The sequence below is a fragment of the Vibrio owensii genome (assembly GCF_002021755.1).
GTDB lineage: Bacteria > Pseudomonadota > Gammaproteobacteria > Enterobacterales > Vibrionaceae > Vibrio > Vibrio owensii.
The window spans coordinates 2422205-2479875 of record NZ_CP019959.1 but is presented as its reverse complement, the minus strand read 5'-3'; the positions used below and the strand labels follow the sequence as shown (position 1 = coordinate 2479875).

The following is a 57671-nucleotide window of genomic DNA, read 5'->3' as shown; positions in this document are numbered from 1 at the left end:
TTCAAGCACTTTTACTGCACTCTCATCATCAACCTTAATTTGTACATGCTGAGGGCGAAGCAGCAATGCACACTCACTATCGCGTTGAATTTCCTGCTGAGCATTCGCTTCTACTACACCAAGGTGGGTTTCGTATTCATTGTCGGAAATTCGCTTCGCTGCAAGGTAGCTGCCACCACCTAAGAAGTCAGCAACAAACTTACTCGAAGGTTGGTAGTAAAGCTCCGAGGCTGTGCCGTACTGCTCAATCACACCATGGTTCATCACTGCCATCTTATCGGCAAAAGCAAACGCTTCTTCACGACTGTGGGTTACAAAAATTGCAGTAACGCCCTGCTCTTTGAAAATTTTACGGATCTCTCGGATCAGTTCATGACGCACTTGGGTATCGATATTGGAAAATGGTTCATCCAACAACAGGAGATCTGGTTTGTAAGCCAGTGAACGGGCAATCGCCACGCGCTGCTGCTGACCACCAGAGAGTTGGTGAGGATAACGGTCGCCGTAACCTTTAAGGTGAACCAAGCCGAGCATCTCTTCGACTTTAATCAGCTTTTGCTGCGCCGATTCGTTCTTTAAGCCAAAAGCAATGTTCTCAGCGACTGTTAGGTGTGGGAACAAAGCGTAATCTTGGAAAATCATACCAATATTACGCTGCTCTGGTGGTAGCCAATTTTTACCGTCATCAATAGTCAGGCAGTTCAAGCTCATTTGACCGGAACTCAGGGGAAGCAGCCCAGCAATGGCTTTCAAAAGCGTTGTCTTACCACAGCCACTTGCGCCGAGCAGACAGACAATCTGTCCTTGTTCAACTTCCAGAGAAAGCGACTCCAGAACAGTCTGATCGTCATACTGACAAGTTAGGTTTTTAATCGATAATGCGCAGCTCATCAGTGACTTTGCTCCAGTGAACGGTTAACAACAACAAGCGGGATCAACCCAACGAGAACCAGTAATACTGCCGGAAGTGCGGCAAGCTCTAAATGCTCATCCGAAGCGAAGTTGTAAACATACGTCGCTAAGGTTTCAAAGTTAAATGGTCGCAATAGTAGTGCAGCATTGAGCTCTTTCATCGACTCAATAAATACCAAAAGACCAGCAATCAAACCGCCACGCTTAACTAAAGGAAAATGCACTCGCCAAAGCATGGTATTTGGCGTACACCCCATGGTTCGGGAAGCCATGTCTAACGATGGAGAGATCTTATTTAAGTTACTTTCCACACTGCCAATTGCAACAGCGGAGAAACGCACCACCATCGCGAAAATCAGCGCAAACATAGAGCCAGAGAAAATAAGCCCAGGTCTGCCCCATTCCATCGCTTTAGCAATATCGTTAACCCGGTGATCCATAAACAGCACCGCAACCATCACACCGATAGCCAGTACTGTGCCAGGGACAGCATAGCCCATAGAAGACAGGCGCATAAACGCTAAGCTCGAACGGCCACCGTTTACGCGTTGACTGAAGTTCACTGTCAAAGCAATCGCAACACCGATGATGGCAGCCACGACTGACACTACCAAACTGTTCCATGCGTATTCACGGAACTCAGGTGTCCAACTTTGTGCAAAGTAAGTGATGGCGTAATCAATTAACTGTAGCAATGGGAAGATAAACGCGATTGCCACCAATCCCCAACTCCAAATTAATGCGCCCCACTTTCGCCAGCCTCGTAGCTCATAACGGAAATCTTCATGACTATTAAACTGGCTTTGGAACAGCTTTTGTTTGCGGCGACTGTAGCGCTCTGCACTCAGTAACAAAACCACGATCATCAACATCATGGCTGAGATTTTCGCCGCTGCATTGAGGTTCGAATACCCAAGCCAAGTATCGTAAACCGCAGTCGTAAGGGTGTTCACTGCAAAATAGCTGACGGTTCCGAAATCACCGATGGTTTCCATCGCGACCAGAGACAAACCAACAGCGATAGAGGGTCTTACAAGCGGTAAAGAGATACGCCAAAAGCTTTCCCAAGGAGAACATTTTAGTAAGCGAGCACTCTGCAGTAGAGATACGTTCTGCTCCATAAATGCAGCACGACAAAGCAAGTAAACGTATGGATAAAGAACAAGAGAAAGAACGAAAGTCGCACCACCTAAAGTACGAATATCAGGGAACCAATATTCACCCGGCCCCCATCCCGTTATATCACGCAAGAAGATTTGAATTGGCCCTGCAAAATCAAACCAATCCGTAAAAATGTAACCAATGATATAACCCGGCATCGCAAGTGGTAGAACTAAGGCCCACTGCAACCACTTCTCAGTTGGCAATTTACACATCGCCATAAACCAAGCACTTGGAATACCCAGAATCAAGGAGAGAAGCATCACACCCGCAGTCAATGCAACGGTGTTGTATATGTAGGTAGGCATGACTGTCGACATCAAATGTGTAAACAAGTCATCCGTTTCGCCAATGGCGGTGTAGAAGATCGCTAAGATCGGCAAAACCAGTAACAGGGTGATAGCCCCACTACTGGTTTTCCATAGAGAATGTTTATTCTTCATTGCCTAAATACTGCAAGGCTTTATGAAATACAAATGCGGCTGCAAATACATCTCATATCCTTTAATAAAATGGGGGTACAGTTATACCCCCACATGGAATTAAAGGTCAAATTTCACTTCATCTAGTAGCTTGATTGCTGCTTCATGGTGAGAAGCGATGTCGTCTAGAGAAATCGAATCCGCTTTGAAGTCACCCCAAGATTCCACAAGCTCAGAACGCTTAACACCTTCCTTCACTGGGTACTCGTAGTTTACTTCTGCGTACATTTGCTGCGCTTTGTCACCCGTTAGGAATTCCATAAGCTTCACAGCGTTGTCTTTGTTTGGAGAGAACTTCGCCATCGCCATACCAGAGATGTTCACGTGCGTACCTGTTGTCTCTTGGTTAGGGAAGTTGATGTATACCGCGTCTGCCCAAGCTTTTTGCTCTTTGTCGTTAACCATCTTACCTAGGTAGTAGCTGTTACCTAGAGAAACGTCACATAGACCTTCTTTGATTGCTTTAACTTGAGCGCGGTCGTTACCTTGAGGCTTACGAGCTAGGTTCGCTTTTACGCCTTCTAGCCATTCTTTTGTCTCAGCTTCACCGTGGTGAGCGATCATAGAAGACACTAGAGATACGTTGTAAGGGTGCTTACCGCTACGAGTACAGATTTTGCCTTTGAACTCAGGCTTTGCTAGGTCCGCGTAGTTGAAGTCGTTACCTAGTTTGCCAACACGGTCACGTGAAGAGTAAACGTTACGAGTACGTAGAGTCAGAGCAAACCACTCGTTTTCTTTGTCTTGGTACTGTGCTGGTACGTTTTCTTCGATAATTTTGCTGTCTACCTTTTGAACCAGACCTTTGTTTGTCAGTTCAGCTAGACGGCTGATATCTGTAGTAAGGATTACGTCAGCTGGGCTGTATTCGCCTTCTTGAGCCAACTTCTCTGCTAGACCTTTTTTCGCAAACTTAACGTTTACTTTAATGCCAGTTTCTTTAGTGAACTCGTTGAACATAGGTTCAACTAGGAAAGGTTGACGGTAAGAGTACACGTTCACTTCTTCAGCAGCCATTGCCGTTGGAGCCAGAGTAGCGCAAGTAATCGCTGAAAGAGTTAGCAGTTTTTTCATTGTTTAATCCTTTACCATGCTAATGATAACGTTTATCAGTTGCGTTATTATATGCATGTTCAATAAGAAAACAATTAATCAATAAAAAAACCTGCTCATTGGAGCAGGTTTTTTAATGTTAAGTTTGTAACTATTTATTACATTGTGAGTGTTATTTCACAGTCACGAATTCTGGGTAAGCACCAACACCACAGTCATGCATATCCATACCTTCTAGCTCTTCGTCTTCCGATACGCGGATACCGATTGTCGCTTTCAGGATTGCCCATACCACTAGGCTTGCACCAAATACCCAAGCAAAGATAACTGCCGCACCTAGAAGCTGTGCACCAAACGTTGCATCACCGTTGCTCAGTGGCACAACCATTAGGCCGAAGAAACCACACACACCGTGAACAGAGATAGCACCTACTGGATCATCAATCTTAATCTTATCCAAGCCAATGATGCTGAATACTACTAGTGCGCCTGATACCGCACCAATCGCCACAGCATAAAGCGGTGATGGAGATAGAGGGTCAGCCGTGATAGCAACAAGACCAGCTAACGCACCGTTAAGAATCATAGTCAGGTCTGCTTTACCCCAAGTTGTCTTACATACAAATAGTGCGGCAATTGCACCTGCAGCAGCTGCAGCGTTAGTGTTTAGGAAAATTTGACCAACTGCAGTCGCGTTCTCAAAATCCGAAACCATAAGTTGAGAGCCGCCGTTGAAACCGAACCAACCGAACCAAAGGATGAACGTACCCAATGTTGCGAGAGGCATGTTTGAACCAGGGATTGGGTAGATTTCGCCGTTTTTACCGTATTTACCTTTACGTGCACCCAGTAATAGTACGCCTGCTAATGCTGCTGAAGCACCGGCCATGTGTACGATACCTGAGCCCGCAAAGTCACTAAAACCTGCTTCTGATAGGAAGCCACCACCCCAAGTCCAGTAACCTTCCATTGGGTAGATAAATGCCGTCAGTACCGCTGAGAAGATTAGGAAAGACCAAAGCTTCATACGCTCTGCAACCGCGCCAGAAACCACTGACATTGCTGTTGCTACAAATACTACTTGGAAGAAGAAGTCCGACTCTAGAGAGTGGTCTGCACCTTCACCTTGTGTTCCAATTAGTGCACCAAATGATGGTAACCAACCGCCTTCACCGTTATCGACATACATAATGTTGTAGCCAACCAATAGGAACATGGTACAAGCGATCGCGTAGAGACAGATGTTTTTAGTTAGAATTTCTGTTGTGTTTTTAGAGCGAACTAAGCCCGCTTCTAGCATGGCAAAGCCTGCTGCCATCCACATTACCAACGCACCAGAAATGAGGAAGAAAAAGGTGTCGAGTGCGTAACGTAATTCAGTTACTGTTGTTGTTAATTCCATGATAATTCTCCAATCCCTTGAATTCTTAAAGTGCTTCTGCGTCCATTTCACCAGTACGGATACGCACCGCTTGGTTCAGGTCGTAAACAAAAATTTTGCCGTCACCAATCTTTCCGGTCTGCGCCGCTTTTGTGATGGCTTCTACCACACGTTCCACATTGTCTGCGTGGGTTGCGATTTCTAGTTTTACTTTTGGTAGAAAGTCGACTTGATACTCAGCGCCACGGTATAGCTCCGTGTGGCCTTTCTGACGACCAAAACCCTTAACCTCTGATACTGTCATCCCTTCAATACCAACATCAGCCAATGCTTCGCGAACATCGTCTAACTTAAAAGGTTTTATAATGGCATTAATGATTTTCATTGAATCTTCTCCGCAGCTTTCATCCTGAAACAGTTTTATTAATCCAAGCGGCGTGCCAACTTTTTATCTCATTGATTTATATAGAATTAGTAAAATTAACAAACCTATAAACAAAAAGGGCGCACCATATCGGTGCGCCCTTTTCACAAATATAAGGCAATTCAAGTCTGACTACCCAAAACTGTGCATTAAATGTTCAAAAAGTCTTTCCATTGCTCTATCAAGGCACAAAAGTCTTCTATACCACAGCTGGCTGTACTCTCTGCATCGTAGAAATCAAACTCGCTTTCCATTTCCACTTCATACTCATGACCAAGTGCGTTTTCTTGCACTAACACCTCATCACCGTGGATCATCAAACTGATCTCTGCACCTGTTAACCTATGCTCTTGAGATGGCGAAGAAAATGCCTGATCAATTAAAGCTTCTACCTGAGCGATTTTTGCTGGGTCTTTGCCTATTTCTTCTTGCAACCAACGACCCACAATCTCATGCCCCATGCTGCATTTGACATAGTATTCGCCCATCAATGTGTTGCGGATGAATTCAAATTCCATCGCGATCGCCTTTTCGTATCAATTTGGTGCGGAGTATACAGGGAGATGTTGAATGGGAGAAGTAAGAGACGAGAGCTCTCTCAATGGCTTGTTTAAAAGAGATTCCCGACGGCACTCCTTCGTCGCTTTCGGGAATAACATCGTTTTTACTCTTAGCTATTTAATCGTCATCCTCAAGAGCGAGGCATGAGCGAGTTGGGGATCTCTCAAGACATTGTCTAAAAGAGATTTCTACTCCTTCATCTCCCAGTCTAGGAAATGACGTAGTTCTAATATCTCGCAGCCGCAGCGTTCTGCAAAGAAAAAAGCGCCCACCAAAAGGTGGGCGCTTAACTAAGTATTCGCAGAGCGAGCCAAGATTACGCAGGCTCTTGGAAGATCACATTATCTGCTTTCTTGGTGTACTGTTCCATCTTGTGGAAGTTCAAGTAACGGTAAGTATCCGCAGCTGTCGCATCAATTTGCTCCATGTACGCCAAGTATTCTTCCTTAGTTGGAATCTTACCTAGAATCGCACCCACTGCCGCAAGTTCCGCTGAAGATAGGTACACATTTGCACCTGTACCTAGACGGTTCGGGAAGTTACGCGTTGAAGTCGACATTACTGTTGCTTTATCTGCAACACGTGCTTGGTTACCCATACATAGCGAACAACCTGGAGTTTCAATACGAACGCCAGCGCGGCCGTAAATACCGTAGTAACCTTCTTCTGTAAGTTGGTCACGGTCCATCTTCGTTGGCGGCGCTACCCATAGACGAGTGTCTAATTGACCATTGAACTTCTCAAGTAGCTTACCTGCAGCACGGAAGTGACCAATGTTCGTCATACAAGAACCGATGAACACTTCATCAATCTGTGTTCCTTGAACGTCAGACAGAAGACGAGCGTCATCTGGATCGTTTGGCGCACAAAGAATTGGTTCGTTGATTTCAGCTAGGTCAATCTCAATCACGTGAGCGTATTCCGCATCTGAATCTGCTTCCATAAGCTCAGGATTTGCCAACCACTCTTCCATCGCAGTAATACGACGCTCGATAGTACGACGGTCGCCGTAACCTTCCGAGATCATCCATTTCAGCATAGTGATGTTTGAGTTTAGGTATTCCTCAATAGACTCTTGAGATAGCTTAACGGTACAACCTGCCGCAGAACGTTCTGCAGAAGCATCAGATAGCTCAAATGCTTGCTCTACAGTTAGGTGCTCAACGCCTTCAATTTCAAGTACGCGACCAGAGAATTCGTTGATCTTACCTGCTTTCTCTACTGTTAGAAGGCCTTGCTTGATGCCGTATAAAGGAATGGCATGCACAAGGTCACGTAGCGTGATACCTGGCTGCATTTCGCCTTTAAAGCGCACCAAGATTGACTCTGGCATATCCAGTGGCATAACACCGGTCGCTGCTGCGAACGCAACAAGACCTGAACCTGCTGGGAACGAAATACCGAGAGGGAAACGAGTATGCGAGTCACCACCTGTACCTACCGTATCAGGCAGAAGCATACGGTTTAGCCACGAGTGAATCACACCATCGCCCGGACGAAGTGATACACCGCCACGGTTCATGATGAAGTCAGGTAGCGTGTGGTGTGTGTTTACGTCGACTGGTTTTGGATACGCAGACGTGTGACAGAATGACTGCATCACTAGATCTGCTGAGAAGCCAAGACACGCAAGGTCTTTTAGCTCATCACGCGTCATAGGGCCAGTGGTGTCCTGAGAACCTACAGTTGTCATCTTAGGCTCACAGTACTGACCTGCACGTACGCCTTCAACACCACATGCTTTACCCACCATTTTTTGAGCTAGCGTGTAGCCTTTGTCAGATGCAGAAGGGTCAACTGGCTTAGCAAATAGATCGGTTTCTTCTAAACCAAGAGAAGTACGAGCACGGCTTGTTAAACCACGACCGATAATCAGTGGAATACGGCCACCCGCGCGAACTTCATCAAGTAGTACTTTGCTTAGCGTAAAACTAGAAATGTCTTCGCCGTTTTTACGTACAACGCCTTCGTATGGGAAGATGTCAATTACATCGCCCATGTTCATATTTTGTACGTCTAACTCGATAGGTAGTGCGCCAGAATCTTCCATTGTGTTGTAGAAGATAGGAGCAATCTTACCACCTAGACAGATACCACCAGTGCGCTTGTTTGGTACGAATGGGATGTCTTCCCCCATGAACCAAAGAACAGAGTTCGTTGCAGATTTACGTGAAGAACCCGTACCAACAACATCACCAACATACGCTAGTGGAATACCATCTTTTTGCAGTTCTTCGATTTGATTAATAGGACCAACGCTGCCTGGTTGGTCTGGAACGATGCCATCACGTTCCATCTTCAGCATCGCTTTCGCGTGTACTGGAATATCAGGACGGGACCATGCATCTGGTGCTGGAGATAAGTCATCGGTGTTGGTTTCACCGGTCACTTTGAAGACTTTAACGGTAATCTTTTCCGCTACTTTCTCTTTTGATGTGAACCATTCAGCATCCGCCCAAGATTGTAGAACTTGTTTCGCGAATGCATTGCCTGCTTTGGCTTTCTCTTCTACATCGTAGAAAGCATCGAACATCAATAGAGTGTGAGATAACGCTTTTACAGCAATTGGGGCAAGCGCATCATCATCTAGGAACTCGACTAGAGGCGCGATGTTGTAACCACCTTGCATCGTACCTAGTAGCTCTGCGGCTTTTTCACGGCTTACAAGCGGTGATGCCACTTCACTTTTAGCAACAGCCGTCAAGAAACCTGCTTTTACATAAGCAGCTTCATCTACACCTGGTGGGATACGGTTCTCTAGTAGGTCAAGAATAAAGGCTTCTTCACCTTGCGGGGGATTTTTCAGAAGTTCAACAAGTCCAGCAACTTGTTCAGCGTCTAGCGGTTTAGGAACAACTCCTTCGGCAGCACGCTCTTCGACGTGTTTACGGTAGGCTTCAAGCACGACTTTTTCCTCTCATTGCGGTTCCTCCTTTTTTCTTACTATTTTTCAAAGTAAAGGAGTGAACATCCTTGGAAACTTGGCTCTCCATTGCCCTTGTTTTCATTCAATTCTGATTGAGAAACAGCGCCGTAGAGGCCAAACTGTGGGCGAAAGAATAGCAAATTTAACGTTAAATTAAAATCTCATCATTTTGACCAACATAGCAACTTACGACTAAAGTCCGGTAAATTTTGGCTAAATATGCGGAGATCTTGCTGTCCTATTCCCGGTTATTTAAATGATGTTCCAACGATCAAGTACACGGCATCTAAATCTTGCTCGGTACGACCGTATGCCAACATGATCGGTCCTATTGGAGAATCTACCCCAAAGAAAATCGATGCGGCATTGTACAGCGGCGCTTCATTGAGCTTCAGATCGTTATCTGACCAAACGCCACCGTGTTCAAGGGATGCACCTAAATACACAGGTGCTTCAAACAGCCCGAAGTCGTTATCCATCCATTTATAACGATACACTAGGCTGGTATAGAATAAGTTCTGCCCGATCAGGCTGTTACGTGGAATACCTGAGAGATTCAAGAAACCACCAAGCTCACGCGGGTCTAAAGGCACAGACGAGTTTTTGCTCTCAACAAAGCTGTATTCCGCTTGTCCGACTAAAGTATGACGACTATGAGTCACTGCTCCCTTGAAGCGCGCGGTAATCTCGTAAACGGTATCTTCAATATTGCCGTCTGGGTTTAACTGACGAAAATCCTCTGGAGTCTTATCGTGAGAAACTAGGTAATCCAAATCGATCAACATACCGTGCGTTGGGAAAGCGAAATCGTCCAAGGTATCTAGGCGGTAATTGGCAAATACACCCAAACGTTCATAATCAAGTTCACCGAAAGACTGAAAAGTGGATGCTTCAATCGCCCCTTTGGTATAGCGCCCGCCAACTCGGAACTCTTGCCAAAGCGTAGGTTGCACACCGGCAGCAAGCTCTGTAATAAACTCGGTGTAAGACACTGGCAGGTAATCGTAAACAGACCCAATATCGGGATTTTCAAAGTTATCAGAGAGGTTTCTGTTCTCTGTGTTGTAATTCACTTTACTAGAAACAAACAACTGCTGACTGGAAAGCACCGGAGAGTAAAGCTCCGCCTCAATCAATTTATCCGTGCCCATATCCACATTAAAGGTCAGCTCGGCGCCGTGAGAGTTCAAGTTGGTGAAATTGGCCGACATGCCGATGCCATATTGACTATCGGTATTGAAATCATCTTCTAAGAAGAAGCGGAAGTTTAGGTAGTTTGGACCCCAAGATTTTTCGTTCACTTCAAAGACGAGTAAGTTCACCCCATCGATTTCTTCAAAGTGATAAGTGATCAGCTCAAAACGATCCAGTGCATAGAGATTTTCTACCGCTTTTTCGATCTCAGCCGTTTCTAGAGGGCGTCCTGTGTCTAACTCAAGTCGGTTAGTCAACAGCACATCACTGTAGTGGGTATTGTTCACAAGAACGATTTGGTCGACAACACGCTCATCGCCATACACAAGGTTCTTGCGCATGTCTTGTTTATGCTCGATGTATTTCTGGTACTCCGCATTCGACACACTCAGCCCTTCAAGCTTTGACTTTAGTCCTCGTGTGATCTCATAACCCGCTTTAAAAGCGTCTGGCATTTTTTCGAATTCTACCGTTTCCATTTGCCCAACATCAGGACGAATGTAGACATCATCACCGCTTAGCGTTTCGGCTTGTTCTTGAGTACTGCGGCGAACTAGATAGTTGGAGAGTTGGTCTGCGACGGCAAATAAGCCAGTAAAGTCCTCTTCACTTTTGTAATCAGTACTAATATCAACGGCAATCACCACGTCGGCGCCCATTGCGCGAGCAACATCAACAGGCATGTTATTGACTACGCCGCCATCCACCAGCATATGACCATTCAGTTCGTATGGAGGAAGTGCGCCAGGCACTGACATACTCGCCATCATGGCATCAACTAGATAACCGTTATCTAAGACGACCTCTTCTAGCTCGACGATATCAGTCGCGACTGAACGGTATGGAATGGCAAGATCATCAAAGGAGTTAAATCGGCCAAGATTGCCTGTGGTTTCACGCAGAATGCGCAACATGTTTTGACCTTGCACCACGCCTGTTGGCGAACGCACTTCACCAAACCTCAACCCTAAGTCAGTGGTGATTTGATAACGGTCTTCGTATTCTTTGTCGCGGACGCGACGTTGGCTGCGGTCGACACGGTCTCGATAACCGCTGTTCCAATCGACACTGTAGATAAAGCTTTCGATTTCATCGGCGCTCATCCCCGTGGCATATAGGCCACCGACATAGGCACCCATACTAGTCCCGGTGATGATATCAACGGGAATATTCATCTCTTCCAGAGCCTTCAAAACCCCGATGTGAGCGGCTCCTTTTGCCCCACCACCAGCCAGTACGACGGCGATTTTAGGACGAGATTGATCATCACTGACTTGCTTAGCAAAGGAAGGCGTTGCAATCAAAAAGGAACAGACCCAGAGCGCAACACAACGCTTCCATGGGTTTGAGATCGACTTTTTGAACATTCACTTCTTCCTTTACTGAATATTGAACACCTACTTTTACTAAGATTTGAACAACTTCACAAGTCAGTGATGGCGTTTTTGGTGGTCTTACCAATCAAATAGGTTATTCAACCAATTAGATTTTTTCTCACACTGTTGTTTGATTTGTCCAGACTTGTCCCACACTGGCAGCTTGTATTCACTGCGACAGTTCATTTCCAGCGCACCATTAGCGGCTTTTTGGAAGCCTAATGTGGTCACTTCTTTTGGCCAAGGCAGCTCTAGTCGCTCAGGGATACGTTGTTTAAGGTATTCCGCGTAGACACGCAATGCACCACTTGAACCAGTAAGTTTGGTCGACTTGTTATCATCGCGGCCAAGCCAAACGGTTGTCACTTCACGACCGTCGACACCCACAAACCAGCTATCACGGCTGTCATTACTGGTACCGGTTTTACCTGCCAGAGCAGCCCATGCGAACTGACTTTGTAGGAATCGCCCTGTACCTTGTGCCACCCCCTGCTTCATCGCGTAAGTCGTCAACCAAGCCGCTTGTTGGTCCACTGCTTGAGATGAGCGAGGTAGCGATTGATAAAGCACATTGCCATCCATGTCGATCACAGAGCGTAATGCCGATAACTTGGCGCGCTTACCTGAGTTAGTGACTGTCTGGTACATCTGCGCGACTTCAAATGGCGTCAACGAGAAGGAACCAAGGAACATAGAAGGCACTGGACGAATTTCATTCTTATCCACGCCCAAACGCTCTAGCGTAGCCGATACTTCTGGAATACCCAGCTCCATACCCAAACGCACGGTTGGCACATTGAGTGATTTCGCCAACGCTAAGTACAGCGGCACATCACCACGGAACTTACGGTCAAAATTGCGCGGCGACCAAACGCTGCCTTTACTGCCTTTCAAGCTAAGCGGAGTATCGTGAAGCGTGGTTGCAAGGTTGTACTTCTCTGGCTGCTCTAGCGCGGTCAAATAGATTGCAGGCTTAACCAAAGAACCAATTGGACGACTTGCATTCAAGGCGCGGTTAAAACCTTCATAGCCAACACGTTTACCACCGACCATAGCGCGAATCTCGCCACTATGCCGGTCAACCGCAACCGCTGCAGCTTCCAGCTCTTTACCAGCACGTTTAGCAAGCTCAGGGACTTTTTTCGCGATAGCTTGCTCTAACTTGCTTTGTGATACCGGGTCGAGAGAAGTAAACAAACGTAAGCCGGTTTCAGCTTTGAAGTTGTCGCCTACTTTTTCTTTCAGCTCAATGTTCAGTTGCTGGAAGTACGCTGGCTGACGACTCGCGATACGAGGTCTACTTTGTGTATCTAACGGACGATTTACCGCTTGTTCATATTGCTGCGCGGTTAACATGTCTTGTTGCATCAACAGACGCAATACCAAGTCACGACGCGTTTTAGTGCGCTCAGGATAACGAATTGGGTTGTAGTAAGACGGCCCTTTCACCATACCTACCAACATGGCGAGTTGGTCGATACGAAGCTCTTGAATCGGTTGACCGAAGTAGTAACGTGATGCCAAAGCAAAACCGTGGATTGCATCTCCACCGCTTTGACCTAAGTAAACTTCATTCAGGTAAGCTTCAAGAATACGGTCTTTGCTGTAGCGGTAGTCCAGAATCAGAGCAATGTACGCCTCACGGACTTTTCGCCACAAGGTTTTATCACGTGTCAGGAATAAGTTTTTCGCTAACTGCTGAGTAAGTGTACTACCACCTTGAACAGTACGACCCGCTTTGATGTTAGCAACAAGGGCACGGCCAATCGCCAGCGGCGAAACGCCATCATGCTGATAAAAATCACGGTCTTCAGTTGCTAACAGTGCATCGACAAGCACTTCTGGGAATTGATCTCGACGTAAGAACAGGCGCTGTTCATTCTGATCTTTTTCCAACATCCCTAGCATCTTAGGTTCAATGCGCAGATAACCAAGATCGCCTTTGGATTCCAGAGATTGAATGCGCTGTAAACCACTGCTTGAGAAATGCAGCATGACGTGACGATCAGGCTCAGGACCGTCAGCAAACTCGAACGGACGACGAATAAGCTCAATACGCGTTGAAGAAGAAGAGTATTCACCCGGATAACGAGGCTGACTTACCTTACGGTAGTTCAATACATCAAGCTCATTACGCATCTCTTGGATGGTAATGTTCTCACCCGGACTCAAATTGAGGATACGCGCATAAACGACAGTTGGCAGATCAAACAGCTGGCCGTCAAAGCGATCTTTCACCACACTATCGAGATAGATACCGACAAACAGCAACACCGCCGCAAGCGCTACACCCGCTTTCCAGCTAAATGACCAAATGATTTTAAGCCAAGACCGCTTGCCATTACTTGGCTTTTTCGATGGCGATTTTCTCGGTCGCTTCGCACCGCTTTTCTTAGCTGCAGTCGTTTTACTTGACGTTGTTTTCTTGGCTGGTGCTCTTTTTGCACCGGGCTTTTTAGTATCAGTCATTATTCAATTGTCTTTTTGTTTTTGTTGTCGCTACATGAGTGGCAGGATCGTCAGGCCAAACGTGTTTTGGATATCGGCCTTTCATCTCTTTTTGCACTTCTTTGTAGCTTCCTGCCCAAAAGGCAGCTAAATCCGTTGTCACCTGAAGAGGACGCTGTGCTGGAGAAAGTAACTCTAACACCAATCGCTTGCGACCTTGTGCCACGGTTGGAGAAGTACTCTCTCCAAACACTTCTTGCATACGCACTGACAGTACTGGTTCATGACCAAATTGGTAACGAATGCGCTTTTTCGAACCTGTTGGTAAGCGATAATCTTCTGGTAACCACTCATCAATCTGTTGATTCAACGGCCAACCTAATCGAGCGTTCAACGCTTCCACTAGGTTCACTTTCGCCAAATCTTTCACCGATGATACCGTGCTCATGTAAGGCTCTAGCCACTCTTCTAGGCCATTAAGCAAACTGGTCTCATCAAAACTTGGCCAAGCTTGCTCAGGTAACCATTCCACTGCGCAGCGAATACGTTCTAACAAATTTTCCGCTGCCGACGTCCAGTTTAGACTCTGTAAGCCCTGACGGCGGACATAAGTGAGTAAAGCTTGTGTCATTTTTTCTTTACCCGGACTCGGCAACGCTTCGCGCTTAATCACCAGTTGACCAAGTTTGATTTGGCGTTCGGCAATCAAACGGCCTTTTTTCTCATCCCAATCAACCAGCTCAGCCGTCGTGAAAAGGTGCTCGAACGTTTCTTGTAATGCGTTGATATCTAAGTCACAAGCTAGGTTAATTTGGCTTGAGTTAGAATGCGAGCGCATCAAATCAATCGTAACTAAGTAATCACAACCACCAAGAGTCTCTCCTGGCCGACACTCAGCACCATGCCCGTTCGACAAAGTAAAACGACCATATTGGTTAACACGCTGCTGCGCAATGCGATCTGGGAAAGCTAAGCTCAATACTAGCGCCAGCACTCGCTCATCGACATTAGGTAAGCTGAATACCGTATCCAGTTTGTGCGCCAGCGCTTGAGATCGCTTGTGCAATATCGTTTTCTTTGCATGTGTACCACTTACCCAGCGATGTAGGCTATGCGCGATGTTAGTCACATTGCGCTCAGGCTCTTCAATTAGGGCGACCGCAGCCAAAGCGGTATTTAGCATTTTTTCACTGCGCTGCTGCGTCTGAATCAGCATTGCTGCTGAGCGCGGCTCTACACCAAGAGCATGGGCCGTTTTACCTGCAGAAGTAAGTTGGCCTTGCTCGGTAAGTAACCCTAAAGAAATCAACAGCTGTTTAGCCTGAGCAAGCGATGCTGAAGAAGGGATATTCAACCATTTAAGCTCAGCGATATCCCCTGCTCCCCAAAATGCCAGTTCCATTACTAAGCTTGCTAAATCTGAGTGCAGGATTTCTGGTTGGGGAACTTGCGGTTGCTGCTTGAATTGGCTTTCTGAATACAATCGGACGCAAATCCCCTCTTCAATACGCCCTGCTCGACCAGCACGTTGGATCGCAGAAGACTGCGCTACGCGGACTTGCTCTAAGCGGGTAAGTCCATTCTTCAAATCAAAACGCGCCACACGCTCTAATCCAGAATCGACGACTAATCGAATACCTTCAATGGTCAAAGAAGTTTCAGCAATGTTAGTCGCGAGCACGACTTTGCGTTTACCTCCAGAAGCGGGAGCGATCGCTTTTTGCTGTTCAGCGAAGCTGAGTTGACCATAAAGAGGGCACACTTCGACGTTATCAGGTAGATGGGACAAACGCTCTTTGACTTGTTTGATCGCCGCCACACCGGGAAGAAAAGCAAGCAAAGAGCCAGACTCTTTGCTCATCAAGTGCTCGATCGTTTTTGCCATGGAGGTCGGCAAATGATCATTCGCCCCAAGCGGTAAATAACGCGTTTCTACCTCAAAACTACGACCTTCCGACTCAATGTAAACCGCCTCCGGTAATAAGGATTGCAAGGCATCTTGGTCAAGCGTTGCCGACATCACCACCAGCTTTAAATCGTCTCGCAGTGCTTCTTGAACTTCTAAACTGAACGCTAAGGCGGTATCGGCATGAATGCTACGCTCGTGAAATTCATCAAAAATCAGTAGGTCAATGCCGTCTAACTCAGGGTCACTTTGGATCATGCGCGTCATGATCCCTTCCGTCACAATTTCAAGTTGAGTGTGCTTACTCACTTTTGTCTCGCCGCGCACTCGGTAACCCACACGCTCTCCTACTTGCTCTCCCAACTGCTGCGCCAAATAACGTGCGATATTGCGCGCAGCAAGACGACGAGGCTCTAGCATTACAATCTTGCCCGTCACGGCTTGGCTTTTAAGAAGTTGTAGTGGGAAGTAAGTGGATTTACCGGCACCAGGAGCTGCCTTGAGGATCACTTGGTGTTGATGTTTGACCGCCGTAAGTAATTGTGGCATCACGGCTTCGATCGGCAATTGTGACAAAGGAAATACCCTATGTTGTAATGTTGGGCACATTGTACATAAAAACACTCTTGGCTAAATAAGCAAATGCAATTCGAACCCGCTCTAGAGTCCGCGACTCTACTTAAACGCTACAAACGCTTCCTTGCCGATATCGAATTGGATAACGGTGAGATTCGAACAATTCACTGTGCAAACACTGGCGCAATGACAGGCTGTGCCACTCCAGGCAACAAAGTTTGGTACTCCACTTCTGATAACCCAAAGCGCAAATACCCAAACAGTTGGGAACTGAGCGAAACGCCACAAGGGCATCGTATTTGTATAAATACCGCTCGTGCCAATCAACTGGCGGTAGAAGCAATTGAAAATAATGTCATTTCGGAACTGTCGGGATATGACCAACTTCAAACTGAAGTGAAATACGGCAATGAAAATAGCCGAATTGATATCTTGCTCAGCGCAAGTGATAAATCAAAGTGTTATATAGAAGTGAAGAGCGTCACCCTACTTGATGAGGAAAGTTCATCGGGACAAGGTTATTTCCCTGATGCCGTGACCACGCGAGGACAAAAGCACCTGCGGGAGCTCACAGAAATGGCACAAACTGGAAGTAGAGCCATACTTTTATTCACTGTTTTACATTCAGGTATTGAAAAAGTATCTGCGGCGCACCATATAGACGCGAAATATTCAACGTTACTAAAACAAGCACAAGACGCTGGAGTAGAAGTTCTCTGCTATAAAGCCGAACTGAGCAACACTGAAGTCAAGCTAATCTCTGCTATTGAATTTATCAATTGAGAGAAAAAATGATGTCGTCTTCACATTGACGATAAGTTTGCGATTCAGTAATTGCCTGCACCGCCTCTTTTTGCTATAGATACCCGCCTTAAATTGACTGCGATGCAGTTGACTAGGTGTAAGTAGGAGATGCTGTATGCCAGAATCAAAGAAGAAAACGATAGGCATCCTAGCCATTGCCGGTGTGGAGCCATATCAGGAAAAGCCTGGTGAAGAATACATGTCACCAGAGCAGGTTGAACACTTTACAAAGATCTTAACAGCTTGGCGTAATCAGCTCAGGGAAGAAGTCGATCGCACTGTACACCACATGCAGGACGAAGCAGCGAACTTCCCAGATCCAGTTGACCGTGCCTCTCAAGAGGAAGAGTTCAGCTTAGAACTGCGTAACCGTGACCGTGAGCGTCGCCTGATCAAGAAGATCGAAAAGACTCTAGACAAAATTACTGAAGACGATTTCGGCTTCTGTGAATCTTGTGGCGTAGAGATTGGCGTTCGTCGCCTAGAAGCGCGTCCAACTGCTGACCTTTGTATTGACTGTAAAACACTTGCAGAAATCAAAGAGAAACAGATGCAAGGTTAATCAACCACGCATTATGATTATTGAAAGGGAGCTCAGGCTCCCTTTTTGTTTTGACTAGCTTTTTAACGCTAAACTTCTAGTTTTACCCGAATACTTTCGAGATACACGCATGACACGCTATGTAGGTCGATTTGCCCCATCCCCTTCAGGACCATTACATTTTGGTTCCTTAGCTGCCGCTCTTGGCAGCTACTTTCAAGCAAAAGCCAATCAAGGGACTTGGCTCGTTCGTATCGAAGATCTTGACCCACCGAGAGAAATGCCTGGTGCGGCAGAAGATATTCTTAATGCGCTCCAAGCTTATCAACTCCATTGGGATGGTGAGGTGGTGTATCAAAGTGAACGACACCATTTATACCAAGCACAAATTGATGCGTGGTTGGAGAATGGCGATGCTTATTATTGCCAATGTACACGCAAGCAAATAAAAGAACATGGTGGTTATTATCTCGGCACTTGCCGCGACAAAGGCTTGAAAGAAGGTGCGATTCGCCTAAAAATGACCAAGCCCATCGCCAACTTCCTCGATCAGAAGCATGGTTTGATGACCATTCCTGAAGCGTTAGTAAATGAAGATTTCATTATTAAACGTCGAGATGGATTATTTGCCTATAATCTTGCGGTAGTATTAGACGATATCGACCAAGGGGTGACTGAAGTCGTCCGTGGTGCCGACTTAATTGAGCCCACAGGTCGTCAAATCAGCTTGTACCAAATTCTTGGACAACCAGAAGTTAGCTACTTGCATTTACCATTGGCGATGGACACTAACGGCAACAAACTGTCGAAACAAAACCATGCGACAGCCATTGATGTCGCTAATCCGAAGCCAGCTCTGCTGCATGCAATGACGTTTTTAGGATTCGATATTCCTGACGATATTCGAACCGCTAACGTAGACGAAATCCTACGTTGGGGCTGCGAAAATTGGCGTTTGCAACAGCTTCCAGCGGAGATCGAGATCACACCGTGATTCTCAAACGGCACTGTGTAGGCTATCATTAGCCGCAAAATTGGCCCTAGAGGCATAAAAACTAACCAAAGCAAGATTGGATTAAACCCAGTTATTGCCAGATGCACATGAATACAAACGACAATACAACAAGCGAATCTGCCATGATCCCAGAACTCGCTCTCAATGTACTTACTCGTGAAGAGCACAACATTTCGCGTAAGCAGATCAGTGATAATGCACTGAAGGTGCTATACCGACTAAACGGTGCCGGTTTCGATGCTTTTCTTGTGGGTGGCGGGGTTCGAGACTTACTGCTTGGACAAAAACCAAAAGACTTTGATATCGCAACTAACGCGACACCAGAGCAAATCAAACAACTGTTTAGAAACTGCCGTTTGATTGGCCGTCGCTTCCGTCTTGCCCACATTATGTTTGGCCGAGACATCATCGAAGTTGCGACCTTCCGCGGTCACCACCAAGAGCAAAAGAACAAGAACGTTTCCCAGCAGTCAAAAGAAGGCATGCTGCTTCGTGACAATGTTTACGGCACTATTGATGAAGATGCAGAGCGCCGTGACTTCACAATTAACTCGATGTACTACAACATCGCAGATTACTCTATTCACGACTACGCTCGTGGTATTGAAGATCTAGAGGACCGTCTTGTTCGCCTGATCGGTGATCCAGAAACCCGTTACCGTGAAGACCCTGTTCGCATGCTGCGTGCTGTTCGCTTCGCTGTGAAACTCGACTTCGATATCGAAGAAGACACCGCAGCACCGATTGAAGAGATGGCACCGCTACTGCGTGATATCCCATCAGCACGTCTTTTCGAAGAATCGTTGAAGATGCTTCAATCTGGTCACGGCCTAGAGACTTATCACCTACTGCGCGAATACAACCTGTTCCAACAGTTGTTCCCTGTAATTGCTGAGCACTTCACTGAAGATTACGAATCTCATACCGAACAAATGCTAGATTTAGTGCTTGATTCGACCGATATGCGAATCGAAGAAGGCAAGCGCATCAATCCTGCGTTCATGTTTGCAGCGATGCTATGGTACCCGCTATGTGCTATGGCAGATAAACTAATGGAACAACGCAACCTGTGCCATTACGACGCCATTATGGAAGCGAGCAACATCATTCTTGATGACCAAGTTCGTACTATTGCCATTCCACGCCGTCACACAGCGACGATTCGTGAAATTTGGCAACTGCAATTACGCCTTCCACGACGCAACGGTAAACGTGCATTCCGCCTAATGGAGCTCAACAAATTTAGAGCTGGCTTTGATTTTCTTGAAATGCGCGGTGAAATTGAAGGCGGTGATACTCAGAAGCTTGCCAAGTGGTGGGAAACTTTCCAAAATGCTGGCCGAGAAATGCGCCAAGCTATGGCTGCGGACCTAGACGGCCAAGCGCCTAAAACCGGTCAACGCCGCCGTAAAACTTACCGCAAGAAAAAGAGTAAGCCTAAGTCATGATCACAGCGTACATTGCGGTAGGCAGTAACTTGGCTGATCCTGTTAGCCAAGCCAAGCAAGCGATCGAAGCCCTTAAAACATTACCAAACTCTGAGTTTGTGCAGGCTTCATCACTTTACAGCAGTACACCGATGGGACCGCAAAACCAACCGGATTACATCAATGCGGTTGTGGCGATAAAAACCAATTTGACGCCTCTTGAGCTGCTCGATTGCACCCAAGCGATTGAGCAAGAGCAAGGGCGTGTCCGTAAAGATGAACGCTGGGGTCCACGAACTTTGGATCTCGACATGATTCTTTATGGCAATGAGGTGATCGATTCCGAAAGACTGACAGTTCCACACTATGGAATGAGAGAGCGCGAGTTCGTACTCTACCCTCTTGCGGAAATTGCACCAAGTTTACAACTCCCAGACGGGACAGAGGTGTCGTCACTACTTGCACAAGTAGATCGTAACGGCCTCAATATTTGGCAGTCATAGCCAACTCCTAGTGAGGATAAAACAATGAAAAAAATGACCATTAACGACCTGATTAAGTGGAAGCAAGAAGGTCGTAAATTTGCTACTTCAACTGCATACGATGCAAGCTTTGCCCAACTTTTTGAAAGCCAAGAAATGCCTGTTCTATTGGTCGGTGACTCTCTAGGCATGGTTCTGCAAGGTAAAAACGATACATTACCGGTAACCGTTGAAGATATTGCTTATCACACGCGCTGTGTACGCGCTGGTAGCCCGAATTGCTTATTGATGGCTGATATGCCATTCATGAGCTACGCAACGCCAGAGCAAGCGTGTGAGAACGCAGCAACGCTAATGCGTGCTGGTGCAAATATGGTAAAAATCGAAGGCGGCGATTGGTTAGTTGATACGGTTAAGATGCTAACTGAACGTGCAGTTCCTGTTTGTGCTCACCTAGGCCTAACACCTCAATCTGTAAACATCTTTGGTGGTTACAAAGTACAAGGCCGAGACCAAGAAAAAGCGGATCGCATGGTGAAAGACGCACTGGCACTGCAAGAAGCTGGCGCTCAAATTGTTTTGCTAGAGTGCGTTCCTGCTGAATTGGCGGACCGTATTACTCAAGTACTTGATGTACCTGTGATTGGTATCGGTGCTGGTAACGTGACTGATGGTCAAATTCTTGTAATGCACGATATGTTTGGAATTTCGGCGAACTACATGCCAAAATTCTCGAAAAACTTCCTTGCTGAAACAGGCGATATGCGCAAAGCCGTGGCTCAATACATGGCTGATGTCGAAAGCGGTGCATTCCCAGACGCAGCTCACACTATTGCCTAGAGGATAAATGCATGCAAACTTTTGCGGAAATCTCAGCGATTCGTGAACAGGTGAAAACCTTTAAGCGTGAAGGTCGAAAAGTGGCGTTTGTCCCAACCATGGGCAATCTACACGAAGGTCACTTGACGCTTGTTCGTAAAGCTCGTGAATACGCTGATGTCGTTGTCGTAAGCATCTTTGTAAACCCGATGCAGTTTGACCGTGCAGACGATTTAAATAACTACCCTCGCACTCTAGAAGAAGACTTAAGCAAACTAGGTGGCGAAGGTGTAGAAATGGTGTTTACTCCAACACCAGAAATCATCTACCCAGAAGGCTTGGACAAACAAACGTTTGTTGACGTACCGGGCTTGTCAACCATCCTTGAAGGCGCTTCTCGCCCAGGTCACTTCCGTGGTGTTACCACCATCGTAAACAAGCTGTTCAATATCGTTCAGCCTGATGTGGCTTGCTTTGGTGAGAAAGACTTCCAACAGCTTGCTGTGATTCGCAAGATGGTTGATGACCTAGGAATGGACATCGAAATCATTGGCGTACCAACTGTACGTGAAATGGACGGCTTAGCGATGAGCTCTCGCAATGGTCTGCTGACGATTGATGAGCGCCAACGTGCTCCAGTTTTAGCTCGCACTATGCGTTGGATCAGCAGTGCTATGCGCGGCGGCCGTGACGATTATGCTTCTGTGATTGAAGATGCGAACGACCAACTGCGTGCAGCAGGTCTACAGCCAGATGAAATCTTCATTCGTGATGCTCGTACACTTCAAGCGATTACTGCAGAGACCACTCAAGCGGTGATCCTGATGTCTGCATTCTTAGGTAAAGCTCGCCTTATCGACAACCAAACGGTTGATATGGTTGTAGAAGCCAAAGAAGAAGAATCAAGCGAAGCGAATTCAGCAAACGCTGAATAAGCGAAATGCATAAACGAAAAGGTCGGCACTACGCCGACCTTTTTTGTGTCTGATGGATGGTTTTATGAGTAAACGCATTCAAGCCCTTCAGGACGCGTCTTGAATCGCTTATGCAGCCACATCCATGCTGGAATATCTCTTCTGATCATGCCTTCTAGTTCTTGATTCAAAATACTGGCCGCTTTGACAGGATTACGTCGCTCAAACTGCTGACTAAGGTCATGACCGATATAAAGCGTATATTGGTTTCCGCTCATGACCGTCACTCCGGACATCACAGCGCACTTGGTCGCATCAATCAACACGCTCGAACCCACCGTACTTGCCGCTTGTTCAACCGCAAAAAACGGTGCAAAAACAGAATTATTCACACCATAATCATGATCCGGTAAGTACCACAAGCGCTGTCCATTTTTCAGAACTTTGAGCATCGATTTCACGTCTTTTCGATCAATCATTTGGTGCCCGCAGCGAGTGCGTCCACGATGCTGGACGAATTCATAAACTGGGTTCGAGTTCGGTCGATATACCCCATAACCTTTCGCAAACTGGCTAAAAATACGCGCCGTCATTTCAAGGTTAAGGTGATGACTACATACCACAAGCACACCTCGTCCATTTCTCTCTTGCTCAAGTAAACGCTCTTTTCCGACCACCTTGGCTAGACGCTTCACTCGCCAATCAGGCCAAAACCAAGCCATTCCCGTCTCGATGAGCGCCATACCCGTGTATTTAAAGTTTGTCTTTACCAACTCATCGCATTCTTGAGCGCTGTATTCTGGAAAGCAGAGTTTTAAGTTTTGCTTAGCAATGCCTCTACGACGTTTCATGGCCGGCATCGCAAGCGAACCGATACTTCGCCCCAGAAAACGTAAGGCTGAGTATGGAAGTAGATTGACAATCAGTGCCAAAAGACCAAAAGCGAACCAAACAGACCAGTATTTAGGAAGAAGCAATTTAAAGGAGAAAGATGGAGAGGGGACAATATTCATGGCTTCACTCATTTGCATCAAATGCATTTACAACAGTTGAATGAAACCTAGCATGTTAGAAGTCGAAAATTTGTATGGGAATGTATCGATGTGCATAAAGAAAGAGCAGCTCTCTGGCTGCTCTTTCAAACTTTGTTCGGATTAACTTCTTAAGCCAATGCCTTTAGTCACGAGGTAATGCGCCACAGCGTACAGTGCGATAACAAATACGGTCAGAACACTAAATGAGGTGACGATGCCTACATCAGACACACCTAAGAAACCGTAACGGAATGCATTCACCATATAGACGATAGGATTCAACTTAGACACGCCTTGCCAGAATTCAGGCAATAGGCTGATTGAGTAGAATACGCCACCAAGGTAGGTTAACGGGGTTAAAACAAACGTAGGGATGATAGAGATATCATCAAACGTTCTTGCGTAAACTGCATTGATCAAACCGCCTAATGAGAACACAACAGACGTCATAAACACCGTTGCGATGATGATGCCCCAATGGTCAACTTGCAGATCAACAAAGAACAGCGACACGAAAGTAACGATGGTGCCCACCAGCAAGCCACGAACCACACCTCCCATAACAAAACCAAGAATGATGATGTAGTTTGGTACCGGTGCAACGAGTAGCTCTTCGATATTGCGTTGGAATTTGGAGCTAAAGAATGATGATGCGACGTTCGAATACGAGTTAGTGATCACCGACATCATGATCAAACCCGGCACGATGTATTCCATGTAGCTAAAGCCGTTCATCTCACCAATACGAGAGCCAATCAAGCTACCGAAGATGATGAAGTACAACGTCATAGTGATCGCTGGCGGAACTAAGGTTTGCACCCAAATACGAGTAAAGCGGTTGATCTCTTTGGTCAACAGGCTACAGAAAGCTGTCCAATACAACTTATACATTATTGGTTACCTCCACGTACAATGCTGACAAACAGCTCTTCCAAACGGTTGGCTTTGTTACGCATTGAAAGCACTTTCACATCATGCTCAGAAAGCTGACTAAATACCGAGTTCAAACCTTGGCTCTTATCCAGCTCAATTTCTAAAGAGCCGTTCACCATCATCTGGCTATTTACCCCTTCTAACATCGGCATTTCACCTTCAAGCTCGACATCGAGAATAAAGGTTTCAACACGAAGTTTGCCGAGCAGCGCTTTCATCGTCGTGTTCTCAATCAACTCACCTTTATTGATGATACCGATGTTACGACACAGCATTTCTGCCTCTTCAAGGTAGTGGGTTGTTAGGATGATAGTAATGCCCTGCTCTTGGTTAATCTCTTTCAAGAAGTCCCACATAGAGCGGCGCAATTCGATATCAACACCCGCCGTTGGTTCATCAAGGATCAACAGCTGAGGCTCATGCATCAAAGCACGGGCAATCATCAAGCGACGCTTCATACCACCTGATAGATTACGTGCGCGTTCTTTGCGTTTTTCCCACAAATCGAGCTTAGTTAGGTATTTTTCCGCGCGAACTTTAGCAAGCTCTTTGGATACGCCATAGTAGCCCGCTTGCTGCATTACAATTTGCTCAACCGTTTCAAATTGGTTGAAGTTGAATTCTTGTGGCACCAAGCCTAGGTTCTGCTTCGCTAATTCAAGATGCGTATCGATGTCGTAACCAAAAACCTTAGTTGTACCCGAGGTTTTGTTTACCAAAGAAGAGATAATGCCAATAGTGGTTGATTTACCTGCACCATTCGGCCCTAGAAGCGCGTAGAAGTCACCTTTTTCGACTTGTAAGCTGACGCCTTTCAACGCTTCAAATCCGCCCGCATAGGTCTTGCGAAGCTGTTCAATTTCTAATGCGTACATTGCGTAATAATTGCCATCTGTTGATGAATCGTGAATGCCAATACCGTGGGGATCATTGATAGCGACTCAAGAGTCGAAAGCGGTATTGCTCTGAAGTTGAATTAGTTTATCGTTGAATAACGATGAATACAAATAAACCTTTCTATAAAATTAGAAATAACTATAAATCCTCGATTCCATTTACCAAAAAGCGCCACCAAATCTCTCTGGTAGCGCTTTTAAATAAGTCACTTAGACTACATGGTTAGCATTTGATGTTCATCGGTTTCTACATGTTTTACCGCTGCATTCAATGCTTCGTAGCGGAACTTGTAGGTGTTCTCATCAGGTACCAAATCAATCACGTGGAATTTCTCTAACTGCTCACGCGTACGTTGGTTTGGACAAAGTAAATAAACTTCACACTCTGCATCCAAAGCATCTTTAATGGCGTTCTCTAGCGCCAAGCCAACGGTCACATCAATCATAGGGACATCCGTCAGATCGAGAATCATCACTTCGTAATCCGAGATACTGGAGTGCTGACGCGAAATCGCCTTAGAAACGCTGAAAATCATTGGCCCAGAAAGATAGAAGAACAACACTTTTCCATTGGCTCTGTCTAACAGCCCTCGCTCACTGTCAGTCAGCGGAACATCGTCTTCATCCGCATCACTGATCGCCTTAACTTGGCGTGCTTGTTCACGGCTTAAACGTTCAATGATGATGATGTTAGAGATAAATACACCAAGGCCAACGGCGACAATCAAATCAACAAACACCGTTAATAGCATTACGCCATACATCACGGCCATGCCTGGGAAACTGACCTTGTGTGCGCGCTGAATAAAGCTCCAGTCAAGAATGTTAAAGCCAACATACACCGCAATACCCGCCAGTACAGCCATCGGAATCGGCTCGGTTAACCCACTTGCAACCAATACCACCAGCGCCAAAATCAAAGCACGAATCACACCAGATAGGGGCGAGCGAGCGCCCACTTGAATGTTGGTTACGGTTCCCATTGTCGCGCCAGCACCAGGCAGTGCACCAAACAGACCAGAGATCATGTTCGCCAAACCTTGACCGCGCAGTTCCTTGTCTGAGTCGTGCTCTTTACGCGTCAAAGAGTCACCAATAACAGCCGTGAGCAAGGTATCAATACAACCTAATGTGCCCAGCACTAAGGCATCAATGACCATTTCGGTAAACATCGCAGGATCAATATGCGGCACAACTAAAGACGGCAAACCTGCTGGGATTTCACCAATTCGGCGAATATCTTCAGCATCAAATAGGATGACCGAAAGCAAGGTGACGGCAACCAATGCCACTAACTGAGCTGGAACGTATTTACGGTACTGCTTAGGGAAGAAAAACAGGATACCTAGCGTCAGCAAGCCCAAAAACAACTCGCTAAACTTCAGGTTAGAAATGGTGTCTGGCAGTGCCGATAACGTCCCGATAACCCCACCAGAGGGCGCGGCATGGCCTAACAGGGGCGAAAGCTGCAAGATAATCAAAATGACACCGATACCCGACATAAAGCCGGAGATGACACTGTAAGGCATCAGCGTAACGTACTTACCGAGCTTTAATGTACCGAGCACAATCTGGAATGCCCCCGCCATCATTACAACGGTAAAGGTCATTGCCATCCCCGTTTCAGGGTACTTGGCCATCATGCTGGTCAGTACGGCGGTCATGATCACTGTCATTGGACCGGTTGGTTCCGATATCAGGGTGTTTGAGCCACCAAACAGCGAAGCAAAAAGCCCCACCATGATCGCGCCCCATAAGCCTGCTTCTGCGCCAGCACCAGAAGCGACACCAAAGGCTAACGCAAGAGGAAGTGAAATAATGGCCGTGGTGACGCCACCAAACAGATCCCCTTTCAAGTTGATATCCTTAAAGCGACTACCGAACATTGAATTTGCTCCCTGCATTAAAAAGACAAAATGCCATCAATCTAACAAATATTTCTACAAAGAAAAAAACACAATAAAACCACGAATTTGCTAGGCTTATTCGCATACTGAATGATGTCTGCATATTTTATGATTTTCACAGCGAGAACTAGTCAGATGAGTCATCTTGAATGAATATTTAACGGGATCGAAATTGTAACATTGTGTATAGTTACAGCGCTGATCGCTTTATAAGCACTGGTGAGTGGTTGGTTTTTTTAATTTTTAGGGAAGTAGATGTCAGATGCCGGAAATTAAACAATTATTCGAAAATAACTCTAAGTGGTCAGAAGAAATCAAATCTGATCGCCCAGAATATTTCGCAAAACTAGCGGAAGGTCAAAAGCCCGACTTTCTATGGATTGGTTGTTCAGACAGTCGTGTTCCTGCAGAGCGACTAACAGGGCTGTTCTCGGGCGAGTTATTTGTTCACCGAAATGTTGCAAACCAGGTCATCCACACCGACCTAAACTGCCTATCTGTGGTGCAATACGCGGTCGACGTATTAAAAGTGAAGCACATTATTGTCTGTGGTCACTATGGCTGTGGCGGCGTCAACGCTGCAATCGATAATCCTCAACTTGGCCTCATCAACAACTGGCTACTTCACATTCGTGATCTTTACTTCAAACACCGCCCTTACCTAGACCAAATGCCACTTGAGGACCGAGCTGACAAACTTGGTGAAATCAACGTTGCAGAGCAAGTTTACAACTTGGGTAACTCGACCATCATGCAAAACGCATGGGAGCGTGGGCAAGACGTAGAGATTCATGGCGTGGTATATGGGATTGAAGATGGACGCTTAGAGTACTTGGGCATTCGCTCAAACTCGAAAGAAACGGTGGAAGCGTCTTACCAAAAAGCACTCTCTACTATCCTGAACACAGATAACAAACTACTGTGTCGATGAGTTGAGAAGTATCAGCCAGACTGAATAAAAGAAAACGCCCGTTAAGTGATTAACGGGCGTTTTTGTATTCTTTGCAAAAGAGTAATGATTACTCTTGAGGTACCACTTTGCCGATGAACGGTAGGTGACGGTATTTCTGAGCGTAGTCGATACCCACACCAACAACGAACTCATCAGGAATAGCAAAACCAACGTAATCAACTGGCACTTCAACTTCGCGACGTGACGGCTTGTCTAGCAATGTACAAATCGCAATAGACTTAGGCTCGCGTAGAGATAGGATTTCACGGATCTTGTTTAGCGTGTTACCTGTGTCGATGATGTCTTCTACGATCAGTACGTCTTTGCCTTTGATGTCGTCATCTAGGTCTTTCAGGATACGCACGTCACGAGAGCTTTCCATTGTGTTGCCGTAGCTAGAAGCGGTCATAAAGTCGACTTGGTGAGTCAGTTCGATTGCACGTGCCAAATCTGCCATAAATACAAATGAACCACGCAGCAAACCAACCATTACCAGATCTTCGCTACCTTGGTAACGTTCAGTAATTTGTTTGCCTAATTCACGAATACGTTCCTGAACTTCTTGCTCAGAAATCATCACTTCTATTGTATGTTTCATACTGTGCTCAATTTTCTTTGTGGGTTGAGGTTGGTCGTACGCAAACGATCACCTTATCTTGCGGCGTGTAGTGTAACACCCCGCACCATGGGTTAAAAGCCGCTTCCCATTCCATTGAATTCTTGGATGAAAGTCTTAATTTTAGAACTTATCTAGTTGAATGAAACATCAATAATGACATTACTGTCTATAAATTACGCATCAGATGTTGACCTTGCACATATGCACCATTACACTCATCAATGCTTTAAGCAACTATTAAAATAATCAATTAGGGGATCATCCCCAAAACATCAACTCAAATGGCAAGGAAAATGGATATGGACTCAATAGCAAAGAGACCTCGTACTAGGCTTTCCCCTCTAAAACGTAAACAGCAACTGATGGAAATCGCTCTTGAAGTGTTTGCTCGTCGCGGCATTGGTCGTGGTGGTCACGCGGATATTGCAGAGATCGCTCAAGTTTCTGTTGCGACGGTATTTAACTACTTCCCTACTCGTGAAGACTTAGTGGATGAAGTTCTGAACCACGTTGTTCGTCAATTCTCGAACTTCTTGTCTGATAACATCGACTTAGACATCCATGCACGCGAGAACATCGCCAACATCACTAATGCAATGATTGAGCTAGTAAGCCAAGATTGCCATTGGCTGAAGGTTTGGTTCGAATGGAGCGCATCGACACGTGATGAAGTATGGCCGTTATTCGTGACCACAAACCGCACAAACCAACTATTGGTGCAAAACATGTTCATCAAAGCGATCGAACGTGGTGAAGTTTGTGACCAACATGAACCGGAACATTTGGCGAATCTGTTCCACGGTATTTGCTACTCTATCTTCGTACAAGCGAACCGCTCTAAGAGCGAAGCTGAGCTATCAACGCTCGTTAGCGCTTACCTAGATATGCTGTGCATCTACAACCGTGAACATCACTAAAAATAATTAGGCTTAAAACAAAGGCTGATACTTAAGTATCGGCCTTTTTTGTTTTTGGGAAACGAGAAGCGAGAAGCGAGAAGCGAGAAGCGAGAAGCGAGAAGCGAGAAGCGAGAAGCGAGAAGCGAGAAGCGAGAAGCGAGAAGCGAGCTTATTTTGTCTTTCGAGGGACAAATTCCGTCAACTCCTTTTAGAGCAGGGTCTCTTTCAATAGCCTCCTCTCGATTTATAAAGCGTAGCGCTCCCGAATCTCCAAGCACAGTATTCTTTTCTTCCAATAAAAAAACCGCTGACGAATCAGCGGTTTTTATCATTCAACGTTCAAGAAAAATTACTTTTTCTTTTTAACTGCTTTTTTGTTTGGAAGGTCAGTGATTGAACCTTCAAATACTTCAGCAGCTAGACCCACAGACTCGTGTAGAGTTGGGTGAGCGTGGATAGTTAGTGCGATATCTTCAGCATCACAACCCATCTCGATAGCTAGGCCGATTTCACCAAGTAGTTCACCACCGTTAGTACCAACGATAGCACCACCGATTACGCGGTGAGTTTCTTTATCGAAGATTAGCTTAGTCATACCGTCTGCACAGTCAGACGCGATTGCACGACCTGATGCTGCCCATGGGAATGTTGCCACTTCGTAGTTGATGCCTTCTGCTTTCGCTTCTTTCTCTGTCTTACCAACCCATGCCACTTCTGGCTCAGTGTAAGCGATTGAAGGAATAACTTTAGGATCGAAGTAGTGCTTCTTACCAGAGATAACTTCTGCAGCAACGTGACCTTCATGCACACCTTTGTGAGCAAGCATTGGTTGGCCAACTACGTCGCCGATTGCGTGGATGTGAGGAACGTTAGTACGCATTTGCTTATCAACGTTGATAAAGCCGCGCTCGTCCACTTCAATACCAGCTTTTTCAGCATCGATAAGCGCACCGTTTGGTACACGACCGATAGCAACAAGAACCGCATCGTAACGCTCAGCTTCTGCTGGCGCTTTTTTGCCTTCCATTGAAACGTAGATACCATCTTCTTTCGCTTCAACTGCAGTTACTTTAGTCTCAAGCATTAGCTTGAACTTGTCTTTAATACGCTTAGTGAAAACTTTAACGATGTCTTTATCCGCAGCTGGGATAACTTGGTCAAACATCTCTACTACGTCTACTTTAGAACCTAGTGAGTGGTAAACCGTACCCATTTCTAGACCGATGATACCACCACCCATGATAAGCAGTTTTTCTGGTACTTCCTTCAGTTCTAGCGCATCCGTTGAATCCCAAATACGTGGGTCTTCATGCGGGATGAATGGCAGTTTGATTGGGCGAGAACCCGCAGCAATGATAGCGTTGTCGAAGTTAACCGTTGTTGCTTCGCCTTCGCCTTCTACAAGGATAGAGTTAGGGCTTGTGAACTTACCGTAGCCGTTTACTACAGTAACGTTACGCATCTTAGCCATACCGCTAAGACCGCCAGTCAGTTGGTTTACAACTTTCTCTTTCCAGATACGGATTTTGCTGATGTCTGTTTGTGGTTCGCCAAACACAACACCGTGCTCAGCCATCGCTTTCGCTTCTTCGATAACTTTTGAAACGTGAAGAAGTGCTTTAGATGGAATACAACCAACGTTTAGACATACACCGCCAAGAGTGCTGTAACGTTCAACTAGTACTGTTTCTAGACCTAAGTCCGCACAACGGAATGCAGCTGAGTAACCAGCAGGACCAGAACCAAGTACAACAACTTGGGCTTTAATTTCTTTGCTCATTGTGACCTCTTGTAGTCATTATCCCTAACAGGCTGAGTAGATGTTCTTAAATTATTAGGCTTTCAAACGGTCAATATTTTACAGAGATGTTAACAGTGTGAAAGCAGCTTTAAGTTAGCCTGTGAGCTAGACAACAATTCATCTTTCAGATTCTGAACGATGTGAGAAATTGTCGTCTAAAAATAGTCTTTTATATAAAGAAGTAAGGTGACCCGAAAGCCACCTTAACTATTACTTTCTATATTACAGTACTAGGCGACGAATGTCTGATAGTGCACCGTTTAGGAAAGTAATGAAGCGTGCACCTTCTGCACCATCGATCACACGGTGGTCGTATGATAGAGACAGTGGAAGCTGTAGACGTGGTTCGAACTCTTTACCGTTCCACACTGGCTTCATTTCAGATTTAGATACACCTAGGATACCAACTTCTGGCGCGTTTACGATTGGTGTAAACGCTGTACCGCCGATACCGCCAAGGCTAGAGATTGTGAAACAACCGCCTTGCATATCAGCTGCTGTAAGCTTGCCTGCACGTGCTTTCTTAGAAACTGCCATTAGCTCTTCAGATAGCTCGTAGATGCCTTTCTTGTTCACGTCTTTAAATACTGGAACAACAAGGCCGTTTGGCGTATCTACTGCAATACCTACGTTCACGTACTTCTTAAGAATGATGCTTTCGCCATCTTCAGAAAGTGAAGAGTTAAACGCTGGGAACGCTTCTAGTGCTTTCGCTACCGCTTTCATGATGAACACAAGAGGAGTGATCTTCATGCCAGTGTCTTTCTTCGTTTCGATTGCGTTCTGTTCTTTACGGAATGCTTCTAGCTCAGTGATGTCAGCGTTATCCCACTGTGTAACATGAGGGATCATCACCCAGTTACGGTGTAGGTTTGCACCAGAGATTTTCTTGATCTTAGACAGCTTCTGAACTTCAGTTTCGCCGAACTTGCTGAAGTCAACTTTTGGCCAAGGCAGTAGACCAAGTGCTGCACCGTCGCCTTTGCCAGATGCTGCTGCTGCACCTGCGCCAGACTCAAGACGCTTAAGCGCATCTTTCACGTAGTTTTGAACGTCTTCTTTTAGGATACGGCTCTTACGACCAGAACCTTTAACCTTAGATAGGTTTACGCCAAACTCACGAGCTAGACGACGAACAACTGGAGACGCATGTGCGTATTCGTTGTTTTCTTGGAAATCGTTCGCTGCAGTTGCCGCCGCTGGAGCTTCAGCTTTTGGTGCAGGAGCTGCTGCTGGAGCAGGTGCTGCCGCTTGAGCTGGAGCCGCCGCAGGAGCAGGTGCTGCGCCTTCCACAACGAAAGTCATGATTAGAGAGCCAGTCGTTACTTTGTCGCCTTCAGCAATCTTGATCTCTTTGACTGTACCTGCGAATGGTGCTGGTACTTCCATAGAAGCTTTGTCGCCTTCTACAGTAATTAGAGATTGCTCTTCTTCTACTGTATCGCCAACTTTAACCATGATCTCAGTAACTTCTACTTCGTCACCGCCGATATCTGGAACGTTAACTTCTTTTTCGGCTGCGGCCGGCGCTCCGGATGCCGCAGGAGCTGCTGCTGGAGCCGCTTCAACTGCAGGAGCAGCTGCTACTGGCGCACCAGAGCCTGCTACTTCGAATACCATCACAAGAGAGCCAGTTGTTACTGAATCACCTTCAGCAATCTTGATCTCTTTAACCGTACCTGCAAATGGTGCTGGTACTTCCATAGAAGCTTTGTCGCCTTCTACAGTTAGAAGTGACTGCTCTTCTTCTACTGCATCGCCAACTTTAACCATGATCTCAGTAACTTCTACTTCGTCGCCACCGATATCTGGAACGTGAACTTCTTTCAGTTCTGCCGCTGCAGGAGCTGCAACTGGTGCTGCTTCAACTGCTGGTGCTGCTTCAACTGATGGAGCTGCCGCAGGAGCCGCTTCTGCAGCGGCACCTTCAGCTTCGAAAATCATGATTAGAGAACCAGTCGTAACAGAATCACCTTCTGCTACTTTGATTTCTTTAACGATACCTGCTTGAGACGCTGGAACTTCCATAGAAGCTTTGTCGCCTTCAACAGTGATAAGAGACTGCTCTTCTTCAACCTTGTCGCCAACGCTTACAAGAATCTCAGTAACTTCAACCTCATCCGCACCGATGTCAGGTACATTAATTTCGATTGCCATTGCTTATTTACCTTCTAGTTAAGCGCTGTATTAAGCGTAAAGTGGGTTTGTTTTTTCAGTGTCGATGTTGAACTTAGCAATCGCTTCAACGACGACTGACTTCTCAACATCACCACGTTTCGCTAGTTCAGTAAGAGCTGCAACAACTACGTAGCCCGCGTTAACTTCGAAGTGACGACGTAGGTTCTCACGGCTGTCAGAACGACCGTAACCATCAGTACCAAGTACTTTGTAAGACTCAGAAGGCATGAACGCACGAACTTGCTCAGAGTAGTTCTTCATGTAGTCAGTCGCTGCGATTGCTGGCTCAGTACCCATAACTTGTGCAATGTAAGGTACTTTTGCTTCTGCTTCTGGGTGAAGCATGTTGTAACGCTCTGCGTCTTGACCGTCACGAGTTAGCTCGTTGAACGATGTTACAGAGAACACGTCAGATGCGATGCCGTACTCTTCGCTTAGGATAGTCGCGGCTTTACGTACTTCGTTCATGATAGTACCAGAGCCCATTAGCTGAACTTTAGACTTGTCACCTGCGTAAGACTCAAGCTTGTAGATACCCTTACGGATGCCTTCTTCAGCGCCTTCTGGCATTGCTGGCATTGCGTAGTTTTCGTTCATTACCGTTAGGTAGTAGAACACGTTCTCTTGGTTCTCACCGTACATGCGACGGATACCGTCTTGCATGATTACTGCAACTTCGTAAGCGAATGTTGGGTCGTAAGAGATACAGTTAGGAACTGTATTCGCCATGATGTGCGAGTGACCATCTTCGTGCTGTAGACCTTCACCGTTTAGCGTTGTACGACCAGCAGTAGCACCTAGTAGGAAACCACGAGCTTGTTGGTCACCAGCCATCCACGCCATATCACCTACACGTTGGAAACCAAACATTGAGTAGTAGATGTAGAACGGGATCATTGGTAGATCGTTCGTGCTGTATGACGTTGCTGCTGCAACCCATGAAGCCATTGAACCTAGTTCGTTGATACCTTCTTGTAGAACCTGACCTGAAGTTGCTTCTTTGTAGTAAGAAACGATGTCGCGATCTTGAGGTGTGTAGTTCTGACCGTGCGGGTTGTAAATACCGATCTGACGGAATAAACCTTCCATACCGAACGTACGAGCTTCGTCACAGATGATAGGAACGATGTTCTTACCAATGTTCTTGTTCTTAAGCAGGATATTAAGAGTACGAACGTAAGCCATTGTTGTAGAGATATCACGCTTCTGCTCACTTAGTAGCGGAGCGAACTCTTCTAGCTCAGGTGTTTTGAATTCTTGAGTGAACTTAGGTAGACGCTGTGGCGTGTAACCTTTCAGAGCTTTACGACGAGCGTGTAGGTATTCGTACTCCGCTGTACCTTCTTCAAGTTTCAGATATGGAAGTTCTTTCACTGCTTCGTCAGTTAGGATGTCTTGAAGACCTAGACGATCACGTAGGTGTAGTACGTGAGTCATATCCATCTTCTTAACTTGGTGCGCGATGTTCTTACCTTCAGCCGCTTCACCCATGCCGTAACCTTTAACAGTCTTCGCTAGGATTACTGTTGGACGACCTTTAGTTTCTGCCGCGTTTTTGTAAGCTGCGTACAGTTTAGAAGACTCGTGACCACCGCGCTTAAGTGCGAAGATTTCGTCATCAGTCATGTCTGCAACTAGTGCTGCAGTCTCAGGGTACTTACCAAAGAAGTGTTCACGTACGTAAGCACCGTCTTTAGATTTAAATGTTTGGTAGTCACCATCTACAGTTTCGTTCATCAACTGTAGAAGCTTGCCTGTTGTATCTTTAGCAAGTAGAGCATCCCAGTTGCTACCCCAGATAACTTTAACAACGTTCCAGCCAGCGCCTTTGAATAGACCTTCTAGCTCTTGGATGATGCTACCGTTACCCATTACAGGACCGTCTAGACGCTGTAGGTTACAGTTGATTAGGAATGTTAGGTTGTCTAGTTTCTCACGCGCAGCGAAAGAAAGTGAACCACGTGATTCTGGCTCATCCATTTCACCGTCACCTAGGAATGCGTATACACGCTGTGCAGAAGTGTCTTTCAGACCACGACCGTCTAGGTACTTAAGGAAACGCGCTTGGTAGATCGCAGAAATTGGACCAAGACCCATAGATACTGTTGGGAACTGCCAGAACTCAGGCATCAATTTAGGGTGCGGGTATGATGGGATACCTTTACCGTCTACTTCTTGACGGAAGTTGTCTAGCTGCTCTTCAGTTAGACGACCTTCAACGAATGCACGAGCGTAGATGCCCGGAGAGATGTGACCTTGGTAGTAAACTAGATCGCCACCGTCCGTCTCGTTTGGAGCACGGAAGAAGTGGTTGAAACAAACTTCGTAGAACGCCGCTGCTGATTGGTAAGAAGCCATGTGACCACCTAGGTCTAGGTCTTTCTTAGAAGCACGCAATACGATCATGATTGCGTTCCAGCGAATAATCGAACGAATACGACGCTCAAGAGTTACGTCACCAGGGTAAGCTGGTTCTTGTGCTGCTGGAATAGTGTTGATGTAGTTTGTGTTGATGCCAGTTGGCATATCAACGCCGTCTAGACGTGCTTTTTCTAGAACGGTTTCTAGTAGAAACTGTGCACGTTCTACACCTTCTTCACGAACAACTGATTCAAGGGCTTGTAGCCAATCTTGAGTTTCCAGTGCATCTACGTCATGCTTCATGTCAGACATGGCGATCTATCCTTCTGTTGGTTGGATCTACTTATTTAAGTAAGCGGTTCTTGTATTAAGAATCGTTACCTTGCTGAATTCGACGCAGAGAACGCTCTCGTCGAGACTCTTCTCGAGTCAAATCCAACAATGTTTCTTCGATATAAGCTAAATGTGAGTGAGACATTTCACGCGCCTTTTCAGGCTGACCAGAAACAATCGCATCCACGATATTAGCTCTGTGTTTACTTACTTTATCGACCACTTCTTCGCGGCGATGTAAGAGCTTTAGATTCTGTAGAACATTTTGCTCAAGCAAAGGCGCAAGGCTACGAACAATATGAAGCAACACAACATTGTGCGCCGCTTCCGTTAAAGCAATAAGGAACTGCATTACTGCTGTGGCTTCCGCTTCAACGTTGTCGCTTTTTTGCTCTTCACTGATTTGATTCAGGCAAGCTTGAATGCGTGCAAAATCTTCTTCGGTACCACGCAATGCTGCAAAGTACGCCGAAATTCCTTCCATCGCATGACGCGATTCAAGTAGGTCTAACTGCGTTTCGGAGTGAGTCGACAACAAGTTCAACAAAGGATCTGAAAAGCTTTTCCAGATGTTTTCGCTAACGAATGTGCCACCGCCTTGACGGCGAGTAAGCAAACGCTTTGCTTCCAAGCGTTGAATGGCTTCACGGACAGATGGACGAGACACATCGAACTGCTTAGCGAGTTCGCGCTCTGGTGGCAACTGCTGCCCCGGAGACAATGTTCCTTCCACAATCAACCTTTCTAACTCTTGTTCAATAACATCAGAGAGTTTTGGCTGACGAATCCTTTGATAAGCCATAATTTATTGTTCTTCTACTCTTGCAGGTAATTGGTAATACCAATTTTAAGATGGTGCAGAAATTAACATAATTAAAACGCCACTGTCCAGCCAAAAATTGACCTAAATCATAGAACAGACTTACAACCAACACTCTGATAACAATCGACTATTAAAACGGCAATAAAATTGGTATGACCAATTACATAAACAAAACAGATGGGAGCTCTGCGTGCTAGTAAATTTGATCAACAAAAACAAAAAATGACAAAATTATCTGTACACTTTTGCACCGATCGCCGATTTAAGCGTTCAAAATGTAGTTAACTTTTAACAAGCGCTCATATTTCTTGTATCGAAAAAAGGCATACCTGAGTGTATGCCTTATTTATTTCTGTTTTTTGAATTTACACTTTCGCTACAAGTTAGCGTTTTATCTGGTGTCGGAACTTGACCCAGTCAAAGCTTAGACCAGGATCGGCTTTTCTCAAGGGAGCGATATACTGATGCCCCGTGATTCTCGGCAAGGTGATTTTTGGGTAGGAATGCATTACAGCTTGGGTCAATGCAGTAAGTGATTGATATTGCTCTTCTGTGTACGCAACAAACTCAGTACCTTCCAACTCAATACCAATTGAATAGTCATTACAGCGTTCTCGGCCAGCGAAGCTGGATTGTCCTGCATGCCATGCTCTGTCTAAAAAAGAAACAAACTGAACAATCTCGCCATCACGCTTAATTAAACAATGTGCCGAAACGCCCATTTTGTGAATTACTTCAAAAAATGGGTGTGTATTGGGGTCAAGGTTGCCCGTGAAAAAGTCTTCTATATAAGAGCCACCAAATTGACCTGGTGGCAGACTGATGTTGTGAACCACCAGCAGAGAGATGTCATTTTTATCAGAACGAGCATCAAAAAATGGCGATGGGACGTGCTTAGCCTCCGTCAACCAACCATTCTCGATTTTTAGGCACATATCAACCTCTCTACTTTGCAAATTAACTGCTGAAATTATTGACACCGGAGAGTATCATTCGTTGCCATCTCCCTTTCAAGACAAGATTTGCGATGAAGAACACACACAACAGCCAAGAACGCCTAGAATACCTTAAGCAACAACTTCCATTAGAAATCACTCGCGCCGTAGCCGATACCCTAAAAGAAGATCTAGGTGGCACATTGGATGCAGACAAAGACATCACCGCATCGCTTATCCCTGCTGACGCTATTAACACCGCAACCATCATCACTCGTGAACACGGTGTATTTTGTGGCCAAGCATGGGCAGATGAAGTATTTAAACAACTGGGTGGCAAAGTGACCATCGAGTGGCATGTAAAAGATGGCGACAAGGTTGAACCAAACCAAACACTTTGCACACTGACAGGTCCTGCTCGTGATTTGCTCACTGGCGAGCGCAACGCAATGAACTTTATTCAAACCCTTTCAGGTTGCGCGACCATTACCGCAGAGTACGCAGAGAAAATTGCTCACACTGAATGCCGTCTATTAGATACACGTAAAACGATTCCTGGTCTACGTAGTGCGCTTAAATACGCAGTAGCTTGTGGCGGTGGTTTCAACCATCGTATAGGTGTGTTCGATGCCTACCTTATTAAAGAAAACCACATCATTGCTTGTGGCGGCATTACTCAAGCGATCACTACCGCAAAAGAATTGAACCCAGGCAAGCCTGTTGAGGTTGAGACGGAAAGCTTGGATGAGCTAAAAGAAGCGATTGAAGCAGGTGCAGACATCATCATGCTAGACAACTTCACGACAGATATGATGCGTGAAGCGGTCGCGATCAACGCAGGTCGTGCGGCGTTAGAAAACTCAGGTAACGTTACTCTAGAAACCATCGCTGAATATGCAGAAACTGGCGTCGATTACATCTCGGTAGGCGCTCTGACCAAGCATCTAAAAGCGATGGATCTTTCGATGCGCTTCAAGTAATTCCAGAGAACCAAGCGAGACTAACTCTCTTAATCTCATAGAGTTACGCTTTTCAAACCGCAATAAAGAGCCGCAAGGCTCTTTATTTTTATCCGCTTAAAAAATAACACCACTCGCAAAACCTTGCATGCAATATGCAACTTCAGTGCAAAGATCTTTATCTCACTCGAGAGCCACTTCGTTTCCAGTTTCCACTTGTTTCTACTCTTTTTACTCTTCTGCCCCATGCATAAGCATTAACTAAATTTATCTTAAGGAAAGAAGATGAAAACGAATAAACAGAAAAAGCAGCAAGGTTTTACGCTGATTGAATTGATGATTGTCGTGGCGATTATCGGTATCTTGGCTGCGTTTGCAGTGCCTGCTTACCAAAATTACACTAACAAAACTCACGCTTCTGAAATGCTCAGCACTGCTTCAGCTATGAAAGCTGGTGTAGGTGTTTGTCTGTTAAGTGGAGGAACTAATTGCGCAGCTGGACAACCCAATGTTCCCGCAGCTCAGGACTTTGATAAGGGTACAGGAAATGCATTTGCCATAACGTCTGACGTTGCAGTCACTGCTGCTGCAACCTCATCAGCAGCCGCGACTATCACAGGAACAGTTACTGCAACTGTAGATGGAACAAAAGGTAAAGCTGGTCTTAAAAAGAACGGAACTATTAAATTGACGCCTACGTTAACTATGTCAGGGGTTACATGGGCTGTAACGTGTGATCTTGGTAGTAATGACTTCTGCCCTAAAAGTTAAATGCTAACCAACCTCTCAACAGTTCTTCGCCAAGCAGGGATACTGACCTTTTCCCAAGAAGAACTGTTACTTGAGCAAGCTAAGGCTTCTGGTATATCAATGCCAGAGGCTTTGCTCAATTCTGGCTTTTTCCAATCTCATGAATTAACGGAGCACCTAAGCTCTGTTTTTGGGCTTTCGTGCACTTCTCTCAATCAATACGATTACGCTTCGTTATGCCAAACGCTAGGTTTGCGAGATTTGATCACTCGGCACAACGCTCTGCCGCTTAATCGCACCTCATCCACTTTGATTCTCGCGGTTGCCGATCCAACCAATCTTCAAGCCGAAGACGACTTTCGTTTTGCAACAGGTTTGCAAGTCGAACTTGTTCTGGCTGATTTTCGAGAGCTGACCGCTGCCATTCGGCGCTTATATGGCCGAGCACTTGGGCAGGAAAAGTCGAGGTTAAAAGAAATAAACCAAGATGAGCTCGCAAGCTTGGTTGAGATTGGAGATGATGAGATTGAGAACATTGAAGATCTCAGTCAAGACGAATCGCCCGTCAGTCGCTATATCAACCAGATCCTGCTCGATGCCGTTCGTAAAGGGGCTTCCGATATTCACTTCGAACCCTACGAAAACATGTATCGAGTGCGTTTACGCTGCGACGGCATCTTGATTGAAATTCAACAGCCACCTAGCCACTTAAGCCGTCGTCTCTCTGCCCGAATAAAGATCCTATCTAAGCTTGATATTGCTGAACGTCGCTTACCTCAAGATGGACGGATCAAACTTAAGTTAAACCAAGACACCGCCATTGATATGCGCGTTTCTACACTGCCAACCCTATTTGGGGAGAAGATCGTACTGCGTTTGCTCGACAGCAGCTCTGCAGCATTAGATATCAATAAACTTGGTTATAGCGACCAACAGAAGCAGCTTTATTTGGATGCTCTGCGTCGGCCACAAGGTATGATTTTGATGACGGGTCCAACAGGTAGTGGCAAAACCGTTTCTCTTTACACAGGGCTAAGCATTCTTAACAAACCAGAGATCAACATCTCGACTGCGGAAGACCCTGTGGAGATAAACTTACCCGGCATTAACCAAGTTCAAGTTCAACCTAAGATCGGTTTTGGTTTTGCCGAAGCCTTGCGATCTTTCTTACGCCAAGATCCTGATGTAGTCATGGTAGGTGAGATCCGAGACCTCGATACGGCAGAAATCGCGATCAAAGCATCGCAAACTGGTCACTTGGTTCTTTCCACTTTACATACCAACTCGGCCGCTGAAACCGTAATCCGCTTATCCAACATGGGTGTAGAAAGCTTTAACCTTGCCTCCTCACTCAGTTTGATCATCGCCCAACGGTTAGCACGCAAATTGTGCCCGCACTGTAGACAACCGCAAGAGCCAAATGCCCAACTGCAACATATTGGGATTACCAACACAGAACATGTCTTTAAAGCCAATCCAGATGGTTGTAACGAGTGTACCCACGGTTATTCAGGTCGAACGGGCATCTATGAAGTGATGAAGTTTGATGAATCCCTATCTGAAGCGCTCATAAAAGGAGCTTCAGTACACGAATTAGAAAAACTCGCTATCGCCAAAGGGATGCAAACCCTACAAATGTCTGGCATCGAAAAACTCAAACAAGGCGTCACTAGCTTCAGCGAATTACAACGCGTTCTCTACTTTTAACTTTTTCAGAAATTTTAGGCAGTCACTCCGCTTATGAAAACCATCACTCCCCAACTTAAGAACTACCGTTGGAAAGGCATCAATAGCTCAGGCAAAAAGACCTCAGGTAATGTCCTCGCCATGACGGAAATCGAAGTAAGAGAACGCCTCGACGCTCAGCACATCAAAATTAAGAAACTGAAAAAGGGCAGTATTTCTTTTATCACTAAACTAAGCCACAGAGTCAAAGGTAAAGACATCACGGTGTTTACTCGCCAAATTGCTACCATGCTGATGACGGGTGTACCAATCGTTCAAGCACTCAAGTTGGTTTCGGAGAACCATAAAAAAGCGGAAATGAAATCGATTTTAATGAGTGTGACACGGGCTATTGAAGCCGGAACGCCAATGTCGAAAGCCATGCGTACCGCTAGCACGCATTTTGACCCGCTTTATACCGATTTAATCGCAACGGGTGAGCAGTCTGGTAACTTATCCCAAGTCTTCGAGCGTTTGGCAACCTACAGAGAAAAGAGCGAACAGTTACGCGCGAAAGTGATCAAAGCGCTTATTTACCCGGCCATGGTTGTCTTGGTTGCCCTAGGTGTCTCCTACCTAATGCTGACCCGAGTCATTCCTGAATTTGAAAAGATGTTTGTCGGCTTTGGTGCGGATTTACCTGCTTTTACTCAGATGGTATTAGACCTCTCTGCTTGGACTCAAAACTGGGGTCCCTTCATTGGACTCGGTTTCTTGAGTCTCTTGATCGGCTCAAAAGTCATATCGAACCGCTCTGATTCTTTCAAGCTATTGCTCGCTCGATCCAGTTTAAAGATTCCCATCTTGGGCCCTGTTTTATCCAAAGCCGCCATTGCCAAGTTTAGCCGTACGCTTGCCACCAGTTTTAGTGCCGGTATCCCAATCCTCACCGCGTTAAAAACCACCTCAAAGACCTCGGGTAACATGCACTATCAATTGGCAATAGAAGAGGTGTACCGAGATACGGCTGCGGGTATGCCGATGTATATTGCCATGCGCAACTGCAATGTCTTCCCCGAGCTAGTATTGCAAATGGTCATGATTGGCGAAGAATCTGGCCGTTTGGATGACATGCTCAACAAGATTGCTGCAATTTACGAGTTTGAGGTCGATAATACCGTCGATAACCTAAGTAAGATTTTAGAGCCGCTGATCATCGTTTTTCTCGGGGTCGTTGTTGGCGGTTTGGTCACAGCAATGTACTTGCCAATCTTTAACTTGATGAGCGTATTGGGATAGAATGATCCTTTAGCAAATTAATTCCTTCAAAACAGCATCTTGCTTGTTTGATTCATCGCTCAAGAGACAGATATGGAAGTATTCCAGTACTACCCATGGCTATTCGTTGTATTTGCCACGGTTTTCGGTTTGATCGTGGGTAGTTTCCTCAACGTTTTTATTTATCGATTACCCAAAATCATGGAATTAGAATGGCGACGCGAATGCGCGGAATCATTCCCTGAATACAAAATAGAACCACCAAAAGAGACGCTGACGTTAAGCGTACCACGCTCATCTTGTCAGCAATGTGGCACTCAAATTCGTATTCGTGACAATATCCCAGTGATTAGTTGGTTGCTTCTGCGCGGTAAATGTCACAACTGCCAATCTCCTATCAGTGCACGCTACCCTCTTATCGAACTGCTTACTGCCTTTTGTTCGGGTTTTATCGCTTTTCACTTCGGTTTTAGCTACTTCACTGTCGCGCTGGTTTTCTTTACCTTTGTATTGATTGCCGCCACGTTTATCGATCTCGATGCCATGCTGTTGCCAGACCAGCTTACATTGCCATTAATGTGGGCAGGTATTGCTCTCGCGCTTTCTGGTATCAGCCCTGTGAACCTACAAGACTCCATCATTGGGGCAATGGCAGGTTATCTATGTCTTTGGAGTGTTTACTGGTTGTTTAAGCTCCTTACAGGCAAAGAAGGCATGGGCTATGGTGACTTTAAACTTCTTGCCGCATTAGGTGCTTGGTTGGGTTGGCAATCGCTACCGATGATCATTCTGCTTTCATCAGTAGTGGCCGTCATCTTTGGTCTTATCCAACTGCGTTTGCAAAAACAAGGTATCGAGAAAGCCTTTCCTTTCGGCCCTTACCTTGCAATTGCGGGATGGGTGAGCCTAATTTGGGGCAATCAAATCCTCAACTGGTACTTTACGTCGATTCTAGGAGTGTAAATGGCTTTTGTTATTGGCTTAACTGGCGGTATTGCGAGTGGCAAAACCACGGTGGCAAACCTATTCAAACAGCAGTTCAAAATCGACATTGTCGATGCTGATATCGTAGCTCGCGAAGTTGTAGAACCGGGAACTCCCGGACTTAATGCTATCGTTGAACACTTTGGTGCGGATATTGTTCACGATGATCAGACACTTGATAGAGCCAAATTAAGAGAAAAGATCTTCTCCAATCCAGAAGAGAAAGCATGGCTTAATGGTTTATTGCATCCGATGATTCGTGAAAAGATGATCGAAGATTTGGAGCAAGTCACATCGGACTATGCCCTCTTGGTTGTACCTTTATTGGTAGAGAACAAGCTTGATAGCTTATGTGATCGAGTTCTTGTCGTCGATGTTGACCCACAACCCCAGATCTCCAGAACTGTAAAACGCGATAACGTAAGCGAACAGCAGGCAAATGCGATCTTGGCGTCCCAGGCTTCTCGTGAGCAACGGCTTGCTCTGGCGGATGATGTGGTGAAGAATAATCCAGATGACCCAGATCTTTTGCTTCAAATCACAGATTTACACGAAAAGTACCTAGCCATGTGTAAGAAAAATCTGCGAAAATAGGAATGAAACTCACCAAGGCTAATGTCGATGACCACGCACAAATTTGAACATCCGTTAAATGAAAAAACTCGCATCTATTTAAGAGTTGAGTCTTTGCTGCGTCAGGCTCATCTAGCCTCAAGTTTTGCTGATAACCATCAATATCAGCTGTTCTTTCGTGCCCTTTTCGATATGGTCGAAATCTTCGAGCAAATCCAGCTAAAAAGCGAACTCGCTAAAGATCTTGAAAAGCAGCGTTTAGCTTATCGTAACTGGCTCAATGTTGACGGCGTAGATCAACAAGCACTGAATGAGCTTTTAAAAGAGATAGATGTCGTACACAGCCAATTGATGGCAGCTGAGCGCTTCGGTCAAGCATTAAAAGAAGACCGCTTCTTAAGTTCAATTCGCCAGCGTTTCAACCTGCCTGGTGGTTCATGTTGTTTCGACCTACCCGCTTTGCATTATTGGCTTCATTTACCGATTGAGCGTAAAAAGCACGATGCTAACCAATGGCAAGCGAGCTTAAAGCCGCTTTCTGATGCGTTAGCACTTTGGCTAAAACTTACTCGCGAAACGGGTCACTTCAAAGCGCAAATCGCCCGCGCAGGCTTTTTCCAAAGTGATGCTGATGAAGCCAATATTTTACGTTTACACATCCCAATGGAATACGGTGTCTACCCGATGATTTCGGGCCACAAGAACCGTTTTGCCATCAAGTTTATGGCTTTCGAAAGTGGTCAAGCTTGCACGCAAGATGTCGAGTTTGAACTTGCTGTTTGTAGCTAAGCTCAACAAGCACTACTATTGCCTTAATACCTTTGAACACCGAATAAATAGGACGAATGACGATGTCTAAAATTACAGTCGTTCCATGCCCACAATGTGGCGCAGACGTTGAGTGGGGCGAACAAAGCCCTCACCGCCCTTTCTGCAGTAAACAATGCCAAATGATTGATTTTGGTGAATGGGCAGATGAAGAAAACGCCATCGCCGGTGCACCGGATATGTCGGATAGCGATGGTTGGTCTGAAGACCAGTACTAAAGAATTGAGAAGCTAGAGTCGAGATACAAGAACGCTACGCTTCGAGAATAAAGAGAGGGGTTGATGTGAGAGCATTGGCCCTTTTTGTTTTTTGGGATTCGGGATTCGGGATTCGGGATTCGGGATTCGGGATTCGGGATTCGGGATTCGGTTCATTTGTCTTTCTAAGGACAAGTTCTGTCAACACCTTCGAGACCAAATTTCTTGCATTAACCATCCAACAACACCTCTCGGTTCCTAAAGCGAAGCGCTCTCAAATCTCGAAGCGTAGCGTTCCCGATTCTAGAAGGACGAAGTCCGTTCCCTAACTTTTTCGCGCATAAAAAAACGGAGCCCAGATGGGCTCCGTTTACTATGAGAACGCTAGTTATAGCATTACTTCTTAGCAAGTTTCTCTTTGATACGAGCTGACTTACCAGAACGCTCACGTAGGTAGTACAACTTGGCACGACGTACTGCACCACGGCGTTTAACTTCGATGCTATCAACAACTGGAGAGTGAGTTTGGAACGTACGCTCAACACCTTCACCGTTAGAGATCTTACGTACAGTGAAAGCAGAGTGAAGACCACGGTTACGGATTGCGATTACAACGCCTTCAAAAGCCTGTAGACGCTCACGCTCACCTTCTTTAACTTTAACCTGAACTACAACAGTGTCACCTGGTGCAAATTTAGGCAGGCCTGATTTCATTTGCTCTTCTTCAAGAGCCTTGATGATGTTACTCATTTTTTAAATTCCTAGAATAAACTGATACTAAATAAATTAGGTTACTTTGCGTTATGTTCACTAATGAACTCAGCAAGTAATTGTTCCTGTTCGTCAGTCAGAGCTAGGTTTTCCAGGAGCTCTGGTCTTCTTAGCCAAGTTCGGCCTAGCGACTGTTTTAGTCGCCATTGACGAATGTCCTTGTGGTTGCCTGACATCAGTACCGCTGGCACTTCTTTATCATCCAACACTTCAGGACGCGTATAGTGAGGGCAATCTAATAAGCCATTTGCAAAAGAGTCTTCTTCTGCTGACGCGAAATCGCCTAGTACACCCGGAACAAACCGAGAGACAGAATCGATTAACGTCATGGCTGGTATCTCACCACCCGTCATCACAAAATCACCAATCGACCATTCTTCGTCGACTTCAGATTGAATGATGCGCTCATCTACCCCTTCATAACGGCCACAAATCAGAAGTAAATTCTCATTCGTTGCCAGTTCTTCAACCCCTTTTTGGTCGAGCTTGCGACCTTGAGGAGAAAGGTAAATGACTTTCGTCTTACCCGGTGAGGCTGCTTTCGCGGTATGAATGGCATCGCGCAAAGGCTGAACCATCATTAGCATACCAGGGCCACCACCGTAAGGTCGGTCATCGACAGTGCGATGCTTGTCGTGAGTGAAATCGCGAGGATTCCAAGTCTCAATCGACAAAAGACCTTTTTTAACCGCTTGACCTGTTACCCCAAAATCAGTAACAGAACGGAACATTTCAGGAAACAGGCTAATTACGCCAACCCACATGTTTATCTCGCTCTGTAATTTTGGAGATTAGAATCCAGGATCCCAGTCAACTTCGATCCGTTGAGCTTCGCGATCAACTTTGATGATCACTTGCTCTTCAAGGAACGGGATTAATCGTTCCTTCTGCCCGAAAGCATCTTTAAGATTTGCTTTAACAACCAGAACATCGTTTGAGCCAGTTTCTAGAATGTCAGATACGACACCTAGATCGTAACCTTTAGTGGTTACTACTTGCATCCCAAACAATTCACGCCAGTAGAACTCATCTTCTGACAATTCAGGAAGTACCGCAGGGTCGATAGCAATTTCAAAGTTTGTCATTAGATGCGCGTCTTCACGAATATCTAGACCTTCCAGCTTAGCCACCATACCTTTGTTATGGCGTTTCCAGCTTTCTACTTTGTACTCAACCCACGTACCCTTTTGGTTAATAAACCAAGGGCTGTAATCGAAAATGCTTTCAGCATTGTCTGTGTAGGAAAAAACTTTAAGCCAACCACGAATGCCGTAAGTAGCACCAAACTTGCCTACAACAATCTTTTCGTTGCTCATTGTTTCTTTACCTTTCATCGACATAAACTAGTTTCTACTTCTAAAGTAAAAAATTAAGCCGCTTTTTGAGCGTCTTTAACTAGCTTAGCAACGCGGTCAGATAGAGACGCACCTTGACCAACCCAGTGGTTAACGCGGTCTAGGTCTAGACGTAGACCTTCTTCTTGACCTTTTGCAGTTGGGTTAAAGAAACCAACTTTCTCGATGAAACGGCCAGTTGCAGCGTTGCGGCTGTCCGCTACTACGATTTGATAAAATGGACGCTTTTTAGCGCCGTGACGTGCCAAACGAATGGTTACCATGTCGTCCTCTTTGCTTTCTCAAAAATAAAATTAACCCCAATAATCATTCATAAAACTGAACAACCTGGGGTCTCGTGCCAAAATAAAGCTCCGGAATTTTACTCTTATCCCGAAGCAATGCAAGGGATTTAGTTACTTTTTCACCAACATAAATTGAAATTCAAGTTTGTGATGTAGCTAACACCCTGAAACTAAAGTCTAGGCAATCGTTTAACGGCCAAATGGATTGAAGCCACCGCCTCCACCCATACCGCCGCCGCCCATCATGCCTTGCATGTTGCGCATCATGCCTTTCATGCCGCCCTTTTGCATTTTCTTCATCATCTTCTGCATTTGGGTGAACTGCTTCAATAGACGGTTAACGTCTTGAACCTGAACACCAGAACCTGCAGCGATACGCTTCTTACGCGAACCTTTGATGATTTCTGGGCGTTGACGTTCTTTCATTGTCATTGAGCTGATGATCGCTTCCATCTGCTTAAACATCTTGTCGTCAACTTTGTCTTTCACGTCTGATGGTAGCTGAGACATGCCTGGTAGCTTGTCTAGCATGCCCATCATGCCACCCATGTTTTGCATTTGACCTAGCTGTTCACGGAAGTCTTCAAGGTCAAAACCTTTCTTCTCTTTGAACTTCTTCGCTAGTTTCTCTGCTTTTTCCTGGTCAACATTGCGTTGTAGGTCTTCGATAAGTGACAGTACGTCACCCATACCTAGAATGCGCGATGCAACACGATCAGGGTGGAACGGTTCTAGTGCGTCGGTTTTCTCACCCACACCTAGGAATTTGATTGGCTTACCTGTGATATGACGAACTGATAGCGCCGCACCACCACGAGCATCACCATCGACTTTAGTCAGAATCACACCAGTTAGCGGTAGGGCATCACCGAATGCTTTTGCTGTATTCGCCGCATCTTGACCTGTCATTGCATCAACAACAAACAGCGTCTCAACAGGGTTAATCGCTGAGTGAAGATCTTTAATCTCACCCATCATTTCTTCATCGATAGCCAAACGACCCGCGGTATCGACAATCAACACGTCGTAGAATTTCTTCTTCGCGTGGTCGATAGCTGCGTTAGCAATATCAATTGGCTTTTGATCCGGTGAAGATGGGAAGAAGTCGACACCGATGTCTGATGCTAGGGTTTCTAGCTGCTTGATTGCCGCTGGACGGTAAACGTCGGCAGACACAACCAAGACTTTCTTTTTATCACGCTCTTTTAGTAGCTTAGAAAGCTTACCTACCGATGTGGTTTTACCCGCACCTTGTAGACCTGCCATCAAAAGTACCGCTGGCGGCTGTGCTGCTAGGTTAAGAGCTTCGTTAGATTCACCCATAACCGCTTCAAGCTCAGCTTGAACGATCTTGATGAACTCTTGACCCGGTGTTAGGGATTTAGAAACTTCTACACCCACCGCTTTTTCTTTAACGCGGTTTACAAATTCACGTACAACAGGAAGCGCAACGTCCGCTTCCAATAGTGCCATGCGTACTTCACGTAGGGTTTCTTTAATGTTGTCTTCGGTCAGACGACCTTTACCGCTGATATTCTTCAGCGTTTTGGATAATCGATCCGTTAAATTCTCAAACATCTTTGTCTCTTCGCTAAAATGGCGATTAATTAGTGTGAGTATACCTTAGCCAACGTCACAGTCATACCCGAACACTACTCTTATCCTTAACTTGAGGGCTAACTTGTTAATTTCAATATCTCATCTCTCGTGATTGATGAGGCATCGCCCATAGCCCCAAAGAGTAATGCAAGGTATAATTTTCACCATTGTGCACAATAACTCTTAAGATTCATGGATAGCTTAATTGCCATCGCAGCCGCCATTCTTTACGTTTTGGCAATTGCGACCATCATTCCCGGACTCTCTCAGCAGTCAGGAATCAAAGCGAAAACCGTATTTGCCAGTGCGGCATGTGCGTTGGTTTTTCACGCTTGGATTCTGAGTGATCTGATTTTCGACGGTTCAGGGCAAAACCTCAGCATTCTTAACGTCGCTTCTTTGATCAGCTTTATCATCTCGCTGGTAATGAGTGTGGCGATGCTCAAGAATCGTTTGTGGTTCCTTCTTCCTGTGGTTTATAGCTTTGCTGCCATCAATTTAACTGCTGCTACCTTCTTACCAAGCACGTTTATTAAGCATTTAGAGAACGACCCTAAGCTACTTATTCACATTTCTTTTGCGTTGTTCTCCTACGCTACCTTAACCATTGGTGCGCTATACGCTCTGCAACTGGCGTGGCTCGACCACAAGCTCAAAGCCAAGAAGTCGTTGGCAATTAATCCGAACTTGCCACCATTGATGATGGTTGAACGACAACTGTTCAAGATTATCTTGATTGGTAACTTATTACTCACAGGCACATTGATTACTGGTTTTGTCTTCGTACAAGACATGTTTGCTCAAGGTAAAGCACACAAAGGTATCCTTTCTTTCATCGCTTGGATTGTGTATTCCATCTTGCTTTGGGGCCATTACCAAAAAGGCTGGCGTGGTAAGAAAGTGACTTGGTTTGCAGTCGCGGGTGCGACACTACTGACCTTGGCTTACTTTGGCAGTCGCTTCGTGAAAGAGATCATTTTAAGTTGATGTAATCCATCTATTAAATTCAATTAATAAGGAGCCTTGTGCTCCTTATCCTTTATATTGATGGGTAAATAAAATAGAGTACCCCTTATTCCATTGACTTAACGGCCAAGCTCGGTCATAAATTAACCAAACACATACAAGGAACTGCTGCGTTTTGGACGACATATCTACGGGTATCTTATTTGCGCTACTCGCGTGTCTTATCGTCATATCAGGTTACTTCTCAGGTTCAGAAACAGGGATGATGTCTTTGAACCGTTACCGCTTAAAGCACTTAGCCAATAATGGGCATAAAGGGGCGAAGCGAGTCGAAAAGCTATTAGACCGTCCAGATCGTTTGATTGGTCTTATCCTTATCGGCAACAACCTTGTTAATATTTTGGCGTCTGCCATCGCGACCATTTTGGGTATGCGATTATACGGTGATATCGGTGTTGCCATCGCAACTGGTGCGCTGACTATGGTCGTGCTCGTGTTTGCAGAAGTCACACCGAAAACCATCGCCGCCCTCTACCCTGAACGCGTGTCCTACGCGAGTAGTATTCTCCTCACGATTCTGATGAAAGTTCTGTCACCTCTGGTGATGTTAGTGAACTTTATTACCAATGGTTTTATCCGTCTTATTGGCGTGAAAGCCGATCACAACACAGAAGATCACCTTAGTTCAGAAGAGTTACGCACGGTTGTAAATGAAGCGGGTGGCATGATTCCGCGCCGTCACCAAGACATGCTGGTTTCGATTTTGGATCTTGAACACGTCACAGTGAACGACATCATGGTGCCACGTAATGAGATCACTGGCATCGACATCAATGACGATTGGAAGTCTATCGTCCGTCAGCTGACTCACTCTCCTCATGGCCGCATTGTGCTGTATCGTGACCAGATAGATGAAGTGGTGGGTATGCTGCGTCTGCGCGAAGCGTACCGTTTGATGTTAGAGAAGAACGAGTTCAACAAAGAAACACTGCTACGTGCTGCCGATGAGGTGTACTACATCCCAGAAGGCACACCTCTGAACGTGCAGATGTTGAAGTTCCAACGCAACAAACAGCGCATTGGTTTGATTGTCGATGAGTATGGCGACATTAACGGTCTGGTGACGTTGGAAGATATCTTGGAAGAGATTGTGGGCGAATTTACCACATCCATTGCACCGAGCTTATCGGAAGAGATCACACCACAAGGTGATGGCAGCTTCTTGATTGAAGGCAGTGCCAACATTCGTGATATCAACAAAGGCTTGAAGTGGAAACTACCGACCGACGGTCCACGTACATTGAACGGTCTGATTCTAGAACATTTAGAAGACATTCCTGAAAGCCATTTAAGCGTGCAAGTCGCAGGGCATCCAATGGAAATTGTCGATATTGAAGAGAATCGCATAAAGCTTGTTAAGGTGTACCCAAAACTCAAGAAAAGTAGTGATAAATAGCGTCGAAAAAACAAAAAAGAGCCTGACATTGTCAGGCTCTTTCTTTTTATGCGTTTCGAACTCTACGCTCTGAACTGAAAGACAGGTTAGTCGATACGTAGTTCTTTTAGCATTGACTCTGGCAGCGCAAGCTCGTCATTCTTATTGACTGATACACCGGCTTCTAGAATGTTCTTCGCGATTTGCTTTGCTTCATCCAGAGAGTGCATTGCTGCTGTACCACATTGGTACTCGTTCAACTCAGGGATCTTGTTTTGGTTTTCTACTTTCAAAACATCTTCCATCGCGGCAATCCAAGCGTCAGCCACTTGTTGCTCTGAAGGCGTGCCAATCAAACTCATGTAGAAACCAGTGCGACAGCCCATTGGTGAAATATCAATGATCTCAACACTCTCACCATTTAAGTGGTTACGCATAAAGCCTGCGTACAAGTGTTCTAATGTATGAATCCCTTTCTCAGAAAGGATGTCTTTGTTTGGCGCAGTGAAACGTAGGTCGAATACCGTGATGGTGTCCCCTTTTGGAGTTTGCATCGTTTTAGCCACACGGACTGCTGGTGCATTCATGCGTGTGTGGTCTACGGTAAAACTGTCTAATAAAGGCATTACATCTCTCCTGATTGTAATCACCAACACTCACAAGCATTGGTCGTTATTTCTGTTCATTCCCCCACTCATAATCCATGGATTGAGTGAGCTAAAAGAACCAGCCGCTGTTGTCTTCTAATTCCTGACGACATTGCTTCAGCTGCCAGCCATAAGTCTTTGCGGTTTGCTCTACGCGCCTAGCAACCTTAATTAAGCTTGGTTTGCTGTTATAAGTTCCGCGTTTGTAACCGCCACGCCCCTCGTGATACGCAAGGTACTGGTTGTAAGGGTCCCATAATGAGATGCCCAATTGGCGACGAGTTTCATGGGTATACCAACCGACAAACATCATTGAGTCGTCGAAGTTCGTACGTGAGCCGCCTTGTCCCGTCGCATCTTGGAAATCATCCCAAGCAGGGTCTTGGGCTTGAGCATAACCGTAAGCGCTGCTAACGCGTCCCCACGGAATAAAGCCGAGAATATAATCTTTAGGTGGTCGAGCATCATGACGAAAGCTACTTTCTTGCTTAATGATCGCCATGGCAACATTTATCGGTGTGCCCCACTCTTCTTCCATGTCTTTGGCATCTTCATACCAACCGGATTTTTCTCGGAATATTTCACATAGGTTGTCTTGTTGCTTTGGGGGCGCTGTCGCACAACCGGCTAACATCACGCTCCCAAGTACAGACACCACTAACGGCTTAATGTCCAATCCCTGCCCTTACTACTGATTATTGTTTTAGGTAAGCAAAGTAATCTTCTAAGAAGTCATCAAAGGATAACGTATCACTTTGCTCTGCTTGTTTTTGCTTCTCTACCGATGTCGCAACTTCCGTTTCCATTGCGTCAGCTGAATATTGCTCATAGCTGTGTGCTAGGTTTTCTTCACGGAACTTCATGCCAAGCGCACAACCCACTTTACCTAAACCACCGTGCTCTTTTGTCAGCTCAAGCAGTTGGCCAGAAATGGTCAGCTCTGGTTCATCAATCCAAGATTCTAGTTTGTCACAAACCGCTTGGTACGCATTGCCACCAGCTGCAGCATCCATTTCAACCGCAATCAGACGAAGGTCAGCGAACACACGATGAGCCCAATCTTGTAGAGACAGACGCTCGCCTTGGCAACCGATTTGCAGCATCAAGCCCTTCTCGCGGCCAGAAACAATGACTTTGTTCCAGTTGTCACGCCAGCATTCTAGCTCGCAGTTATCCATCGGGTCTGAGTCTGAAAGCGCTGCCCACGTTAGGAATAGGTCAAGGAAGCGAACCTGCTCTTCACTCACACCTACAGCACTGAATGGGTTCACATCGAGCGAGCGAACTTCAATGTATTCCACACCGCCACGTTTAAGCGCTTCCGAAGGCTTTTCACCGCTCTTCGTTACACGTTTCGGACGAATTGGGGCATACAATTCATTCTCAATTTGCAGAATGTTTGAGTTAAGCTGACGATATTCACCATCGACTTTCACACCAATCTCAGCAAATTCTTCAGATGGACGACGAATCGCGTCACTCAAACCTTCAAGATACTGGTCGATACTATTAAAGCCAATCTTAAGCACGCTTTGAGCGCTGTTGGTGTAACCGAGATCACTCAGACGCAGAGAGGTCGCTTTTGGTAGGTATAAGGTGCCACCAATTTTCTCAAATGGCAGATCCGTTTCACGTCCTTGAATGAACGAGCCACACAACGCTGGTGACGCACCAAAGAAGTACGGGATCATCCAACCAAAACGGTAGTAGTTACGGATTAGAGCAAAGTACGCTGCAGATTTCGTTTCTTGGCGAGCTTCTTCATCTTGCTCACCATGCAGCGCATCCCAGAACGATTCAGGGAAAGAGAAGTTGAAGTGCACACCGGAGATAATTTGCATCAAGCTACCGTAGCGGCGTTTTAGACCTTCACGGTAAAGCGTTTTCATTTTTGCTGAGTTTGATGAGCCATATTGAGCCAGCTGAATATCATCTTCAGTGCCTACATAACATGGCATCGAAAGCGGCCACATTTTCTCTTCACCCATTTTGGTTTGAGTGAAGTGATGGATGTCTTTCAACTGTCCCATCAATTCAGGGATCTCATGTGATACAGGCGTAATGAATTCCAGTAGAGATTCTGAAAAGTCTGTCGTGATCCATTTGTTTGTGAACGCTGAGCCCAAGCCCTCTGGATGAGGTGTTGTTGCTAGGTGTCCATCCTGACGATAGCGCAAAGTTTCTCGCTCAACACCGCGTCCAAACTGCTTAAATACTTCTGGGTTTGATGCAACTTGTTTTAGTCGCGCAGCAAAATCAGTCAAAATGAGGTTCGCTTATATTGGGAGCAGGACACTCGCCAAGCGTGGCAAGTGAAAGCTAAGTTATTGATATATAATCCATCTAGATAAATAACCCATCAAAAAGTCATTTATCTAGTTAGAAACGAATAGCGGAGAGTCTCCTCTCCGCTATTAAATGTGTACTCTATCGAATGATTTCAAGCTCTTCCACGTCTTTCCCTAACTTTTCTAGTTGAGGGCGAAGGGAAGTCGCATCTCCGACGACCACGATTTGATAGTCGTTCGGGTCAAACCATTTCTGTGCTAGAGCGTTGAGCGTCTGCTTATCGACGGTCTCAACAATAGCGTTTCGTTGTTGTAGATAATCTTTATCTAAGTTGTATTTCAAAATATCACTGATGAGTTTGCCTTTCTGTGTTGGCGTCTCATATTTCAGTGCATCTTTTTGACCGACCGCTTGGCGCATAAATTTCAATTCATCGTCAGTCATGCCCGATTGTGAGAACTCGTTCAACTCATTCTCCATCTCGATGATAGACGCCACCGTCGAATCCGCACGCACTTGCGCAGTAAACACAACCGACCCCGTTTCTACATTACCGGAGAAATAACCATAAGCACCATAAGTGTAGCCTTTGTCTTCACGAAGGTTTTGATTGATACGGCTATTAAAGTTACCCGCTAGGTTAAAGTTTGCTAACTGACCCAGATAGAAATCACCTGTTGCATCGTAAGGCATGCCTTGACGAACCATCATGACCACACTTTGTGGTGCCCCTGGCTTATCCACCAAGTGCACTTTTTGCGTACCGAGTGGTGCGATAGTTTGCGGCGCGTAAAGTGGAGCGGCTTCATCTTCCCAATTTGCCCAGAAAGACAGCTGTTTCTCTAAGTCCGCTTTGCTGATATCACCAACGGCAATGATCTGTGCACTTTGTGGCGTGTAGTGCTTCGCATAGAAATCACGAACATCATCCAATGTCAGCGCTTGAAGCCCTGCCTTGGTGCCATCTTTCGGGCGTGCAAAGATAGAATTACCATACAACACTTGGCGACTTGCCTGTGATGCCATCCAGCTTGGTTTTTGGTGTTCATAAACCAGACCTTCTAACGCTTGTGTTTTCACTCGGTCAAAGTCTTCTTGCTTGAATGCCGGAGACAACAACATCTCCTCAACGATCTTCAACGTTGGGGCAAGGTTCTTCTCAAGTGCAGAGACGCTGATGTCCGTCGTGTAGCCACTCGCATCGACAGAAATAACGCTGCCAAGCTTGTCTAACTCAGCTTGGATGTCTTCTGCAGAGCGCTTAGTTGTGCCCTCTTGCAACATCGCTGCGGTAAGCTGAGCAAGACCTTCTTTGCCTCTTTCAACAAAACGCGTACCAGCTGGCAAGCTAAACTGCATTGTCACCGTTGGCGTTTCACTGCTTACGGTTCCAAGTAATTCCGAACCGTTTTTGAAGTGAATGTCGTACAGTTTTGGCATCGTCGCTTCAACAGGCGCACCCGCTGGCGGTTGGACAGAGCGGTCGAAATTGTCCGTTGCACGACGATAAGCCAATTGGTCATCGGTGATCTTTTCATACTCAGGTAATGTGCGTTTTGGCGTTACGAAGGTTGCAGGCTTCACAGCTAGCTCTGTCTTACCTTTTGGCACAACGCTCAGCGTTACCTTGTTCTTGCCTTGAATAAAGTCACTGTATGCTTTTTCTACCGATTCAGGCGTAACAGCACGAAGTTGTTCAAGCTGCTGTTCAATCAGATCTGGCTTACCAAAGAACGTTTGGTTTGATGCTAACTGCGTTACCTTGCCTTTTACACTTTCTAGAGCAAAAATCGCGTCGGCTTCGGTTTTGCCTTTCAGTTGCTCAAGACGATCTTTGGTGACGCCATCTTTGGCGAACTTATCCAACGATGCCATCAACTCATCATAGAGCTTGGATAAGTCACCTTTGTCGCCAGAATCCCCCATCGCATAAACATAGAAATTACACGATAGCTCAGCACAATCTTGGAATGATCCTGCATCGACAGCTTTCTGTGTTTTGACTAAGTCTTGGTAGAGCACGCTGTTCGTGCCGCTGCCCAACACACTAGCTAAAGTATCCAGCGAGGCTTGATTCGCTTCACCGCTATAAGTTGTCGGCCATGCGATCATGACCATAGGCTGTTGGATACGATCTTCTAATGTGATGTATTTGCTTTCAGCGAGCTTAGCAGGTTGTTTAGGAGCATTTTCTACCTCAGGACCACGAGGAATCGAGCCGAAGTATTTGTTCACCCACGCCAACGTCTGTTCTACATCGATATCACCACCGATGGTCAATACCGCGTTGTTTGGACCATACCAACGCAAGAAGAAAGCTTTCAAGTCGTTCACATCCACGCGATCAAGGTCTTCTACGTAACCGATGGTTTGCCATGAATACGGATGACCTTCAGGGTACAAGGCTTCAGACATGCGTTCCCAAATCAAACCATAAGGTCGATTGTCGTAACGCTGAGCTCGTTCGTTCTTCACCGTAGAACGTTGGATCTCAAACTTACGTTGAGACACAGCATCGAGCAAAAAGCCCATGCGATCCGATTCGAGCCACAGCATTTTTTCTAACTGGTTAGCCGGAACGGTTTCGAAGTAGTTGGTGCGGTCACGGTTAGTTGTACCATTTAGGGTGCCGCCCGCTTCCGTGATAATTTTGAAGTGCTCTTGGTCACCCACGTTCTCAGAGCCTTGGAACATCATGTGCTCGAAAAAGTGCGCAAAGCCAGATTTACCGATCTCTTCACGTGCAGAACCCACGTGGTAAGTAACATCCACATGCACAAGCGGGTCAGAATCTTCAGGTGCCAGAATCACCGTAAGGCCGTTATCGAGCTGATATTTCTGGTATGGGATTTTTACTTTGCCTTCTTCTGCTTTTGACGACTCAACGAAAGTCACCCCATCAGGCAATGACGAAACAGGGGCGTTTGATGCGCAGCCCGTGATCACTAAAAGTGAGCACGCACTTACCCAAAACATTCTCATGCGCTTTCCTTAAAATAAACCGAGATAGATGGCAGC

The 57671-nt window shown here is 45.8% G+C and carries 49 protein-coding genes (2 of these 49 running past the window's edge); 19 read left to right on the top strand and 30 right to left on the bottom strand.

Features of this window, described 5'->3' with window-relative positions; all coding sequences use genetic code 11:
* From A9237_RS11465 to hrpB, 10 genes are all read right to left on the bottom strand, one after another.
* Positions 1-891, bottom strand: partial view of an ABC transporter ATP-binding protein gene (locus A9237_RS11465; protein ID WP_009707545.1) — the 5' portion only. It extends 141 nt beyond the left edge of the window; the window shows 891 of its 1032 coding nt (coding positions 1-891); its start codon is at positions 889-891; its stop codon lies beyond the left edge, outside the window.
* Positions 891-2516 carry an ABC transporter permease gene (locus A9237_RS11460; RefSeq protein ID WP_078608205.1) on the bottom strand — a complete coding sequence of 542 codons (1626 nt, stop codon included), beginning with the start codon at positions 2514-2516 and terminating at the stop codon, positions 891-893. The genes A9237_RS11465 and A9237_RS11460 overlap by 1 nt, the downstream gene beginning before the upstream one ends.
* Positions 2517-2615: 99 nt before the next feature.
* On the bottom strand, positions 2616-3629 hold the full coding sequence (locus A9237_RS11455; protein ID WP_005439400.1) for a Fe(3+) ABC transporter substrate-binding protein: 1014 nt from the start codon (positions 3627-3629) through the stop codon (positions 2616-2618).
* A 151-nt stretch (positions 3630-3780) separates the two neighbouring features.
* Positions 3781-5010, bottom strand: coding sequence for an ammonium transporter (locus tag A9237_RS11450; RefSeq protein WP_005439399.1), 1230 nt, complete (start codon positions 5008-5010; stop codon positions 3781-3783).
* A 25-nt stretch (positions 5011-5035) separates the two neighbouring features.
* Entirely contained in the window at positions 5036-5374 is a 339-nt protein-coding gene (locus A9237_RS11445) for a P-II family nitrogen regulator (protein WP_005439398.1), read from the bottom strand.
* Positions 5375-5562: 188 nt separating this feature from the next.
* Positions 5563-5931, bottom strand: coding sequence for a YacL family protein (locus tag A9237_RS11440; RefSeq protein ID WP_005439396.1), 369 nt, complete (start codon positions 5929-5931; stop codon positions 5563-5565).
* A gap of 359 nt (positions 5932-6290) precedes the next feature.
* Positions 6291-8879 (bottom strand): bifunctional aconitate hydratase 2/2-methylisocitrate dehydratase, encoded by a 2589-nt coding sequence (gene acnB / locus A9237_RS11435; protein ID WP_078608204.1) that lies wholly within the window; start codon positions 8877-8879, stop codon positions 6291-6293.
* Positions 8880-9148: 269 nt separating this feature from the next.
* Positions 9149-11461 carry a patatin-like phospholipase family protein gene (locus A9237_RS11430; protein WP_078608203.1) on the bottom strand — a complete coding sequence of 771 codons (2313 nt, stop codon included), beginning with the start codon at positions 11459-11461 and terminating at the stop codon, positions 9149-9151.
* An 87-nt stretch (positions 11462-11548) separates the two neighbouring features.
* Positions 11549-13939, bottom strand: a complete 2391-nt coding sequence (mrcB, locus tag A9237_RS11425) for a penicillin-binding protein 1B (protein WP_054823994.1) — start codon at positions 13937-13939, stop codon at positions 11549-11551.
* Positions 13932-16400 (bottom strand): ATP-dependent helicase HrpB, encoded by a 2469-nt coding sequence (gene hrpB, locus A9237_RS11420; RefSeq protein WP_078608202.1) that lies wholly within the window; start codon positions 16398-16400, stop codon positions 13932-13934. Before hrpB ends, mrcB begins: the two co-directional genes overlap by 8 nt.
* A gap of 66 nt (positions 16401-16466) precedes the next feature.
* Between hrpB and sfsA the strand changes: the two genes are divergently transcribed.
* From sfsA to panC, 7 genes are all read left to right on the top strand, one after another.
* Positions 16467-17183: a DNA/RNA nuclease SfsA gene (sfsA, locus tag A9237_RS11415; RefSeq protein ID WP_020196598.1), complete on the top strand. Its 717-nt coding sequence runs from the start codon at positions 16467-16469 to the stop codon at positions 17181-17183.
* 136 nt (positions 17184-17319) lie between these two features.
* Positions 17320-17766: an RNA polymerase-binding protein DksA gene (gene dksA, locus A9237_RS11410; RefSeq protein WP_005439389.1), complete on the top strand. Its 447-nt coding sequence runs from the start codon at positions 17320-17322 to the stop codon at positions 17764-17766.
* A 109-nt stretch (positions 17767-17875) separates the two neighbouring features.
* Positions 17876-18739 (top strand): tRNA glutamyl-Q(34) synthetase GluQRS, encoded by an 864-nt coding sequence (gluQRS, locus tag A9237_RS11405; protein ID WP_078608201.1) that lies wholly within the window; start codon positions 17876-17878, stop codon positions 18737-18739.
* A 101-nt stretch (positions 18740-18840) separates the two neighbouring features.
* On the top strand, positions 18841-20208 hold the full coding sequence (gene pcnB / locus A9237_RS11400; RefSeq protein ID WP_005439387.1) for a polynucleotide adenylyltransferase PcnB: 1368 nt from the start codon (positions 18841-18843) through the stop codon (positions 20206-20208).
* Positions 20205-20690, top strand: coding sequence for a 2-amino-4-hydroxy-6-hydroxymethyldihydropteridine diphosphokinase (gene folK, locus A9237_RS11395; RefSeq protein WP_009707557.1), 486 nt, complete (start codon positions 20205-20207; stop codon positions 20688-20690). Before pcnB ends, folK begins: the two co-directional genes overlap by 4 nt.
* 24 nt (positions 20691-20714) lie before the next feature.
* A complete protein-coding gene (gene panB, locus A9237_RS11390; protein ID WP_005439361.1) occupies positions 20715-21509 on the top strand; it encodes a 3-methyl-2-oxobutanoate hydroxymethyltransferase in 795 nt (264 codons plus the stop codon).
* 11 nt (positions 21510-21520) lie between these two features.
* Entirely contained in the window at positions 21521-22423 is a 903-nt protein-coding gene (gene panC / locus A9237_RS11385) for a pantoate--beta-alanine ligase (protein WP_078608200.1), read from the top strand.
* Between the two features lie 62 nt (positions 22424-22485).
* On the opposite strand, the gene A9237_RS11380 is transcribed toward panC, so the two are convergent.
* From A9237_RS11380 to A9237_RS11365, 4 genes are all read right to left on the bottom strand, one after another.
* Positions 22486-23415: a Kdo(2)-lipid IV(A) acyltransferase gene (locus tag A9237_RS11380; protein ID WP_038894303.1), complete on the bottom strand. Its 930-nt coding sequence runs from the start codon at positions 23413-23415 to the stop codon at positions 22486-22488.
* A gap of 141 nt (positions 23416-23556) precedes the next feature.
* Entirely contained in the window at positions 23557-24327 is a 771-nt protein-coding gene (locus A9237_RS11375; protein ID WP_005439358.1) for an ABC transporter permease, read from the bottom strand.
* Positions 24327-25244 (bottom strand): ABC transporter ATP-binding protein, encoded by a 918-nt coding sequence (locus A9237_RS11370; protein ID WP_078608199.1) that lies wholly within the window; start codon positions 25242-25244, stop codon positions 24327-24329. The genes A9237_RS11375 and A9237_RS11370 overlap by 1 nt, the downstream gene beginning before the upstream one ends.
* 236 nt (positions 25245-25480) lie before the next feature.
* Positions 25481-27151, bottom strand: coding sequence for a SulP family inorganic anion transporter (locus A9237_RS11365; protein ID WP_020196604.1), 1671 nt, complete (start codon positions 27149-27151; stop codon positions 25481-25483).
* A gap of 283 nt (positions 27152-27434) precedes the next feature.
* Here A9237_RS11365 and can point away from each other — a divergent pair, with 283 nt between their 5' ends.
* Positions 27435-28103: a carbonate dehydratase gene (gene can / locus A9237_RS11360; protein ID WP_005439355.1), complete on the top strand. Its 669-nt coding sequence runs from the start codon at positions 27435-27437 to the stop codon at positions 28101-28103.
* A gap of 88 nt (positions 28104-28191) precedes the next feature.
* On the opposite strand, the gene hpt is transcribed toward can, so the two are convergent.
* Positions 28192-28722, bottom strand: coding sequence for a hypoxanthine phosphoribosyltransferase (gene hpt / locus A9237_RS11355; RefSeq protein ID WP_005439354.1), 531 nt, complete (start codon positions 28720-28722; stop codon positions 28192-28194).
* A 320-nt stretch (positions 28723-29042) separates the two neighbouring features.
* Between hpt and opaR the strand changes: the two genes are divergently transcribed.
* Positions 29043-29660, top strand: coding sequence for a transcriptional regulator OpaR (opaR, locus tag A9237_RS11350; RefSeq protein ID WP_009707563.1), 618 nt, complete (start codon positions 29043-29045; stop codon positions 29658-29660).
* Positions 29661-29991: 331 nt separating this feature from the next.
* Here opaR and lpdA read toward each other — a convergent pair whose 3' ends face one another.
* From lpdA to ampD, 5 genes are all read right to left on the bottom strand, one after another.
* Positions 29992-31422: a dihydrolipoyl dehydrogenase gene (gene lpdA / locus A9237_RS11340; protein ID WP_005438019.1), complete on the bottom strand. Its 1431-nt coding sequence runs from the start codon at positions 31420-31422 to the stop codon at positions 29992-29994.
* A 243-nt stretch (positions 31423-31665) separates the two neighbouring features.
* Positions 31666-33600, bottom strand: a complete 1935-nt coding sequence (gene aceF / locus A9237_RS11335) for a pyruvate dehydrogenase complex dihydrolipoyllysine-residue acetyltransferase (protein WP_078608197.1) — start codon at positions 33598-33600, stop codon at positions 31666-31668.
* A 30-nt stretch (positions 33601-33630) separates the two neighbouring features.
* On the bottom strand, positions 33631-36294 hold the full coding sequence (gene aceE / locus A9237_RS11330) for a pyruvate dehydrogenase (acetyl-transferring), homodimeric type (protein ID WP_078608196.1): 2664 nt from the start codon (positions 36292-36294) through the stop codon (positions 33631-33633).
* Positions 36295-36349: 55 nt separating this feature from the next.
* Positions 36350-37117 (bottom strand): pyruvate dehydrogenase complex transcriptional repressor PdhR, encoded by a 768-nt coding sequence (gene pdhR / locus A9237_RS11325; RefSeq protein ID WP_078608195.1) that lies wholly within the window; start codon positions 37115-37117, stop codon positions 36350-36352.
* Positions 37118-37521: 404 nt separating this feature from the next.
* The gene (gene ampD, locus A9237_RS11320; RefSeq protein WP_038896786.1) at positions 37522-38073 is read right to left on the bottom strand and encodes a 1,6-anhydro-N-acetylmuramyl-L-alanine amidase AmpD; all 552 of its coding nucleotides are present in this window, start codon (positions 38071-38073) and stop codon (positions 37522-37524) included.
* Positions 38074-38165: 92 nt separating this feature from the next.
* Here ampD and nadC point away from each other — a divergent pair, with 92 nt between their 5' ends.
* The 8 genes from nadC (at position 38166) to yacG (ending at position 45328) form a co-directional block, all read left to right on the top strand.
* Complete coding sequence (gene nadC / locus A9237_RS11315) at positions 38166-39053, top strand: carboxylating nicotinate-nucleotide diphosphorylase (protein WP_038896785.1); 888 nt, start codon at positions 38166-38168, stop codon at positions 39051-39053.
* Positions 39054-39317: 264 nt separating this feature from the next.
* Positions 39318-39803, top strand: coding sequence for a pilin (locus A9237_RS11305; RefSeq protein ID WP_050905229.1), 486 nt, complete (start codon positions 39318-39320; stop codon positions 39801-39803).
* Positions 39804-41489 carry a type IV-A pilus assembly ATPase PilB gene (pilB, locus tag A9237_RS11300; protein ID WP_078608193.1) on the top strand — a complete coding sequence of 562 codons (1686 nt, stop codon included), beginning with the start codon at positions 39804-39806 and terminating at the stop codon, positions 41487-41489.
* A gap of 33 nt (positions 41490-41522) precedes the next feature.
* Positions 41523-42746, top strand: coding sequence for a type II secretion system F family protein (locus A9237_RS11295; protein ID WP_078608192.1), 1224 nt, complete (start codon positions 41523-41525; stop codon positions 42744-42746).
* Between the two features lie 72 nt (positions 42747-42818).
* Positions 42819-43688 carry a prepilin peptidase gene (locus tag A9237_RS11290; RefSeq protein WP_078608191.1) on the top strand — a complete coding sequence of 290 codons (870 nt, stop codon included), beginning with the start codon at positions 42819-42821 and terminating at the stop codon, positions 43686-43688.
* Positions 43689-44303, top strand: coding sequence for a dephospho-CoA kinase (gene coaE / locus A9237_RS11285; protein ID WP_078608190.1), 615 nt, complete (start codon positions 43689-43691; stop codon positions 44301-44303).
* Between the two features lie 27 nt (positions 44304-44330).
* On the top strand, positions 44331-45071 hold the full coding sequence (zapD, locus tag A9237_RS11280) for a cell division protein ZapD (protein ID WP_038896791.1): 741 nt from the start codon (positions 44331-44333) through the stop codon (positions 45069-45071).
* Between the two features lie 62 nt (positions 45072-45133).
* Positions 45134-45328 carry a DNA gyrase inhibitor YacG gene (gene yacG, locus A9237_RS11275; RefSeq protein ID WP_009707573.1) on the top strand — a complete coding sequence of 65 codons (195 nt, stop codon included), beginning with the start codon at positions 45134-45136 and terminating at the stop codon, positions 45326-45328.
* A gap of 375 nt (positions 45329-45703) precedes the next feature.
* Here yacG and rplS read toward each other — a convergent pair whose 3' ends face one another.
* The 5 genes from rplS to ffh form a co-directional block, all read right to left on the bottom strand.
* The gene (gene rplS, locus A9237_RS11270; RefSeq protein WP_005438036.1) at positions 45704-46057 is read right to left on the bottom strand and encodes a 50S ribosomal protein L19; all 354 of its coding nucleotides are present in this window, start codon (positions 46055-46057) and stop codon (positions 45704-45706) included.
* A gap of 41 nt (positions 46058-46098) precedes the next feature.
* On the bottom strand, positions 46099-46842 hold the full coding sequence (trmD, locus tag A9237_RS11265; protein WP_005425529.1) for a tRNA (guanosine(37)-N1)-methyltransferase TrmD: 744 nt from the start codon (positions 46840-46842) through the stop codon (positions 46099-46101).
* Positions 46843-46869: 27 nt separating this feature from the next.
* A complete protein-coding gene (rimM, locus tag A9237_RS11260) occupies positions 46870-47418 on the bottom strand; it encodes a ribosome maturation factor RimM (RefSeq protein WP_005438038.1) in 549 nt (182 codons plus the stop codon).
* A 29-nt stretch (positions 47419-47447) separates the two neighbouring features.
* The gene (gene rpsP / locus A9237_RS11255; RefSeq protein WP_005438039.1) at positions 47448-47696 is read right to left on the bottom strand and encodes a 30S ribosomal protein S16; all 249 of its coding nucleotides are present in this window, start codon (positions 47694-47696) and stop codon (positions 47448-47450) included.
* 210 nt (positions 47697-47906) lie between these two features.
* Positions 47907-49295 carry a signal recognition particle protein gene (gene ffh / locus A9237_RS11250; RefSeq protein WP_005438041.1) on the bottom strand — a complete coding sequence of 463 codons (1389 nt, stop codon included), beginning with the start codon at positions 49293-49295 and terminating at the stop codon, positions 47907-47909.
* Between the two features lie 213 nt (positions 49296-49508).
* Between ffh and A9237_RS11245 the strand changes: the two genes are divergently transcribed.
* A complete protein-coding gene (locus tag A9237_RS11245) occupies positions 49509-50303 on the top strand; it encodes a cytochrome C assembly family protein (protein WP_005438043.1) in 795 nt (264 codons plus the stop codon).
* A gap of 154 nt (positions 50304-50457) precedes the next feature.
* On the top strand, positions 50458-51738 hold the full coding sequence (locus A9237_RS11240; RefSeq protein ID WP_009707575.1) for an HlyC/CorC family transporter: 1281 nt from the start codon (positions 50458-50460) through the stop codon (positions 51736-51738).
* 86 nt (positions 51739-51824) lie between these two features.
* On the opposite strand, the gene luxS is transcribed toward A9237_RS11240, so the two are convergent.
* The 5 genes from luxS to A9237_RS11215 all read right to left on the bottom strand — a co-directional run.
* The gene (luxS, locus tag A9237_RS11235; protein WP_005438047.1) at positions 51825-52343 is read right to left on the bottom strand and encodes an S-ribosylhomocysteine lyase; all 519 of its coding nucleotides are present in this window, start codon (positions 52341-52343) and stop codon (positions 51825-51827) included.
* 91 nt (positions 52344-52434) lie between these two features.
* On the bottom strand, positions 52435-52998 hold the full coding sequence (locus A9237_RS11230; protein WP_012128887.1) for a transglycosylase SLT domain-containing protein: 564 nt from the start codon (positions 52996-52998) through the stop codon (positions 52435-52437).
* A 61-nt stretch (positions 52999-53059) separates the two neighbouring features.
* A complete protein-coding gene (gshA, locus tag A9237_RS11225; protein WP_005438052.1) occupies positions 53060-54628 on the bottom strand; it encodes a glutamate--cysteine ligase in 1569 nt (522 codons plus the stop codon).
* A gap of 163 nt (positions 54629-54791) precedes the next feature.
* A complete protein-coding gene (locus A9237_RS11220) occupies positions 54792-57635 on the bottom strand; it encodes a M16 family metallopeptidase (protein WP_078608189.1) in 2844 nt (947 codons plus the stop codon).
* A gap of 9 nt (positions 57636-57644) precedes the next feature.
* A protein-coding gene (locus A9237_RS11215) for a YqaA family protein (protein WP_005438056.1) crosses the window boundary here: on the bottom strand, positions 57645-57671 show its 3' portion. The gene runs 435 nt beyond the window's last position; 27 of the gene's 462 nt are visible here — the last part of the coding sequence; the start codon falls outside the window, past its right edge; the stop codon is at positions 57645-57647.

Excerpts from the sequence above, each read along its gene's own strand:
- folK (WP_009707557.1), top strand. The coding sequence starts at position 20,205 with ATGATCACAGCGTACATTGCGGTAGGCAGTAACTTGGCTGATCCTGTT.
- zapD (WP_038896791.1), top strand. The coding sequence starts at position 44,331 with ATGACCACGCACAAATTTGAACATCCGTTAAATGAAAAAACTCGCATC.
- A9237_RS11295 (WP_078608192.1), top strand. The coding sequence starts at position 41,523 with ATGAAAACCATCACTCCCCAACTTAAGAACTACCGTTGGAAAGGCATC.
- A9237_RS11455 (WP_005439400.1), bottom strand. The coding sequence starts at position 3,629 with ATGAAAAAACTGCTAACTCTTTCAGCGATTACTTGCGCTACTCTGGCT.
- A9237_RS11380 (WP_038894303.1), bottom strand. The coding sequence starts at position 23,415 with ATGAATATTGTCCCCTCTCCATCTTTCTCCTTTAAATTGCTTCTTCCT.
- A9237_RS11365 (WP_020196604.1), bottom strand. The coding sequence starts at position 27,151 with ATGTTCGGTAGTCGCTTTAAGGATATCAACTTGAAAGGGGATCTGTTT.
- panC (WP_078608200.1), top strand. The coding sequence starts at position 21,521 with ATGCAAACTTTTGCGGAAATCTCAGCGATTCGTGAACAGGTGAAAACC.
- A9237_RS11305 (WP_050905229.1), top strand. The coding sequence starts at position 39,318 with ATGAAAACGAATAAACAGAAAAAGCAGCAAGGTTTTACGCTGATTGAA.
- A9237_RS11440 (WP_005439396.1), bottom strand. The coding sequence starts at position 5,931 with ATGGAATTTGAATTCATCCGCAACACATTGATGGGCGAATACTATGTC.
- pilB (WP_078608193.1), top strand. The coding sequence starts at position 39,804 with ATGCTAACCAACCTCTCAACAGTTCTTCGCCAAGCAGGGATACTGACC.
- rplS (WP_005438036.1), bottom strand. The coding sequence starts at position 46,057 with ATGAGTAACATCATCAAGGCTCTTGAAGAAGAGCAAATGAAATCAGGC.
- aceF (WP_078608197.1), bottom strand. The coding sequence starts at position 33,600 with ATGGCAATCGAAATTAATGTACCTGACATCGGTGCGGATGAGGTTGAA.
- can (WP_005439355.1), top strand. The coding sequence starts at position 27,435 with ATGCCGGAAATTAAACAATTATTCGAAAATAACTCTAAGTGGTCAGAA.
- A9237_RS11290 (WP_078608191.1), top strand. The coding sequence starts at position 42,819 with ATGGAAGTATTCCAGTACTACCCATGGCTATTCGTTGTATTTGCCACG.
- A9237_RS11445 (WP_005439398.1), bottom strand. The coding sequence starts at position 5,374 with ATGAAAATCATTAATGCCATTATAAAACCTTTTAAGTTAGACGATGTT.
- gluQRS (WP_078608201.1), top strand. The coding sequence starts at position 17,876 with ATGACACGCTATGTAGGTCGATTTGCCCCATCCCCTTCAGGACCATTA.
- aceE (WP_078608196.1), bottom strand. The coding sequence starts at position 36,294 with ATGTCTGACATGAAGCATGACGTAGATGCACTGGAAACTCAAGATTGG.
- panB (WP_005439361.1), top strand. The coding sequence starts at position 20,715 with ATGAAAAAAATGACCATTAACGACCTGATTAAGTGGAAGCAAGAAGGT.
- A9237_RS11245 (WP_005438043.1), top strand. The coding sequence starts at position 49,509 with ATGGATAGCTTAATTGCCATCGCAGCCGCCATTCTTTACGTTTTGGCA.
- lpdA (WP_005438019.1), bottom strand. The coding sequence starts at position 31,422 with ATGAGCAAAGAAATTAAAGCCCAAGTTGTTGTACTTGGTTCTGGTCCT.
- trmD (WP_005425529.1), bottom strand. The coding sequence starts at position 46,842 with ATGTGGGTTGGCGTAATTAGCCTGTTTCCTGAAATGTTCCGTTCTGTT.
- A9237_RS11430 (WP_078608203.1), bottom strand. The coding sequence starts at position 11,461 with ATGTTCAAAAAGTCGATCTCAAACCCATGGAAGCGTTGTGTTGCGCTC.
- ffh (WP_005438041.1), bottom strand. The coding sequence starts at position 49,295 with ATGTTTGAGAATTTAACGGATCGATTATCCAAAACGCTGAAGAATATC.
- opaR (WP_009707563.1), top strand. The coding sequence starts at position 29,043 with ATGGACTCAATAGCAAAGAGACCTCGTACTAGGCTTTCCCCTCTAAAA.
- A9237_RS11375 (WP_005439358.1), bottom strand. The coding sequence starts at position 24,327 with ATGTATAAGTTGTATTGGACAGCTTTCTGTAGCCTGTTGACCAAAGAG.
- sfsA (WP_020196598.1), top strand. The coding sequence starts at position 16,467 with ATGCAATTCGAACCCGCTCTAGAGTCCGCGACTCTACTTAAACGCTAC.
- ampD (WP_038896786.1), bottom strand. The coding sequence starts at position 38,073 with ATGTGCCTAAAAATCGAGAATGGTTGGTTGACGGAGGCTAAGCACGTC.
- pcnB (WP_005439387.1), top strand. The coding sequence starts at position 18,841 with ATGCACATGAATACAAACGACAATACAACAAGCGAATCTGCCATGATC.
- hpt (WP_005439354.1), bottom strand. The coding sequence starts at position 28,722 with ATGAAACATACAATAGAAGTGATGATTTCTGAGCAAGAAGTTCAGGAA.
- rpsP (WP_005438039.1), bottom strand. The coding sequence starts at position 47,696 with ATGGTAACCATTCGTTTGGCACGTCACGGCGCTAAAAAGCGTCCATTT.
- A9237_RS11370 (WP_078608199.1), bottom strand. The coding sequence starts at position 25,244 with ATGTACGCATTAGAAATTGAACAGCTTCGCAAGACCTATGCGGGCGGA.
- A9237_RS11460 (WP_078608205.1), bottom strand. The coding sequence starts at position 2,516 with ATGAAGAATAAACATTCTCTATGGAAAACCAGTAGTGGGGCTATCACC.
- mrcB (WP_054823994.1), bottom strand. The coding sequence starts at position 13,939 with ATGACTGATACTAAAAAGCCCGGTGCAAAAAGAGCACCAGCCAAGAAA.
- A9237_RS11450 (WP_005439399.1), bottom strand. The coding sequence starts at position 5,010 with ATGGAATTAACAACAACAGTAACTGAATTACGTTACGCACTCGACACC.
- rimM (WP_005438038.1), bottom strand. The coding sequence starts at position 47,418 with ATGTCGATGAAAGGTAAAGAAACAATGAGCAACGAAAAGATTGTTGTA.
- coaE (WP_078608190.1), top strand. The coding sequence starts at position 43,689 with ATGGCTTTTGTTATTGGCTTAACTGGCGGTATTGCGAGTGGCAAAACC.
- A9237_RS11230 (WP_012128887.1), bottom strand. The coding sequence starts at position 52,998 with ATGTTAGCCGGTTGTGCGACAGCGCCCCCAAAGCAACAAGACAACCTA.
- luxS (WP_005438047.1), bottom strand. The coding sequence starts at position 52,343 with ATGCCTTTATTAGACAGTTTTACCGTAGACCACACACGCATGAATGCA.
- yacG (WP_009707573.1), top strand. The coding sequence starts at position 45,134 with ATGTCTAAAATTACAGTCGTTCCATGCCCACAATGTGGCGCAGACGTT.
- pdhR (WP_078608195.1), bottom strand. The coding sequence starts at position 37,117 with ATGGCTTATCAAAGGATTCGTCAGCCAAAACTCTCTGATGTTATTGAA.
- dksA (WP_005439389.1), top strand. The coding sequence starts at position 17,320 with ATGCCAGAATCAAAGAAGAAAACGATAGGCATCCTAGCCATTGCCGGT.
- A9237_RS11220 (WP_078608189.1), bottom strand. The coding sequence starts at position 57,635 with ATGAGAATGTTTTGGGTAAGTGCGTGCTCACTTTTAGTGATCACGGGC.
- nadC (WP_038896785.1), top strand. The coding sequence starts at position 38,166 with ATGAAGAACACACACAACAGCCAAGAACGCCTAGAATACCTTAAGCAA.